Here is a 57671-nt window from a genome sequence, read left to right on the forward strand (position 1 = left end):
GTTGACGGCGATGCCGCGGCTGGCCATCTCGCGCGACAGCGATTTGCTGGCGCCGTGCAAGGCGGCCTTGGCCGCGGCGTAGTTGGTCTGCCCGCGGTTGCCCAGCACCGCCGCCACCGACGACACGCTGACGATGCGGCCCCAGCGCGTACGCGCCATCGGCAGCAGCAGCGGCTGGGTGACATTGAAGAACCCGTGCAGCGACACGTCGATGACCCGATGCCACTGTTCGGCGTTCATGCCCGCCATCGGCGCATCGTCGTGGATGCCGGCGTTGTTGACCACGATCTGGATCGGACCGCCCTCCAGCAGGCCTGCCAGCGCCACCGCACTGGCCTGCGCATCGGCCACATCGAACGCCACCGCCTCGGCGCTGCCGCCGTCGGCCACGATCGCTGCGACCACTTCATCGGCGCGGGCGATATTGCGATTGGCATGCACGATCACATGGCGCCCCTGCGCCGCCAGCTGACGGCAGATCGCACCACCAAGATCGCCGCTGCCGCCGGTGACGAGTGCGCGGCGCTGTGGAATGGAAGTGCTCATGGAAGCCTCAATGAAAGCCGCAGACACGACGGCGGAAAGAGCCTCATCCTAACGACTCGCAGCAGGCGCAGGAATAGATCCAGCATTGATCGCCTACATCTTGTAGGAGCGCGCTTGCGCGCGATGCGGCGTCAGCGGTAAGGCCATCGCGCGCACGCGCGCTCCTACGGGGCTTGGGTGGCCTGCGCGGCGCCCAGCATCACCGTGGCGCGCCCTTCGGCGAGCAACTGATCGGCGTGGCTCAGGCGAAAACTGTATTGCTGGCTGTCCTCGCCCTGCAGCAACACCTGCGCTTCGCAGACGATCGCATCGGGCAGGTCGTCCAGATACGCGACGTGCAAGTCCACCGCACGCAGCGCCACCAGCATGCCCGGGCGCACCGGCTTGCCCGATTCCCGGCCGAGCAAGCCGCCATGCACGGCCATGGCCTGCGCGCCGTATTCGCATAGATGCAGCGCGCGCAGGCGGCCATTGTAACGCAGCGGATGCGTGTCGCTGCGATGGGCATCGCTGCGCAACACGATGCGCTGCGCATCCCATTCCAGCACTGCTTCCCACAGGCACATGCTGCCCTGGTGTGGAATCAGCGCAGCAATCGCCTCACGTCCCTGCATGTGCATCTCCGTGTCTTGCGCGCTCCAGCGCCGGCTCGCGCGACACCAGCAAGGCGAGGATGAAATTGAACAATACCCCCAGCGCCACCGTGCTGCCGATCGCACGCAACACCGGGATGCTGGAGGCAGCCAGTAGCGCGAACACCAGCAGCGTCATCAGGCTGCACACGATCAGCGCATGCAGCGTGCGCAGCTGGTCGGCGTGATCGTCGCCGGCATGGTCGAAGAACAATGCGTAATCCAGGCCCAGGCCTGCCGCCAGGATCAGCGCGATCAGATGGAACAGGTTGAGCTCAACACCCATGCCGCGCAGGATCGCCAGGATCAGCACCGTGGTCAGCGCCATCGGCAGCAATACGCGCACGATCCGGCGCGGGCTGCGCAACGCGATCGCCACCGTCACCGCCAGCAGCAGCGCGGCCAGCACCAGCGCGCCGAGCACACGTCCGCGATACGCGGCCACCAGGGACTCGGACGCGTCCTTCAGATCCAGCAACTGCGCGCCGCTGCCTTGCACGGCGGCAGCCAGTACCGACGGATCGCGCAGGCCGGTCAACGACACCAACGCAGTGCTGCGATCGCCGCGGCCCAGCAGCAGCCCGCCGACCGACGTTGCCAGCGGCGAGCCGGCCAGGTCCTTCGGCAACAGCGGGGCGGCGCGCTTGGCAGCGTCCAGGTCCTGCAGGAACGACGCGAACGCATCGCTGCGAAACGGCGTGGCGGCCATCGCACTGTCGGTCAATGCGCGCGCTTGCGCAGCATCCGGCAACGCGGCCTGGCGCGCACGCTGGGTCTTGATGCTGGGCAGATAGCGCGCGGCCATGTCGTAACCGGTCAATGCGCCGTCGCGCACCAGGGCATCCAGGCGCGGGCGCAACTGCTCGCTGGCCTGCAGCGCGGCCTCGTCGTTGGCGGCAGACAGCGCGAGCACGTAACGCACGTCGGGGGCGCCCAGTTCCTGGCGCAGATGCGTGTCCTGCGCCAGGGCCTTGGGCGGCACCGGGGTCAATTTCGACAGATCGTTCTGCCAGAACTGCCCCGGTGCGAACGCGATCACCGCGATGCCGATCAGCGCAATCAGCGCCAGGCTGATGCGCGGCCGTGGCAGGCGCGCGATGCCGCGCCACAGCGCGGCGAGCATGCGCGAATCGGCGTAGTCGCGCGGTGCCGGGTCAATCAACGACGGCAACAGCCACCGCGTGGTGATCGCGGCGGTCGCCAGCCCGGCGATGGTGAACACCGCCAGCTGCCGCAAGCCGTCCACACCGGAAAACAGGAAGGTCACATAGGCAATGCAGGTGGACACCACGCCGGTGGCCAGCGTCGGCCATAGATGACGCGCGTTGTCGCGTGGATCCAGACCCGGGCGCTGATGACTGAACAGGTGGATCGGGTAATCCTGCACCACGCCGATCAGGGTGAAGCCGAAGGCCACGGTGATGCCATGCACGCCATCGAACAGCAGCGCCACCGCAGCCAGACCGGCCAGGCCGGCGCTGGCCAATGGCAGCACGCCGAGCACCGGAATCTTCCAGCTGCGATAGGCGACCAGCAGCAACAACACCAGTCCCACCGTATCCAGCGTCCCGATCCACTGCGCCTCGCCTTGCGTGCGCGCGGTGATTTCCACGGCGAATGCACCGGGGCCGGTCAAGGTAAGCCGGGTCGTACTGCCCTTGCTGACCTTGGCGAAGGCCGCCTGCACCGCGTCGTAGGCCAGTTGCTGGCCGGTGGGATCAAAGCCGGCTGCGCGCGTCTGCACGACCAGCAAGGCCGAGGTGTCGGCACGGTCGAACCACACCGCGTTGCGCGTCTGCGGCGCCGCGGCCGGCTGCAGGGTTTCGGCCAGATGCAGCACTTCCAGCGTGGGGTCGCGCGGTAGCAACGGCTCCACCAGCGCCGCCGCCGGCGACCCCAGATCCTGCACGCGCGACTGCAATGCCGCTTGCAGGGTGTGCGCATCCAGCGGCGTGGTGTCGAAGCTGTCGCTGAGCAGATAGCGATACGGCAGCAGGCGCTCGGGGATCGCATCCAGCCCCGCAGTGCCGCCGTTGCCGACCAGCTCGAACAGTTCCGGTTGTGCGGCCAGGGCCTGCTGCAGGGCCTGCGACTGCGCGGCAAGCGTGGCCGGGTCGCTGTTGGACAAAGCCATCAGCAACAGGCGCGAGCCGGGGCCTTCGCCCAGCTCTTCGATCAGCAGTTTCTGCGCCGGCGTGCGCGGGGCGGGCATGAATTTGCGCAGATCACCGGTGACCTTGAGCGTCTCGCTCAACCAGAACCCGGCCACCGCCAGCAACGCCAGCCACAGCAGCGCCAGGCCGATGCGGCGGTTTGCGTTCAACTTAAACGCCATGCGCAAGCCTCGCTGTGCCAGCGGAACGTCCACCGGCCGCGCGCGCGGCATCGGGCTGTGCGGGCGCCTTCCCGTTGCTGCGGGCGGGCATGAATTTGCGCAGATCACCGGTGACCTTGAGCGTCTCGCTCAACCAGAACCCGGCCACCGCCAGCAACACCAGCCACAGTAGCGCCAGGCCGATGCGGCGGTTTGCGTTCAACTTAAACGCCATGCGCAAGCCTCGCTGTGCCAGCGGAACGTCCACCGGCCGCGCGCGCGGCATGGGATCGTGCGAGCGGCTTGCTTGCGCCGTGGGCGCGCTGCGTCACGCGCCCGATCCGTGGCATAGCGTGGTCAGCGCGGCCGCATCGGTCACGCTTGCGGCCGCGCGCGCCGCACCGGCCAGCAGCGTGCGTTGCACGTCGCCCTTGGCCGGCTGGCTCTCGATGCAGCGCAACTCGTCATTGCGCCCATACAGCCTCAACTCGCGCACCTGCTTGGCCACGGCAGCGTCCTTGGGCTGCAGCGTCAGTTGCCAGGCCTGCGGCTGGCCCTGCCCGCTGATGCGGTAGTGCTGCTCCAGCAGCGCGCGGTCGCCGGCCAGCAACGCGCCGAAGCCGGACTTCAGGCCGGCCAGTTCGGGCACCCGGCTCAGCGAAAACCGCCGCGGCGATTTGCCTTCGCGTTCCAGCACGCCCTCGTCGCCCTGCAACGTGGTGGTCTCGCGATACGGCGCGCTGACCTCGCGCACCAGGGTCTGCGCGTCCGGGCGACGGTAATGGCCCTGGACGCGCAGCGGCGTCTTCAGCAGCACCGAGCCACGCAGTTCGACGAACTCGGTACTGACCGGTGCAGGGCGTGCCAGGCGCTGCAGCACCTGGCCGACATCCAGCGTCTCAGGCGGTGCGGCGCATAGCGGTGCGGCGCTGAACAGCAGTATCAGCATCCACGGCAGGGTGCGGCACATCGGCATGGTGGGTGTTCCAGAAATCGTAGAAGTTGAACCAGTTGTACGGCGCGTAGCGTGTGTAATGTTCCAGCCTGGCCGCGTAATCGCGCATGAGTACCGCCAGCACCGGTGCGCGCTGGCGACGCGGCACGTCCAGGCCCTCGCTGAAGGTCTCGAACGCCAGCTCGTAATGATTGCCGCCGCGGTACAGGCCGAACGCCAGCACCACCGGCACTTTCAGCGCTGCGGCGATCAGCCACGGCGAGGTCGGGAACATCGCATTGCGGCCAAGGAACGTCGCCGGCAACGCCGGGTCGCCCTCGCGCGGGCGATCGATCAGCAGCGCCACCAGCGCACCGGCGTCGGTGGCGTCCTTGATCGCCATGACGATCGAGGTCGCGTCCATGCCGGCGTCGATGATGTTGGCGGCCAGCTGCGGATTCAGCGCGCCCAGCAGCTCGGTCATGGCGCGGTTGTGGGCCTTGTCCAGCACCACCTTGACCTGCACGTCCGGCCGCTCGGTGGCCAGCACGCGCAGCGCATCGAAGCTGCCCAGGTGCGAGCCGAAGATCAGCACGCCGCGGCCGCGATCCATCTGCGCATGCAGCTGGTCCAGCCCGGTGATGTCGACCCGGAAGCGCTGCATCTGCCCGCACAGCATGTACACGCGGTCCAGAATCGTCGAGGCGAAGGTGTGGATATGCCGCGCCACATCGCGCAGCGTGGCCGGGCGCTCCAGCACGCGCGTCAGATAGGCACGCGAGGCGCTGCGCTCGGGCGCACGCACCAGCAGGAAGTACAGCGTGATCGGGTACAGCAGCGCGCGCCCCACCGCACGCCCGGCATGCTGGGCGATGCCGCGGATCAGCCACAGCGCGAAACGTCCGCCGCCTTCCGGGCGTTGCTTCCACTGACTGCTCATTGCGCCGCCTCCGCCACCAGTTCGCCGCTGACCAGCAGCTCGTCGGCGCGCTGCACGCGAAAGCGCCAGCGTGGGCCGGCGCCGTCCAGCATGACCGATGCCGTCTGCCCGGGCAGCAACGGCTGCACGAACTTCACCTGCGGCAGGCGTGCCGCCGCGCGTGGGCCATACGCGGCCTCCACTGCCTGCAGCACATGGTCGAGCACGACCACGCCAGGCACCACGGGGCGCCCCGGAAAGTGCCCGGGCAGGCAGGGATGATCATGCGGCACGACGAAATCCATAAGCGGGTAACTCAAATCCTGGGTTGGAGCATCGCAGCCACGGCGTCGTGTGCCTGCTTGGTCAATTGCTGGCGGTCCGGCGCATCCGGCCCGGTCACCGGGATCGGATCGCCGATACGTACCCGGATGATGCCCGGGCGCACCCTGAACACACCCTCCACCGGCAGCACCTTGCCGCAGCCATCCACTGCCACCGGCACCACCGGCACACCAGCATCGATAGCGGCCTGCAACAGCCCGGCCTTGAACGGCAATAATGCGCCGCTGCGGCTGCGGGTGCCTTCGGGAAACAGACACAACTGCTTGCCCTCGCGCAGCAGCGCGGCGGCCTGCCGGCGCACCATCGCCCCGGCACGCCGGCTGTCGCGGTCCAGGAACAGCATGCCGGTGGCCCGTGCATACCAGTTCACGAACGGCACCTTGAGCATTTCGTCCTTGAGCAGGAACCGCAGCGGCACCGGCAAGGCGTAGAACAACGCACAGATATCGATGATGGACTGGTGGTTGCTGACGAACAGGTAGTTCCTGGACCAGTCCACGCGCTCGCGGCCTTCCACGATCACCGTGGCGCCGGCACCGCGAAACAGCACCGGCGACCACATCCACGCGCCCATGCGCAGCAGGCGATCGGTGTCGCGCGTGATCGCCAGCAACGCCAGGCCATAGGCGATTCCGCCCGCGGTAAACGTCAGCGTGAAGGCCAGTTGCAGCAGATTGAACACGGCCCACGCCAGGCGCGACGGCATCCTTGCCAGCGGCATCTTTGTCTTGTCCCCGAAAATGTGCACGTACGTCGCTGCCCCTGGCCACGCACTCAGCGCAGCAGATCGCGCCAGAATTCCGGCCCGAGCCGCGCCATCTGGCGCAAGAAGTCTGGCAGATTACGATAGGGGCGCTGTGGAAACCAGCGGCCGCGCAATAGATATTCGCCTACAAAGAACCCGCCAACCACCCCGTACGCCAGCAGATTGGCGAACAACGATGCGCGCGCGTCGCTGATCGGCAGCGGCGAGACATAACCCAGTTGCGTCAGCACGCCACTGGGTTCGGCGCACAGGCCCAGCACCAGGTTGACCAGGGTCAGCGCGCACAGCAGCAGCGCCCAGGCCAGGGTGAGGCGGCGCGTGTAGCGGTACTGCTCCGGAGTGATCGGCATGCCGGCCTGGCGATACAGCCCCTCGACGATGCGCGTGATCAACGGCGTGCGCCCACGGCGCAGGCTGCGACCGAAGAACCAGGCGACCCAGCCGGTGAACACCACCGGCGGCGCGGCCAGCACCAGCATCGCGTACGGCGAGTGCCACAACGCACTCAGGCCCAGCAAGGTCAGCACGGCCAGCGCCCAGGCCCAGGCGCGGCGCGCGACCATCGGTTCGATCAGCACCATCAGCACCAACAAGCCACCGGCGATGACGGCAAGCTCCGGGCGATGGCTGGCGTTGGCCCAGTGCGCCAGCGGCGAATACGCCACCGCCAGCAACACGCCCAGCCCCAGCACCCACGGGGGCGCATCGCCGGGCGCGGCGGTCGCGACCTCAGACGGTCTTGTTGGCTTCGACATGCGCCGACAATGCGCGCAGCGACGCGAAGATACGACGATTCTCGTCATTGTCCGAGCGCAGCTGGAAGCCATAGCGCTTGCTGATCGCCAGCGCCAGTTCCAGCGCGTCGATCGAATCCAGTCCCAGCCCGGTATTGAACAACGGCGCCTCCGGGTCGATGTCGGCGGGCTGGACGTCTTCCAGGTTCAGGCTTTCGACCAGGAGTTCGGCCAGTTCACGTTCGGCAGCGGTTTGCGAGGACATCCAGAGAGCTTCCAGGTGAGGGTCGGGCAACAGATTCACAGCGAAATTGCAGAACAACCACAGCGGCGCAGACAACCGTCAGGCCGGCATCGGCGATGCTGCAGGGCACAGACAGTGTACGTTGCCGTGCCGGCCGATTCCGAGCGCCCGCCGCACCGGCGTTGCGGCCGCATTGGCGAGGGTGTCGATCGGTCTGCAACAGCGAGTCGGCGGCCGGCATACCTGTCCGGGCCGCCGGTCAGGCTATCATGACTGCATGACGCTCGCCCGCTGCAGGTTCGTTCCAGGATGACTTCCACCGCTGTTGGCCCTACCCCGACCGCCAAGCCGGTAGCCGGGCCGGCCCCCGGACCCGAGTGTCCGGATGTCCTGATCATCGGCGGCGGGCCGGCGGGCTGCGCGGCGGCCATCGTCCTGGCCCAGCAGGGCTGGCAGGTGACCTTGCTGGAGAAGGCGCAGCATCCGCGCTTCCATATCGGCGAGTCGCTGCTGCCGATGAACATGCCGATTCTCGAACGCCTGGGCGTGTTGGAAGAGGTGCGCAGCATCGGCGTGCTCAAGCGCGGTGCGGACTTTCCCAACGACAGCGGCGGCTACAACACCTTCCGCTTCGCGCATGCGCTGGAGGCCAAGGCCGATTTCGCCTTCCAGGTGCCGCGTGCGCAGTTCGACCAGGTGCTGTTCGAGCGCGCGCGCGCGGTGGGCGTGGATGCGCGCGACCAGGTCAAGGTCGACGCGGTGGAGTTCGACGGGCAGCAGCCGGTACTGCAGGCGCAGGGCGTGGCGGGTGCGCAGCAGTTCCGCCCGCGCTACCTGCTCGATGCCAGCGGCCGCGACACCTTCCTGGGCAACCGCCTCAAGCTCAAGCGCGCCAATGCCAGGCATCAATCGGCCGCATTGTTCAGCCATTTCCGCGGCGTGACGCGCCGACCGGGCGAGGATGCCGGCAACATCAGCATCTACCGCCATGCGCATGGCTGGATGTGGCTGATCCCGTTGCCGGACGACATCATGAGCGTGGGCGCGGTCTGCTATCCGGAATACATGAAGACCCGCAAAGGCGACAGCGAAGGCTTCTTCATGCGCACGCTTGCGCTCAACACCGAGCTCAGCGCGCGCATGCTCGGCGCCGAACGCGTGGCCCCGGTGCATGCCACCGGCAATTACGCCTACGAATGCACGCGCATGTCCGGCCCGCGCTGGTTGATGCTGGGCGATGCCTACACCTTCGTCGACCCGATGTTTTCGTCCGGCGTGTTCCTGGCCATGCACAGCGCCGAGCGCGGTGCGGCGATGGTGGACCAGGCCCTGCGCATGCCGCAGCACGAAGCGAAACTGCAGCGCGCCTTGCAGCGCGAACTCAAGCGCGGCGTGGACGAGTTCAAGTGGTTCATCTACCGCTTCACCTCGCCGACCATGCGCGCCCTGTTCGCGCAACCGCAGAACACCTGGCAGATCGAGGAAGCGGTGGTGGCGATGCTGGCCGGCGATGTGTTCGACAGCCCCAGGGTGCGCCTGCGCCTGCGCGCGTTCCGCGCCATCTATGCCCTGACCACCTTGTCGATGATGCCGCGCGCCTGGCAGTCCTGGCGCCAACGCCGACGTCAGGCCACGCTCGGCTTCGACGGCGACACCTTGCAACGCGACACGCAACAACGAGATACGCGATGACCGCTTTCCAGGCCCAGACCACGCACACCGTGCGCCATCCCCGCCTGCAGGTCGACTATGTCGATCAGACCGACCCGTCTGCACTGCTGGCCGACCCGCAGGTGCTGGCCGTGTTCGGCTTCGGCACGGCGGCGCCGCGCCTGGACGCCCCCCGCTACCTGCGCGTGCCGCTGCAGCCGTACCACGCCGACGTGCTGGAAGTGTGGCGGACCGACGCGGCGGTGCACAGCGGCCGCGATGGCAACATCGCCTGGGCCAGCGACGGCCGCCTGCAGTTCGGCGTGATCGAAATCGACGAGCAGGATGTCGATATCGAAGCCGCCGCCGCCAAGGCCTATGCGGAAATCACCGCCTTCGTCACCCGCAGCCAGACCCCGCGCCTGCTGCGTATCTGGAACTATCTGGACGCCATCACCCTGGGCAGTGGCGACCGCGAACGCTACCGGCAGTTCTGCGTGGGCCGTGCGCGCGGCCTGGGCGCCTTCGACAATGCGCAATTGCCGGCCGCCACCGCGGTGGGACGCTGCGATGCCGAGCGCATCATCCAGATCTACTGGCTGGCCGCCAGCGACGCCGGCACCCCGCTGGAAAACCCGCGCCAGGTCAGCGCCTACAACTACCCGCGCCAATACGGCCCGCAGCCGCCGAGTTTCGCGCGCGCCATGCTGCCGCCGGCCGGCAGCGACATGCCGCTGCTGCTGTCAGGCACCGCCGCGGTGGTCGGGCATGCCTCGATGCACACCGGCCAGTTGCTGGCGCAGCTGGAAGAGACCTTCGCCAACTTCGACGCCCTGCTGGGTGCCGCCCGCCAGCATGCCCCCGCCCTGCCCGCGCAGTTCGGCGCCGGCACCCGCCTGAAGGTCTACGTGCGCGAGCAGGATGATCTGCCCAAGGTCGCGCAGGCCCTGGACGCCCGCTTCGGCGATGCGGTACCGCGTCTGCTGCTGCACGCGGTGATCTGCCGCGACGAGCTGGCGGTGGAGATCGATGGGGTGCATGGGTGAGCGATTGCGGTCATCAGTACTGATGCCCGCTGCAGCCACGCAGCAGCAATGCTCCGTGGCGAGGCCTGCGCTCAGCCGTTGAGCAAACCCAGCACCATATCGCGTGGCAGCTTGCCGGTTTCGTTGCGTGGCAGGGCGGCGAGTTTGCGCAGGCGGCGCGGCAGGAACACCGGGTCGACGCTGACGCGCAGGGCAGCGAGGATCTGCGCTTCGTCCAGGGTCGGGGCGACCACCAGTGCGGCGATACGGCCGACCGCCTGACCGGGCTCGGGTGCGAGCTGCACGATGGTGCCGTCGACGACGCCGGGGATGGCCAGCAGGCGACGGGTCAGATCGGCCAGCGAGGCGCGTTTGCCGGCGATTTCCAGCAGATCGGCCTGCCGGCCGCGCACCTGGAAGGTGCCGTCGGCAGCCACGTCCATCATGTCGGCCAGCAGCACCGGCGTGGCCAGATGCGGTGCGTGCACCAAGGTGCCTGCCGCCTGCGTTTCCAGGCGCACACCGGGCAGCGGTGTCCACGCCGCCTCCAGCGCGGTGCGGCGCACCGCGAACACGCAGGTTTCGGTGGAACCGAACATTTCGCGTACCTCGCCGCCAAACCGCGCTTCGGCGGCCGCGGCCACGTCCTGCGCCAACGGCGCGGTGGCCGAGACGATGCCGACCAGCGGCGGCAACGCCACGCCGGATTCGACCAGCGCGCGCAGGTGCACCGGCGTGGTCACCAGCACGCGCGGGGCAGGAATGTCCGACAGCGCGCGCGCCACATCGTCCGGAAAAAACGGGCGGCCCGCATGCACCGCAAGCTCGGTCACCATCGGCAGCAGCACCGACAGTTCCATGCCGTACATATGTTGCGGCGGCACCGTGGCGACCACGTGCGGCACCGCATCGGTGTGCGCCCATAGGCTTTCCAGCGCGACCAGATCCTGACGCGTACTGGTCAGGAAGCTGCCCCAGGTCTTGGGGTTGGGCTGCGGGCTGCCGGTGCTGCCGGAGGTAAAGCCGATGGCCACCAGGGCATCGTCGGCCAGCTGCGGAATCGGGCCTGCGGCCTGCGGCAAATCGGCCGGCAGCTGCCAATAGCGCGGCGGTGCCAGCTCCAGCGCCAGATCGCCCAGGCAGTAGGCATCGGCATGCCGCGCCTGCACTTCGCCGACCACGGCCGGCGCGCGCGATGACGGCAGCAGCGACACCTGCCCGCGCAACGCGCACGCATAGAACGCGACCATGAAGCGATAGCGGTCTTCGCACAGATTCACCGCGTGGCGACCGTCCGGCAATTGCTGCGCCAGGCCATGCACGTGTGCAATGAAGGTGGCCAGATCAACCGACTGCCCCGCGCGCCAGGCCAGCGGCCGGCCGGGCGCGCCGACGGCCATCGGGTGGGAAACGGCAGGAACAGGCAGGCTGGACATGGGAACCGGCAATCGCAAAAGCGCGCTAGCTTGGCCGCCACCTGCCCTGCTGGCAAGTCGGGAGGTTCCCGGCTGCGCCACGGAAGCGGCGATCGGGAACCTTGGCAAGGCCCGTGCGCCAAGCGCATTCCAACTCATTGCAGCAGCGCATTGCAGCTGGCGTGCATTGGCCGTCAAGCGCGTACGCCCGTGCGAGCCAACGCGCGCACAACCGCTTGTGGTCGCGTCCGCCACTCGTCCATGCCTTGCCTGTTCGATAACGCACTCCCTCCACGCGCACATGACCTGTGGCCCAAGCCCCCGGCGGAAGCGAGCTGCTAGGCTTGTCCGCTCCTCGTTGCGTCCAGTTGTTACCGATGCCCAGATTGTTGCCGCTGTCCTTGTTGTTGCTGGCTGTCACCGCGCATGCGCAATCCGCCACACCGCTCACCATCGAACAGGTGATGGCCGATCCGGACTGGATCGGGCCGTCGGTGGACCAGGCCTGGTGGCAGTGGGACGGCAAACAGGTGCAATACCTGCTCAAACGCAACGGTTCCCCGGTGCGCGACACCTATCGCCAGGGCGCCGGCGGCGGCAGCGCCGAACGCGTGGCCGACAACGCCCGCGCCGGCCTGGATGCGGATAACCCGAGCTACGACGCGGCCCGTCAGCGCATGCTGTTCGCGCGCAATGGCGACATCTTCCTGCGTGACCTGCGCTCCGGCGCACTGACCCAGCTGACCCGCAGCAACGAGGTCGAATCGCGGCCGCAATTTGCCAGCGATGGCGGCGCGATCTGGCGCGCGGGCAACAACTGGTACCACTGGCGCGCCGACGGCGGCACGGCGCAGGTTGCAGTGGTCAAGGCCGAGCGCGATCCCAACGCTGCGCCCAAGGCCGATGTGTTGCGCGAGCAGCAGCTGGCCACGCTGGCCACGCTGCGGCGCGACCGTGAGCAGCGCGATGCGTTACGCACCCAGGAAGACGCCTGGCGCCGCGCCGATGCCACGCGTGCGGCAGCGCCGGTGTACCTGGGCGATGAGGTGGAGATCGTCGACAGCGCGTTGTCGCCGGACGGCCGCCACCTGCTGGTGGTCACCCAGGCCAAGGGTGCCGAAGAGGGCCAGGCCGGCAAGATGCCCAAGTACGTGACCGAATCCGGTTACGAGGAATTCCAGGAAGTGCGCACCCGCGTCGGTCGCAACGCACCGGTGGCGCATGCGCTGTGGTTGGTCGATGTCAGCGCCGGCACTGCAAGACCGCTGTCCTTCGACACCCTGCCGGGTATCGCCACCGACCCGCTGGCCGCGCTGCGCAAGGCCGCCAAGCGCGACGCGCTCAAGGGCAACCGCGCCGTCCGTGTGGAAAGCGACGGCGACGGCAGCGGGCCGGCGGTGCACTGGAGCGACGACGGGCGCAACGTGGCGGTGGAGATTCGCGCGGTGGACAACAAGGACCGCTGGATCGCCAGCGTGGACCTAGCCAACGCCACGTTGCAGCCGCGGCATCGCCTGAGCGACAGCGCTTGGATCAACTGGGACTTCAACGATTTCGGCTGGCTGCCCGACAACCGCACGCTGTGGCTGCTGTCGGAAGAATCCGGCTATTCGCAGCTGTACACGGTGGAAGGCAACGGCAAGCCGCGCCAGCGCACGCGCGGCAAGTGGGAAGTGTCGATGCCGGTGCCCAGCGCCGACGGCAGCAGCATGTTCTTCCTGTGCAACCAGAAATGGCCGGGCGATTACGAGGTGTGCAAGCTGGACCTGCGCAGCGACCAGCTCAGCGAAGTCACTGCGTTGAATGGCGTTGAAGGCTTCAGCCTGTCGCCGAACGGGCAGCAACTGCTGGTGCGTTACTCAGGCAGCTACCTGCCACCGCAGCTGGCGGTGGTGCCGGCCGCAGGCGGCCAGGCCACGCTGCTGACCGACACCCGCACGCCCGCGTTCAAGGCGCAGCCGTGGATCGCGCCGCAGTACGTGCAGGTGCCGTCCAAGCATGGCGCCGGCACGGTCTGGGGCAAGTACTACGGGCCGCTGAACCCCGAGCCCGGCAAGCAGTATCCGATCGTGATGTTCGTGCACGGCGCAGGCTATCTGCAGAACGTCTCGCAGCGCTACACGCCGTACTTCCGCGAGCAGATGTTCCACAACCTGCTGGTGCAGCAGGGCTACATCGTGCTGGACCTGGACTACCGCGCCTCGGAAGGCTACGGCCGCGACTGGCGCACCGCGATCTACCGCAACATGGGCCACCCGGAGCTGGAAGACTATCTGGACGGGCTGGAGTGGCTGGTGACGCAGAAGCAGGGCGACCGCGCGCGTGCCGGCATCTACGGCGGCTCGTATGGCGGCTTCATGACCTACATGGCGCTGTTCCGCAGCCCCGGCACCTTCAAGGCCGGCGCGGCGCTGCGTCCGGTCGGCGACTGGATGCAGTACAACCACGAGTACACCTCCAACATCCTCAACACGCCCGAGCTCGATCCCGAGGCCTACAAGACCTCATCGCCGATCAATTACGCAGATGGGCTGCGCGACCATCTGCTGATCGCGCACGGCATGATCGACGACAACGTGTTCTTCAAGGACTCGGTCGACATGACCCAGAAATTGATGGAGCTGCACAAGGACAACTGGCAGGTGGCGCCGTATCCGCTGGAACGCCATGGCTTTACACGCGCCGATTCGTGGCTGGACGAATACAAGCGCATCCTCAAGCTGTTCAATGAGCAGGTAAAGCCGTAAGCCATGCCGCTGCGGCCGGGCGATGCGTGCTGCATCGCCCGGTCGATGACATCGCGCGCGGCGCCGGCATCCCCATGCTGCAGCAGGCGACAGATCGCCCAGGTTGCACGCGTGATGCGCTGCCACGGTAGCCATCGCCATGCGTCACCCTGCCCGGCACTCACCTGCACGTACGCAACTGGCCCTAAGCTTGGCGCAGGATCGGCAGATCGCTGGCGCATTGCGCTCCCCTTTGCCGGCCCGCCGCCCGACCGGAGCGCCGCCGGCACCGCAGCGGTTTCCGATTCGCGGCGCGCAGAAGGTAATCGCGATGGGCCTGTGGGACCGTTTGTTTGGACGCAAGACCCCGGTGGCGAAGACGCCCCGAGCCGAACCGACCGCAGCGCCGGCAGCTGCAGCCGATGACACTGATACCGAGGTCCAGATCGACCCGGCACTGCAGCCCGCACTGAGCCTGTTCCAGCGCGGCGATCAGCTGGGCGCCTACAACGCTGCGCAAGCGCAGCTGCACCTGGGTGCCGACGCACAACGTCTTTGCGCGCTGGCATTGAACGCGCTGGACCGCTACCGCGAGGCATACCCGCACTGGCTGGCGCTATACGAACTGGAGCCTACCGCGCACAACGCATTGCAGTTGGCGACCACCTCGGTGATGTGCAACGAGATCGATCGTGGCGAACATTGGCTGCTGACCTTCGACGATCTGAATGCGCAGGAGCGCTCCACCTCGCCGGCCACCGCGCGCACCAGTTTCCTCACCGCGCTGACCCGCGCCGGTCACGGCGCGCACGCGTTGCCGCATCTGGAGTGGTTGCGCGAGGCCTACGCCGGGATGTCGATCACCGACAGCCACTTCCTCTACGTGCGCGGGCTGCCCTTCTTCGAAGCCTTCCTGGAGCGCAGCACACCGTTGTTGCGCCAGTGCCTGCCGGCCGACGCCCTGCCCGGTTGGTACGCGCAACTGCAGCCGGCCCTGGATCCGGATGGCCAGGCCGCCGTGGCCGCCCATATCGCATCGCTGCAATGAGCGCGCCGACACCGCGCCCTCGACCGCGCGGCGGCTTCGTCACGCCGCTGGCGTGGGTGTCCCTGCTGCTGGGTGTCGTCAGCGCGATGTCCAACCTGCTGCAGATCGCGATGATCGTGCTGATGCCCGACGCGGCGGCGCTGGGCTTGCCCGAAGGGATCATCCTGCCCACCTCGTTGCAGTGGTTGATCGATCATGCGTTGTCATTGTCCGTCGTAGGCGTGGTGCTGTCGGTGGCATTCGCATGGTTGAGCTGGGCCTTGCTGCAGCGACGCGAGTGGGCGCGGGTCGGGTTCGTGGCGGTGTTGCTGGTGACCGCACTGCTCAATGTCGGTGGCCTGGCGTTGATCGGGCCGCTGTTCGAGGGCGTGCAGGCAATGCTGCCTGCCGATGTCGTGCACAGCCCCGAGTGGCCGCAGCTGCAGGCGCGCCTGCAGGCAACCCGCCAGGTGGCGTTGCTGCTGACAGGCCTGGGCGTGCTGGCAATCGGCTGTCTCCACGCAGCGCTGGCATGGCGGTTGTGCACGCCCGCAGTGCGCGCCGAATTTGCCGCCTCGCGCGGGCGCAACGCATGAGGGAATCGAGATCTTGAGCCGTGGCGACGGTTAAACACGGCACGAGGCTTGAATCAAAGGTTCGGTGAGTCGAGGGCGCGATGCCCTCACCACTTCCCGGACACGCCGTGAATCCGTCTGTGGAGGCTTCCTGGCAGCGTCCATGCCGCCAAGGGTCCCGGAACCGGTAAGGACACCGCACCGGTTACCGGTTGCTCTGTCGAAACTATGCACACCCACCATCGCGACGGGTCCTTGCCCGCTCACCGTCGCGGGACCTTACGCGGCATGGATGCCGCGTAAGAGCCTACACGGACGTACTTGCGGCGTGTCCTGCGAGGGTGGGCGGGCAAGGGCCCTGCAGCCAACTCAGCTTTCAGGACGCGGGGAGGACACCGCACCGGTCGCAGGCGGTTCTGTTGAAAACCATGCACACCGACCAGCTCGACGGGTCCTTGTCAGTCCACCGTCGCGGGACCTTACGCGGCATGGATGCCGCGTAAGAGCCTACAGGGACGTACTTGCGGCGTGTCTTGCGATGGTGGGCGGGCAAGGGCCGTGCAGCCAGACCGCCGATCGCATGCCCTGCTTCTGCTTCCGCTTCCGCTTCCGCTGCTTCTGCCTCGCCCACACTGCCTGGTCCCAACTAGAAAACAGCCGGCATATGAATCCGGGCGTGGGACGACCCGGTAAAGCCCGGCTGGCCAAGCACCCGTTGCCTAAACACCGCAGCGCCTCGCCCTGCGACAAACGGGCGCGTTCGCCCGACTGCATGAAGCGCGATGCACCGCTTAGAATCGTGGCATGAACGAATTCGACCGTGTACGCGATTATTTGACCGGCCTGCAGGACCGTATCTGCGCTGCCGTGGAAGCCATCGATGGCAGCGCGCGTTTTGCCGAAGACCTGTGGCAGCGCGAGGAGGGCGGTGGCGGGCGCACCCGCATCCTGCGCGATGGCGCGGTGTTCGAGCAGGCCGGCATCGGGTTTTCGGACGTGTCCGGCTCGCGCCTGCCGCCTTCGGCCAGTGCGCACCGGCCAGAGCTGGCAGGGGCGACGTGGCGCGCCTGCGGCGTGTCGCTGGTGTTCCACCCGCACAACCCGCACATCCCCACCACCCACGCCAATGTGCGTTACTTCCGTGCCGAGCGCGATGGCGAGGTGGTGGCGGCCTGGTTCGGTGGCGGCTTCGATCTGACCCCGTTCTATCCGGTGGACGAGGACGTGCTGCACTGGCACCGCACCGCGCAGGCGCTGTGCGCGCCATTCGGCGAAGAGCGCTATGCCGCGCACAAGCGCTGGTGCGACGAATACTTCTTCCTGCGTCACCGCAACGAGACGCGTGGCGTGGGCGGGCTGTTCTTCGACGACCTGGGGCAGGATTTCGAACGCGACTTCGCCTACCAGCGCGCGGTTGGCGACGGCTTCCTGGATGCCTACCTGCCGATCGTCGAGCGCCGCAAGGACACGCCCTACGGCGAGCGTGAGCGCGAGTTCCAGCTCTACCGCCGCGGCCGCTACGTGGAGTTCAACCTGGTCTACGACCGCGGCACGTTGTTCGGCCTGCAAAGTGGCGGGCGGGCCGAAAGCATCCTGATGAGCCTGCCCCCACGGGTGCGCTGGGAATACGGCTTTACGCCAGAACCGGGCAGCGCCGAGGCGCGGCTGATGGACTATCTGGTCCCGCGCGACTGGCTCGGTTGAATCGGTCAATTAAAAAACGCAGCGCTAATGAAACGCTGTGTTGATCGATTGAGTTAATTCAACCCATTTAAATTTGTGATCTCCAGCGACGCCGGTGAAGCGTGCAATACGATGAACCGGTTATGTTGCGTAGCAAAATAATTGCAGGCCGGAAATAAAAAGCCCCGCAGACCAGGGGGAGGTCGGCGGGGCCAGGGAACGGAAACTTGGGGAGTAGTTTCCGCTCCGAGATCTGCTCCAGGGGATGGGAGAGATCTGCCGACAGGCGTTGCGCCCGTCGAGGGATATAACACCATTTTCTACATTGATGGATCGTGAAGATAACTGTTAAAAATATGTAGAATTTAGCGGTTATTCATTCCATCGGCGCAGGCTCGATTCGTATTATGTCTGGTCTGTGCATTCAGCATATCTGCCTTATCTGCTGCGTCAGTGCGCCTCATCCCAGTTATCGCCAACGCCGGAATCGACCACTAGCGGCACGCGTAATTCGGCCGCGGCCGACATGCGCGTGGTCACTTCGCTCAGCAGCGTGTCGACGAAATCGGTCTCCGCTTCGAATACCAGTTCGTCGTGCACCTGCAGGATCATCAGCGCGCGCTCGGCATGGTCGGCGATCCAGCCGTCCACGCTGACCATGGCGCGCTTGATGATGTCGGCTGCGGTGCCCTGCATCGGTGCGTTGATGGCGGCGCGCTCGGCGCCGGCACGCTGGCCCTGGCTGCCGGCGTTGATGAAGTCCAGATACAGCCGGCGGCCGAACACCGTCTCCACGTAGCCCTTGTCACGTGCCTGCTGACGGGTGGTTTCCATGAAGTCGCGTACGCCCGGGTAACGGCTGAAGTACAGCGCGATGTAGTCCTGCGCCTCGCCGCGGCCGATGCCGAGCTGGCGGGCCAGACCAAACGCGCTCATGCCGTACATCAGGCCGAAGTTGATCGCCTTGGCGGCGCGGCGCTCGTCGGCGCTGACGGTGTCGATGGTGCGGCCGAACACCTCGGCGGCGGTGGCGCGGTGCACGTCGGCGCCGGACTCGAACGCACCGACCAGGCCGGGGTCGCCGGACAGGTGCGCCATGATGCGCAGCTCGATCTGCGAGTAATCGCAGGCGATCAGCTTGCGCCCGGCCGGGGCGACGAAGGCGCGGCGGATGCGGCGGCCGTCTTCGGTGCGGATCGGGATGTTCTGCAGGTTCGGATCGGACGAGGAAAGCCGCCCGGTGGCCGCGCCGGCCTGGTGGTAGCTGGTGTGCACGCGCCCGGACTGCGGGTGGATCATTTCCGGCAGCTTGTCGGTGTAAGTGCTGCGCAGCTTGGTCAGGCCGCGGTATTCCAGGATCACCCGCGGCAGCTCGTGCTGGTCGGCGATGGCTTCCAGCGCCTCTTCGTTGGTCGAAGGCTGGCCCTTGGGCGTCTTGACCACGGCGGGCAGCTTGAGCTCGTCGAACAGCAGCGCCTGCAGCTGCTTGGGCGAATCCAGGTTGAAGCTGCGCCCGGCCAGCTCGGTGGCCTTCTGCTGGGCGGCGAGCATGCGCTTGGACAGGTCCGCGCTCTGGCGGCGCAGTTCGGCCGCGTCCACGCACACGCCGTTGGCTTCGATGCGTGCCAGTACTTCCACCAGCGGCATCTCGATGTCGCGGTAGACCTGCTCCAGGCCCGGCTCGGCCGCCAGCCTGGGGCCGAGCACCTGGTGCAGGCGCAGGGTGATGTCGGCATCTTCGGCGGCGTAGCGGGTGGCGTCGTCCAGGCTGATCTGGGCAAACGGGATCTGCTTGGCGCCCTTGCCGCAGACGTCCTCGTACTTGACCGTGTCATAGCCCAGGTAGCGCTTGGCCAGGCTGTCCATATCATGGCGGGCGCTGCCGGAATTGAGCACGAAGCTCTCCAGCAAGGTGTCGTCGCTGTAGCCGGCCAGGGCGATGCCGTGGCGGCGCATCACGTGCAGGTCGTACTTGCCGTGCTGGCCGAGCTTGCGCACCGCAGGGTCGGTGAGCAGCGGCGCCAGCTGCGCCAGCGCCTGGGCACGGTCAAGCTGGGCCGGGGCGCCGGGGAAGTTGTGGCCGAACGGCAGATATGCCGCCTGGCCGGGCTCGGCGGCCACGCTCAGGCCGATCAGGTCGGCCTGCAGCGGGTCCAGGCTGTCGGTTTCGGTATCGAAGGCGAACTGGCCGGCGGCGCGCAGGCGCGCGATCCAGCTGTCGAGCTGTTCCTGGGTCAGGATGGTCTCGTACTGGCCGGGCGCCGACAACGCGGGGTCCAGGTCCACCGGGGCGCTGGCCGGGCCGGACACGAAGCCGGTGCCGCGCGCGCGGCCGGGTTCGGTGCGGGCGCTGGCTGCGGCGGCTCCCAACGGCATCGGTTCGGTCGACAGGCCCGCCTGGGCGGCTGCACCGCCGAGTTCGCGCAGCGCCTGGGTGAAGCCGTAGCGTGCGTACAGCACCGCCAGCGTTTCGGCGTTGGGCTCGCGCAGGTCCAGCGCGCGCGGGCCGCTGGCCAGGGTCACGTCGGTCTTGATGGTGACCAGTTCGCGGTTGAGCGGCAGCCGTGGCAACGCGGCGCGCAGGTTGTCGCCGATCTTGCCCTTGATCTTGTCGGCGTTGGCGATCACCCCATCGAGCGAGTCGTATTCGGCCAGCCATTTGGCGGCGGTCTTGGGGCCGCACTTCTCCACGCCGGGCACGTTGTCCACGGTGTCGCCCATTAGCGCCAGCAGGTCGACGATCTGGTCGGGGCGCACGCCGAACTTGGCGATCACCGCCTCGTCCGAATCCATGCGGCTGCCGCTCATGGTGTTGACCAGTTCGATGCCCGGGCGGACCAGCTGGGCAAAGTCCTTGTCGCCGGTGGAGATGGTCACGCTCAGGCCGTCGGCGGCGGCCTGCAGGGCCAGCGTGCCGATCACATCGTCGGCTTCCACGCCGTCGATGCGCAGGATGTCGATGCCCAGCGCATGCACGATGTCGCACATCGGCTGCACCTGCGCGCGCAGGTCGTCGGGCATCGACGGACGATTGGCCTTGTAGTCGGCATACAGATCGTCACGGAAGGTCTTGCCCGGCGCATCCACCACGAACGCGACATAGGCCGGGCGTTCCTTCAGGGTGGCGCGCAGCATGTTGACCACGCCGAACAAGGCACCGGTGGGCTCGCCCTGGGCATTGGTCAGCGGCGGAAGCGCGTGGAACGCGCGGTACAGGTAACTGGACCCGTCGATCAGGACTAATCTGCTCATGCGCCAATTCTACGCTGCACGCTCACGCCACACCGTGCCGGCGCATACTTGCCGACGACCTAGAACGGATGACGACGATGAAGAGAGCGAGTCTTTTGCTGCTGCCGTTACTGCTGCTCAGCGGCTGCGCCACCACCTCCGGCGGTACTGCCGGCGACGGTATCCCCGCCGGTGCCGATGTCACCAGCAAGACCATGGGCAACGGCGACAAGGTCGACGAGTACCGGGTCAACGGCCAGCTGGAAATGGTGCGGGTGACGCCTGCCCGCGGTGCGCCCTACTTCCTGTACGACCGCGATCACGACGGGCATACCGATGCGGAGAAGGACAAGGTCAATAAGGTGTATTGGAAGCTGTATAGCTGGTGATTCGGGATTCGGGATTCGGGATTCGGGATTCGGGATTCGGGATTCGGGATTCGGGATTCGGGATTCGGGATTCGGGAATCGGGAATCGGGAATCGTAGAGCGTAAGCCTGGCGGGTCTTGCGGCGCTGGTTTCGGTGACATCAGCCTAGTGCCGGGCGCGATGGCCGGCCGGTTTCGGTACGCCGCCGCATGGCGACAGGGATTGCCTGTGCTGTCGCCCTGCGGCAGCTGTCGGCCGGCGGTACTTGGCCGGCCCGATACTTCATCTCAGCGTTGCGCCACCGACTCCATGGTTTCTGCGCTGGAGGTTGCGGGAAGCGCCTTGGCCGGGGCGACCAGCGCCAAGGTCTGGCGTGCGGCGCGCAAGGGTTGTTCGGCATCGCCGTAGATGCCGGTCAGAATCTGCAATGCCTGCTGCGCGTGGTCGCGCGCGGCGGCCAGCTGGCCGAGCCTGCGCTCGGCTTCGGACAGGCCGCGCAGGATCTCGGCGGTCTGTGGATGCGCACGGCCCAGTATCCGCATGGACGACGCCAGCGACGCGCGCTGTTCGGCCAGCGAGGCATCCAGCTGACCACTGTCCAAGAGCCACAACGCATGGTTGCTGCGATAGCCGATGGTGGCCGGCGCATCGTCGCCGAACAGGGTGCGCGCGCGCTCCAGGACGGCGCGGTAATGCGGGCCGGCGTCGGCCAGCTTGCCCTGCTGCCGCAATGCGTGGGCCAGGTTGCTTTCCACCATCAAGGTGTCGGCGGCGTTGTCGCCGTAGAGCTTGCGGGTGAGGCGCAGCAACGAGGCCAGTTCGGTTTCGGCAGCGGCAAAGTCGCGTTGCATCAGCAGGAACACCGCCAGGCTGTTGCGCATCGACAGCACCAGCGGGTGCTCCGGCCCGCGCATGGCGATACGCTCGCGCAGCAGGCTGCGCTGCAGGGCGATCGCCGGCAGCAGCTGGCCGACGTCGGCCAGCAGGCCAGCATAGACATTGCCGGCATCGATGCGTTGATCGGCGGTGGTGGCGCCGTTGGCCAGCGCGGCGACATAGGCATGCCGGCTCTCTGCCATGGCATCGGCCATGCGGCCCTGGTCGCGCAACGCCCAGGCCAAGCGCGCGCGCATCTCGTTGCCCAGCGCCTGCTGTTCTGCATCGCCGCCTGCCGCCAGCGCGATGCTCTGGCGCAGCACGTGCTCGGACTCGCTGGCCTTGCCGGCGCCGGTCAGCGCCTGGCCAAGCATCGAGGCCGCTTTCAGGGCCGGCACGCTGGCCGCGCCCATGTGCTGCCGCGCCAAGGTCTGGGCGATGCGCAGATGCAGCACCGCCTGCGGATAGTCGCCCAGCGCGATCAGCGTGCGGCCCAGGGTCAGCTCCACGTGCGTACGAGCATCCGGCTGCTCGGCCAACTCACGCGCAGCACGCTGCGAGGCCTGCTGCAGCACACGCAGCATCAGCGTCTTGTCCAGATCCTGCGCAATGCCCGGGTCCACGCTGGACAGCACCGAACCCATGAAGTCGCCGGTGACCTGCGCGCGCTGCGCATCGCGCGCAGCGTGTTGCAGCGACCACAGTGTTGCACCCAGGCCGGCAACCAGCGCGATCGAAACAAGTGCAGCAGCCAGCACGCCGCTGCGATGGCGCTGGGTGAACTTGCGTAGCCGCAACCAGCCGCCGGCCTGCAACGCGCCTGGCGGATAACCATCCAGCCAACGGTGCAGATCCTCCAGCAAGGCCGACACCGACGCATAGCGCGCGCCCGGTTCCGGTGCCAGCGCGCGCAGCACGATCGCATCCAGGCCATCGCGCAGCTGATCCTGCAGCTTGCCGTGGCTGGTCGAACGGGCCGCGCAGATCCGCGCGCGCGCATCGGCCGGCACTGCCGCCACCCGCTGCGATGGCGGCTGCGGCACGCCGTCGCGGTCTGCCACCGGGGCCAGCCCGCAACTCAGTTCGTAGAACATCGCGCCCAGCGCATAGATGTCGCTGCGTGCGTCCACCTCCGGCGCGCCGCGCGCCTGTTCCGGGCTCATGTAGCCGGGCGTGCCGCGGCCATGCGCGGAGGTCATACCGGGGTTGGACGCATCGACGGCGATGCCGAAATCGATCACGCCCGGCATCGGTCGCCCGTCGACCGCGCTGACCAGCACGTTACTCGGTTTGAGATCGCGATGGATCACGCCTTTCTGGTGCGCGTGCTGCACCGCCTCGCCCACCCGCAGCATCAGCAGCACGCGCGCCTGCAGCGACAGCAGGTGCGCATCGCACCACCAGGTGATCGGCTCGCCGCGCAGATACTCCATCACCAGATACGGACGGCCGTGCGCATCGGTGCCCACGTCGTGGATCTGCGCGATCGCCGGGTGCACCATCTGCGCCAGCAGCCGGCATTCGAATTCGAACAAGGCCCGGCCCTGCGCATCCAGGGCCTCGGCGGCCACCAGCTTGATCGCCACCTCGCGCTCGTAGGCGCCGTCGGCGCGGTGGCCCAGATAGACCTGGCCCATGCCGCCGGCGCCGATCAGGCGGTCGATCGCCCAGGCACCAAAGCGCGTGCCGGCCGGCAGTTCCGGCAGCGGCGCGCGCAGTGCCGCGGCGGCCTGTTGCAACGGCGCACGCACGCGCAGCGTGGCCTGCGATTCCACCGCCAGCATCGCCAGCAACTCATCGCGCAGGACCGCATCGTCGCCGGCCTGCGCACGCGCGAATGCCTCGCGCGCCTCTACCGGCAGCTGACAGGCCTGATGGAACAAGGCCTCCAAGCGCTGCCAGGAGGTGGCGGCGCCGCTCACAGCTGCGCCGCCAGCCATACGCGCGCGAAGCGCAGATCGCGCTCCAGCGTCGGCACCGACACCTCCAGTTGCTCGGCCGCCTCGGCCACGCTGAAACCCACCAGCTCGGTCAGCGCGAAGGCCTTGGCCTTGCGCTCGTCCACGCGCGCCAGCTTGTCGAAGGCATCGGCGACCACCATCAAGGCCTCCGGCCGTGGCGTACCGTCGGACAGGCTGATCGTCAAGGTCACTGCCTGCCCCAGCCGCTTGGCGCTGGCATGGTGGCGCGCCAGATCCACCAGCAAATGGCGCATCTGCAGCGCCGCCACCGCATAGAAATGCGCGCGCGAGCGAAACGCCTGCTGGCCCTGCTCCAGCCGCATCCACGCCTCGTGCACCACCTCGGTCGCCTGCAGGCCGGCACGCACATCGCGCCGCAGCTCGCGCAACGCGGTGGCGCGCAGCACCTCGTAGACCTGCCGCGCCAATGCGTCGCCCGCGCCGGGCTCGTCGCGCTGCCAGGCCTGCAACAACTCGGTGATCGGCAGCTCGGACATCCGGTCCATCTCGCCTGCGTGGGAGCGCAGTATCCCGCATTGGCGACCGGGCAGGCACTTCAAAACCAAACGGTTTAGCTCGCCTGCCTGGTCCCCCGACCACGCGCGTCGGGCCGCCCGGGTCGGACAGCCACCACGGTGCGGGCTACCAGGTCGGCCCCTGACGGAAGAAGGCCACGCAGCCCGCCACCGTCAAGAAGCCATCCGCCCCATGCGTGAGCGTGGCATTGCCGGTCTTGCCGGATGCCGGGCCGTAGATCCTGCCTTTCCACAGAGCCACGCCATCCACCAGTTCGCTGCGGATAGCGTGCCTTCCATCGGGTTGTTGCGCTTGCCCGGATCCGGATTGACGATATCGCTCCTTGCGCTACAGGGTTTTGCTCCTCACGACCCGGTATTGCGCTCTTCCGGCAGCGTCTCCTGCGCTGCATGCCTTCCAGTCCTTCCCCGCTGATGGGAGAAGGCACTGGACCGTCACGGATCCAACAGTCCGCTTGATGTGCGGCATGTGAGCTCTGTAGATCCCCGCTCAAAGAAGACTAGCTCAAGTTCAATGTCGAACCTTCTGCACCGGCACGGAACTGCTGCGCGCCGCCGCCCACGGCGGTGTAGACGATGGCAAAACTCTTCTTGACGTTGGGATCTGGGTCCCCGCCGAACGTCGCGTTGCTCACCGGGATCGCTGTGCCGCCGTTGTTGAGCAGCCACTGGCAGATCGAGGTGACGTCGTAACCGTTGTTGCCGGTCCCGTACATTGCACGCACGACGGTAAAACTGGGGTTGCTAGGCACCGGAACGGGCGTACTGGCAGTAGGCGGATTAGGCACCAGATCGATCTGGCCATTTTCCGCACAACCGAGCGCAATGGGATTCCCATTGTTCAACGCCGGATTCTTGTAAAGAATCGCAAAGTTTTTGACTGTGCCCGGATCGGGGTCGGTCCCGAAGAAGGTATTGCTTGCGGTGATATCGTCATTGCCTGTATCGACGCTACTCTGGCATAGCTGGGTGACATCGACTCCTGCATTGCCGGTACCGTATACAGCGGAAAGGATCGTGATAGCCATGATAAGTGCCCTTTTTTCGGGGCTGGGAAGGCTGCCCCGACTCGCCTCTCGCCATGGGCTGCCGGTCACCCGGCACCCTGGCACACCATTGACGCAGCCTGCAGCGACCCTGGATGCGCAACTCCGCATTCTTCATCGGGTTTCCAGGACATCGTGACGCGGGTGGTGGCAACAGACGTGGGACTGACGCACAACGCACCCGGTTGCGGTCTAGCGGCTCCTGCAGTGGCAAACAACCCTGAGTCGCTGGACGCCGCAGTCGTGAATGTCGTCAGAGCATGCACGCCACTTGAGACGGCGCCTGCACTCATGCCGCTTCCAACCTCTGCCACGTTCGCTCGACATCAGGGAGCAGATGGACGCGCCCACCGAGACAGCATTTCAGGTCCTTGCCGGGATCGAGATGCATTGACGCCGGCCGCAATCGCGGCGTTGCGGCCGGCGCCTGGCCGACGTCCGGCAATCAGCTGCCTTTGATAAAGGCAATCGCCGGATCACTCGAGTTGTAGCGGACGTAGTGATCGCCGTTGCGATAGGTGTTGACCTGATAGCTATCGCCTGTCTTGTCGTAGAAATAGTAGTCGTAGTGCTCGGTGTTGCTGAAATACAGGATGTAGGCCCAGGTTCCGCCGTAGGCTCCGAGACTGTAGCGAGGAATCGCAGCAATCGATTTGACCTCTGCGGTGGTATCGGTCCAGTTGTTTCCGGTCAGCGGCCAAGCGACCGCAATGCCGAAATCTTTCTTCGCTTCTTCACCTGCAGCATCGGCTCGCACCGTCTCCTGGTTGCTGCCGCGAAACCCGACCTGATAGGGAATGCCCTTGTCACTGACGGCGTCGGTCCATTCGATGCCGGATTCATCCTGCAGATGTGGCGATGCAATGCTCATTCTTTTTCTCCTGGTGGCAAACCAACACAATGTGTTCCGGCTGGAACACAGCTACGACCTGGAAACGACGACGCTGGCGCGGCCAACGCGTCCGGATTCCGGGTCAACGCCGGGCCGGCACGCCACGCACGGCGAGCTGCCTGGTGGCTGCGGGCAAAACGATTGAATCCCGCGAGCGGGCTGCCGACGCGGCTGCACACACGGAAGCTCCACGCTGCGCGTGCGCATAGATCCGCTAGCCGCCCTATGTCCAGCGGCTGGCGACCCAGTCACGCGTCTGTTTCCAGGCATCTGTCTGCAGGTAAGCCTGGGTCTGGCTGGCCAGATCGGCGACATGCTTCCAGTCATCCAGTGCGTAGGGATGTTGCAGCTCGACATTGGCGCGCCTGAAGTTGCCGGCCAGCACCTGCTCGGCCTGGATGCTTGCAAGCTCGGCCGTCGCGTCCATGGTCAGATTCAGCAACGGCATGGCCGGGACCGGGCCGCTCGCCCAGGGATGCAGCCAGGACGTTGCGCCCCAGCCCAGCGGATTACCGATCGCGGCGGCCGGAATTCCTTGCGGGCTGCTGCCGGTTCCAAGCGACAGCAGCTGGATATCGCCGATGTTGGTCACCTGGCCGCTGGCGATGGCCTCGGCCACTGCGGTCATGGCCGGATTGTTGGCGAACACGCCGCCGTCGGCGAAGAAACCGTAATCCTCGTTCGTGCCGGCGATCCGATAAGGCGGGAAGTAGGTTGGCGCGGCAGACGTCGCCAATGCGGCATCGACCATGCTGATCTGCCTGTACGCATTGTTGGCGCCGTTGGAGAACGTGGCAGGCATCCAGTTTGCACTGCTCGCATCCCACAGGCGTGCGGCGTTGACGACGACGAGGCGCTGCGCTTGCGCAAGTTGCGTTGTACCCAAGAGACCGCTTGCGATCTGGATCAAGCCATCATTCTTGTACTGACTGCTGAAGAAGCCCGGCCCGCTGCCCAGTGCCGCATCCACCCCTTGCCGTTGCACCTGCGCATGTTGATCGAGCAACCACCCATTGGGTTCGAAAATGCTGGCGCCCTTGGTCATGTACATCTCGATGATCGTGCCGATCGGGACGTTTTTCACCAATGCCAGCGCAAGCAGGCCGCCAGTGGAAGTGCCGGCAAAGCAATTGGCGTGGCTGAGGATACTGCTGTGTTGATCCAGGTCCTGGATGAGGATCGCGGTGATCAGGCCGCGAATTCCGCCGCCATCGCAACTGATGATATTGAACGACATTGAAGTCTCCTGCAGAGCGGGCACTGGCTTGAAACGTGTGCGGCAAAGGCGCCAAGAACAAGCTGTCCGACTGCCCGTCCAGCGCGCGATACCGATGGCTGTCGGGATCAATCGCAGGTGTACGGAAGTGATTGCGACGGCTGTTGCGTCTACCGTTGCACCACCTTAGAAGCGGCTCCGCCCACCACCCGACAAATCGTCTCGCGACATCGAGCATGTGATCTGCGGCCGCTTTTGCTGCGGGTCGTCGGGCCGTGGTGCCCTCGGTATTCGCTTGGCGACCGGCATCGCGCTGCAGGACCTGTCCGTTCGACGCGGCGAATCAGTGCGACCCCACGCAACCCCGTGCCGGCCGTTGCCAGCCCAGATCTCGATGCGATGCCATTGGCTCCGCATCAGCCACCACACCGACGCGTAGGCCGGGCCAGGCGCTTCCAGTGTCGCGGTGCAGCGAGGAAAGGACCGGACGATCGATCTGGACTGCGGTCGATCGCACCAATGCGTGACGCAGCACCGGGTTCACGACAGGCAATGATGGGTTGGCGCCGCTTTTCTCGGTTGACCAGATGACAGGCCCCGGGGAGTGGGCCGCAGGCAGCACCCGCATGAGCAACACCAACTATTACGGCGCCATCGTCCCGCAGGCATCGGCATCGGTGCAGGCGCATGCGCCACTGATGAGCGGTCTGCTGGCCTACATCGAGCAGCACATCGGCGAGGCCGAGCTCGGTACCGAGTCCCTGCAGCAGGCGTTCGGGCTGTCGCGTGCGTCGTTGTACCGGCTGTTCCAGTCGCGCGGGGGCGTGGCCAGCTATATCCGCGAGCAGCGCCTGTACGCCGCGTACCGTTACCTGCAAGCCTACCCGGAGTGCAGCCTGACCTGGCTGCTATATGAGATGGGCTTTGCGTCGGAGCGGCAGTTCCAACGCTGTTTCCAGCAGCGTTTCGGCATGCCGCCGATGCACTGGCGCCGCCAGTGCCGCGCCGCGCCGCCGACGCATGCGCCACGCCGCGGACACTACATTCCGGTGGGGCGCTTCCTGCGCGAGCTCAACCAGCACGTACGCCGGGACGACGCGCCGGTGCGTGCCGGCCTGCCACCGGTGCGCCCCGCTCCCTTGCATACCGACGCGTTACGGCATCTTGCACGGCCGGCACCAATGGAAAACTGACCTCCAATCCGCAATCCGCAATCCGCGTAGGAGCGCGCCTGAGCGTGATGAGGCTTTATCGATAACGCCCCGTCGCGCTCAGGCGCGCTCCTACGGGAGATTGTGCGACTTGGAACGTAGGACGCCTTGCATCTGCTCTGGCGCAGCAAAACATCCACCGATCAGCGGATCACCAGCACCGGGATCGAACTGTGCGTCAGCACCTCCACCGTTTGGCTGCCGAGCAGCATGCGGCGCATGCCACGGCGTCCGTGCGAGGTCATGATGATCAGATCGCTGTTGCACTCCTTGGCGGTCTGCACGATGCCTTCGGCGGCGAAGCGGTCCAGCACGTGGCGCGACGTGGCCTTGATATTGGCCGCGGCCGCCAGCTCCAGCGCCGGGCGCAGGATCTTCTCTGCGGCAGCTTCGCGTTCCTTGCGGTACTCCGGACTTGCCTCGTAGCCCACGCTCCAGCCCATCGCGTCGTACATGCCCATCGCCCACGGCTCGGACACGGTGACGATATCCACCTTGGCACCAGTGGCCTTGGCCAATTCCAGGCCTTGGAACAAACCGCGATGCGACAACTCGGACGCATCGATGGCGATCAGGATACGTTTGTACATGGTGACCTCCTTGGATGACCGGCCTGGCTGCCGGCGCACTCAGCCTGACAGTGCGCTGCGGTACACGCATTGATGCGCATCAATGCGGCCACGCGGCGTGCTGCAACACTCAGTCGGTTGGCGCGGCATCGGCAGCGTCGCGGCTTGCGCGTACGCGCGCCGGATTGCCCAGCGCGATCGCGCCGGCCGGCACGTCGCGGGTGACCACCGCACCGGCGCCGATCACCGCGCCGTCGCCGATGCACACGCCCGGCAGGATGATCGCACCGCCACCGATCCACACGTTGCGCCCGATGCGGATCGGCCGCCCGAACTCCAGCCCGCTGGCGCGGCCTGCCGCGTCGCGCGGATGGTCGGCGGCATAGAACTGCACCGCAGGGCCCACCTGCGTGCCCTCGCCGATGCTGACCTCGCAGACATCCAGGATCACGCAATTGAAGTTGAGGAACACGCCCGCGCCCAGACGAATGTTGTAGCCGTAGTCGCAGTGGAACGGCGGGCGGATCACCGCGCCTTCGCCCACCTCGGCCAACCGCTCGACCAGCAGCGCGTGCCGTTGGGCGGGCGGCTGCGCGGCACAGGCGTTGTAGCGCGCCATCCAGTCGGCGGCTGCAGCCTGGTCGGCCTGCAATTCGTCATCGGCAGCGTTATAGAGCTCGCCTGCCAGCATCTTGTGTTTTTCGGTGCGCATCGGGCCGTGGATCTCTGGACGTTCGATTCGAACGCAAGGGTGTCACGGATGCCGCGGGGAATGCATCGGGCGATGCACCAATACTGGCCAGCGGCGTGTTGGCGACGAACACGCCGCCCCGGCCGGATCCGGGCGCGTAATCCCTGCCGCGCATTGCCCGGCGATGCGACGCGGTTGCCGGCCTACACCACCGTCAGATTGGCGTATGCCATCACCAGCCACTTGGCGCCGACGTCGTCGAATTGCACCTGCACGCGCGCATGTGCACCGGCGCCCTCGTAGTCCACGACAACGCCGCCGCCGAACTTGGGATGTTGGACATTGGCACCGAGCTTGATCGGTGCGGCTTCGACCACGCCATGCACCGGTCCGCCGCGGGCCGCGCCCAGCGAGGCGGTGCGCGAGACCTGCACTTTCGGGCGTACCTCGTGCAGCAATTCGCGCGGAATCTCGCGCAGGAAACGCGAGGGCACGTTGTAGTTGTCCTGGCCGTGGATGCGCCGCGATTCGGCGTAGCACAGCACCAGCTTCTGCCGCGCGCGGGTGATGCCCACATAGGCCAGCCGGCGCTCTTCTTCCAGCCGCCCGCTTTCTTCCAGCGAACGCGCGCTCGGGAACAGGCCATCTTCCAGGCCGACCAGGAACACGATGGGGAATTCCAGGCCCTTGGCCGAATGCAGCGTCATCAGCTGCACGCCTTCTTCGCCGGCCTGGGCCTGGCCTTCGCCGGCTTCCAGCGAGGCGTAGGCCAGGAAGGCCACCAGCTCGGTCATGCCCTGGCTGTCTTCATCGTCGGGGCGGGTGAAGCGCGAAGCCACCGACACCAGTTCGTCCAGGTTCTCGGTACGCGATTCCGAATCCAGCCCGCTGCGGCTTTCCTTGGCCCAATGCTCGCGCAGGCCCGAGCGCATCAACACATGGTCGATGCGTTCGGCCAGTTCCATGTCGCCGGTTTCGGCATGCAGCTGGCCGACCAGGCTCAGGAACGTGGCCAGCGCGTTGCGGGCGCGGGCGGCCAGGGTATTTTCCTGCGTGGACAGCATCGCCGCTTCCCATAGCGACAAGGCGTTGGCGCGTGCCAGGCGGCGCACTTCATCCAGCGTGCGATCGCCGATGCCGCGCGTGGGCGTATTGACCGCGCGCTCGAACGCGGCATCGTCGCTGCGGTTGGTAAGCAGGCGCAGGTACGCCAACGCATCCTTGATTTCGGCACGCTCGAAAAAGCGCATGCCGCCATACACACGGTACGGCAGCTGTTCGGAAATCAGCGCTTCTTCCAGCGCGCGCGACTGCGCGTTGCTGCGATACAGCACCGCCACTTCGCCATAACTGCCGCCGTCGCGCACCCACTGCCGCGCGCGCTCGACCACATAGCGCGCCTCGTCGACCTCGTTGTAGGCCGCATACAGGTCGATCGGATCGCCGTCGCCGGAATCGGTCCACAGCTGCTTGCCGATCCGGTCCGGGTTATGCGCGATGACCGCATTGGCCGCGCCCAGGATGTTGGCGCTGGAGCGGTAGTTCTGCTCCAGCCGCACGGTCTGCGCGCCGGGGAAATCCTTCAGGAAGCGCTGGACGTTCTCGACCTTGGCGCCGCGCCAGCCGTAGATGGCCTGGTCGTCGTCGCCGACCACGAACACATGGCCGGTCTCGCCGGCCAGCACGCGCACGAAGGCGTACTGGATGGCGTTGGTGTCTTGGAATTCGTCGACCAGGATCTCGCGGAAGCGCGCACGGTAATGCGCCAGCAAGGCCGGGGTGTCGCGCAGCAGTTCGTGCGCGCGCAGCAGCAACTCGGCGAAATCGAGCAGGCCGGAGCGGTCGCAACGTTCCTGGTAGGCCGCGTACACCTGCCGGCGCACCTCGGTCCAATCATCGTTGGGTTCGGGCTGGATATGCTGCGGACGGCGGCCTTCGTCCTTCTGCTCGTTGATCCACCAGCTCATCTGCTTGGGCGGATACTTGCCCTCGTCCAGCTCCAGCGCCTGCACCACGCGCTTGACCAGCCGCAGCTGGTCGTCGCTGTCCATGACCTGGAAGCCTTCCGGCAGCCGCGCATCCTGCCAGTGCAGGCGCAACAACCGATGCGCCAGCCCATGGAAGGTGCCGATCCACATCCCGCGGCTGCCGTTGCGCAGCTGCAGGTCGGTGCGGTGGCGCATTTCGCCTGCGGCCTTGTTGGTGAAGGTCACCGCAAAGATGCCGTGGTTGGGCACGCCCTGGACTTCGTTGAGCCAGGCAATGCGATGGATCAGCACGCGCGTCTTGCCGGAGCCGGCGCCGGCCAGCACGAGGTAATGCCCCGGCGGCGCGGAAACGGCCTCGCGCTGGGCGGGGTTTAAATGATCGAGCAAATGAGAGACATCCACCGCCGCATTTTACCGGTTGTGGCGTCGCTGCGGCTGAGATTGCGATGAAGCGGTTGGGAATGCGGGGTTTCGCACGCACCCTCATCCGCCCCTGCGGGGCACCTTCTCCCGGTGGGAGAGGGGAGTAAGCCCCTCTCCCGCGGGGCGAGAAGGCACCGCTTGCGCGCCATTGGCGCGCGTGCCTTGAAGCGCCCGCGCCAATGGCGCGGGCCGGGGCGCGCAGCGGGGGTTGGGGTGAGGGTACGGGGCGAAGCAGTCGGTGCATCACTTCCGAAGGCGCGTGGCGACGCGTTTGTCACTGCAGGCACTGGTGGAGGTCTGAGGCGCCCTCATCCGGCGCTACGCGCCGCCTTCTCCCGGCGGCAGAAGGGAAAAATGGCCACTCACCGCCCCAGCAATGCCAACAGATCCGGCGCAATCGCCGCTGCCTGCTCACGCAACTCCGGCACTGCCAGGCTCTCCCACAACGACCCGATCCGCAGGCTGCCGATCACCCGCAACCGCGGATTGGCGCGCCCCTCGGCGTCGATCAGACGGCCATCGGCAGCGGTATCCACCCCGATTCCATGCGACCCGGCCACCGCAATACCCTGCCCCAGCAGTTGCTGCAGCAGCGGGTTTCGCATCGCCTGCACGCGCATTTCCACGCCGGTGGCATTGACCAGCGTCTGCACATCCAGCTGCAATGCATGCCCGGCACGGGCAGCGCCCGCACTCACGCGCACGCATGCACCGACCTCAAACGCCACATCCAGCCGCGCGCGATGCAACTGCAGTTGCCCGCGCGCCTGCATCGCCTGCAACTGCGCATGCACCGGCCCGGCAACGCGATGGCGATGCACATCCCAATAGCGCACCACGTGGCGCAGGAAGCGGCGTTGGTCGGCAGCCGACAGCGTTTGCCACAGAGCCTGACTCAGCGGGCGCACACGCTCCATCACGCTCTGCCAGGGCAGGCCTTGCGCCATCGCCACCCGCGCATGCTGCCGCAAGCTGCGCATGCGCGCACGCAGCGACAGCGCCAGCAACGGCTGCGGATCGAAGTCCGCCGCAACGCAGTGCGCCTGCGGCAACGGCAGCAGCCCATGCCGCGACACCACGTGCACCGCCCCGCGATGCGCCTGCGCGGCCAGCGTCACCACCGTGTCGGCCATGCTCAGTCCCGAGCCGACGATGCACACCGCCGCGTCCTGCGGCAACGCGGCGACCGCCTCGGTATCCCAGGCTTCCACCCGCTGGGTTGCCGACAGGCCGGTGGCCCCGCGCAACGGCAACGGCCGCAACGCATTGCCTACCGCCAACACCACGCTGCTAGCGTGCAGGGTCTGGCCATCGTCGAGCTGCAACCGCGCGCCGTCGGCATCGGCTTGCAGCGTCTGCACGCGGGCGCTGTGCACGGTGAGCGTCGCCGAGCTCTGCACACGCGCGGCCTGCAGGCGTTCGCGCAGGTAGGGCGCGTAGTGTCGGCGCCCGACGAAAGCCTGCGGCAGCCGTGCGTCTTCCAGCTCCGGGCAGCAGGCGTGCGCACGCAGGTAATCGACGAAATCCTGCGGCGCCTCCACCAGCGCACTCATCCGCGCGGCGGGCACATTGAGCAGATGTTCGGGACGCGCGGTGGAGTACGCCACGCCCTCGCCCAGCACCGGGTGCGGCTCGATCAGCACGATCTGCACCGGTGCCACGGCCTGACGCAACAGCTGCAGCGCCACCAGCACCCCGGATGCGCCACCGCCAACGATGGCGATCACTGCATCGCCGGGATCACGCAATTCATTCATCCGGCAATTGTAGGCGATGCGTCGCGTCGCACCGATGACAGCGGCCATGCCCGCCGCGATGGCCGGGATCGCCCCGCGCGTACGTGCCGACGCGACGCACCCGTCCAACAAAGCGGTCGCCTGAGGTGTCCATTCGAGCGCGGGCGCGTGTCCATGCTGCGCGATCTTGCCGCCCCAGACGCGCGCCCCGCTTCACCTGCCCCCGCAGGCACCCCTGCGCCACAACGGGCACTGCGCGCGCATGGACCGCACCCGCACTACATCAACGCATCGGCCAGCCGCGCAATGCCCTCGCGGCTGCGGCGCCAGGCCGGGCGCGTGCGCCACTGCTCCAGCTCCAGCTGGCGTGCGTTGGCCAGGTAATCCTGCTCGATCGCACGCAGCCGCTGCACCACGCCCTGGTCGTAGCAGAGCATGCCGATCTCGGCATTGAGCGCGAACGAGCGGATGTCCAGGTTGATCGAGCCGACCAGCGCGATGTCCTCGTCCATGCTCAGGTGCTTGGCATGCAGGAAGTGCGGGCGATACAGCGCGATCTTGACCCCGCAACGCAGCAGCTCCTCGAAATACGCCTCCTGCGCCCAGGCCGCCAGGATCTGGTTGTTGCTCTCCGACAGGATCAGCTGCACATCCACGCCCGACACCGCGGCAATGCGCAAGGCACTGAGCAAGGCTTCGTCGGGGACGAAATACGGTGTCACCAGCACCACCTTGCGCCGCGCCAGATGGATCACCGCGTTGATCGCATCGCGCGCATTCTCGAACGGATACGCCGGCCCGCTGGGCAGCAGCTGCGTGGCGATGTTGGCCTCGCACACCGGCGCGTCCGGCCATACGTCCAGGCGCTGCCCGGTTTCGGTGAACCAGTCGCTGGCGAACACCGCTTCCAGATGATTGACCACCGGCCCGCGCACGCGCGCCACCAGCTCGCGATTGGGCACCCCATCGATGAACCCGGCCTCGGCCAGGTTCTGCGAGCCGACAAAGCCCACCTGATTGTCGATCACCGCAATCTTGCGGTGGTTGCGCAGATCCATGCGCCCGCTGCGGCGCCAGCGCAGGCCACCGGGCAACACCGCCAGCACCTCCACCCCGCCAGCCTGCAGCTGCTTGCGGTAATGGCGCAGACCGCGCTTGGCGCCCACCGCATCCAGCAGCACGCGGCAGCGCACGCCGCGCGCACTGGCGCGCAGCAGCGCGGCGACCACAGCGTCGCCCACCGCATCGTCGAACATCAGGTAATACAGCAGATGCACGCGCTTTTCCGCCATGTCGATCGCGGTGATCAAGGCCTGCAGCGACTGCGTGTAGTCGTCCAGCAAGTCCACCGCATTGCCCAGCGTGGGCATGAAATCGCCCTGGCGTTCGATCAGTGGCACCACCTCGGCGCTGCTGGTGTCCGCCTGCGGGGTCCAGCGCAAGGCATGCAGCGGCAGTTGCTGCTCGCGGATCACCTGCGAGGCAGTGGCCTGGCGTTCCACCCGCACCCGCGATAGCCACGGATGCCCGAACAGCAGATACAGCGGCAGGCCGACTACCGGCACGAAGCCGATCAGCAGCAACCAGCTGCGTGCCGCACCCGGCGTGGTGCGGGCCGGAATCCACAACAGCGCGGCCAGGCGAATCGCCCAGTCCAGTGCCAACAGCCAGGTCCCTTGCAACCAGTCAGGCAGCATCAGCGATCCGTTCTCAAGAAGGCTCCGATTCTGACCGCCCGGTGCGTGAACGCAACGGGGCGGGCGCGTCGATCGGCGCGCAATAGCGAAACGGCCCGCCCTGCGCATCGGCCGGCTGCACGCGCTCGGCACAGACCTGCCGCAGCGTTTGCACGAATGCGGACTGCGCGCGGGTGGGATGCCAGTCGCTGCGCAGCGTCATGCCGATCTGGCGGCGCAGCTGCGGCCCGGCGCGGCCGACCTCGCACAGCAAGCCGGCGCGGCGCTCGAACAGGAACTGGTCGCGCGACATCAGCGTGAGCCAGTCGCCTTCCAGCAGCAGCCCGCGGATGGTCAGCTCCGCGCCGCATTCGATGCGCAGCGCCGGTGGCTCGATCCGCTGATCGCGAAACATCTGCTCCCAGCGTGCGCGCACCGGCGTGCCGATGGTGGCGATCACCCAGGGATAGTCCAGCAACTGCGCGAACGCGTAGGCGCGCCCGGCCAGCGGATGCCCGCTGCGCGCCACGATCACCGGCTCGTCGTCGAACAATGGCTCCTGCAGCACATCGCGCACCGGCAACGGCTCGCGCAGCGCACCGATCAGCAGGTCCAGCCCGCCCTCGCGCAGATGCGCCAGCAATTCGTCATACGGGCCTTCGACCACGTTGACGCTGGCACCGGGATGCGCGCGCGCAAACCGCGCCAGTACCTGCGGCAGCAGGATCGCCCGCGCCAGCGGCATCACCCCCAGTGCGATCCGGCCGGCGTGCTGCGAGCGCAACGCGCTCACTTCGTCCAGGCCGGCACGCAATTCGGCCAGCGCCAGGCGCACCTGCCGCAGCAGCCGCGTGGCCGCTGGCGTGGCCTGCATGGTCTTGCCGCGGCGCACCGTCAGCGGTACCTCGATCACATCGGCCAGCGACTGCACCGCGCGGTAGATCGCCGGTTGCGAGACCCCGGCGCGCGCCGCCGCCAGCGAATAACTCCCGGCCACATCCACCGCGACCAGCGCCTGCAGCTGCCCCAGCGAGACCCGTCGCTCCAGGCCGGGCCGGGCCGGCAGCCGCAACGCCCGCCGCGCCACCCGGATGCCGCGACCCAGTTGCTCCAACGCCCGCGCGATGCGCGGCACCAGCAACTGCGTGGCCTCGGTGGCGACCATGCCGCCCGGATGCCGTTCGAACAGGCGCACGCCGAGCTGCTGTTCCAGCCGCGCGACCGCCTGGGTCAATGCCGGTTGCGACAGGTTCACCTGCGGCGCCGCCGCGCTGATGCTGCCCAACCGGTGCACCACCACCAGGGCGTAGAGATGGCGAAGGTTCGGCTCGGGAGTCGGCGGCATGCTCTAACTATAAGCAAAACCAATATGCATACCTCAAATGAATCTTGAGCCAGCAGGCACTCGCCGCACAGACTCGGTACACGCCTAACGAGGATGGATGGATGAGCCAGGTCGTCACCCGGATCGCGCGCGCCCCGTTGGCCGTCGTCGATGGGCTTGCGCAGGCCGGCGTGGCCACCGTGCACGAGGCGCAGGGGCGCAGCGGCCTGCTGCACCATCGCCTGCGCCCGATCTATGCCGGCTGCCGCATCGCCGGCACCGCCGTCACCGTGTCGATCCCGCCCGGCGACAACTGGATGATGCATGTGGCCATCGAGCAACTGCATCCCGGCGATGTGCTGGTGGTCGCCCCCACCAGCGCCTGCTGCGATGGCTATTTCGGCGACCTGCTCGCCACCTCGGCGCAGGCGCGCGGCTGCCGCGGGCTGATCATCGATGCCGGGGTACGCGATGTGCGCGACCTCACGGCGATGCAGTTCCCGGCCTGGAGCCGCGCCATCTGCGCGCAGGGCACCATCAAGGAGACGCTGGGGTCGGTCAATGTGCCGCTGGTCTGCGCCGACGCACTGGTGCAGCCGGGCGATGTGGTGGTGGCCGACGACGATGGCGTGTGCGTGGTGCCGCGCGCCAGCGCCGCCGCGGTGCTGGCCGAAGCGCAGGCACGCGAAGCGCGCGAACTGCGCAAACGCGAGCGCCTGGCACGTGGCGAACTGGGCCTGGACATCTACGCCATGCGCGAGCGGCTGGCGGCCAAGGGCCTGCGCTATGTCTGAGCACGTCCGCGCGATGTGGATGCGCGGCGGTACCTCCAAGGGCGGCTTTTTCCTGGCCGACGAGTTGCCGGGCGAACGCGCCGCACGCGATGCCTTCCTGCTGCGCGCCTACGGCTCGCCGGATGTCAGCCAGATCGACGGCATGGGCGGCGCCGACCCGCTGACCTCCAAGGTCGCGATCGTGTCGCGCTCGGCACGCGCCGATGCCGACGTGGACTATCTGTTCCTGCAGGTGTCGGTGGACCAGGCACAGGTCAGCGACGCGCAGAACTGCGGCAACATGCTGGCCGGCGTTGCCCCCTTCGCGTTGGAGCGGGGCTTGTTGCCGGCACGCGATGGCGAAACCGAGGTGCGCATCTTCATGCGCAACACCGGCACGCTGGCCACCGCCAGCGTGCAGACGCCCGGTGGCCAGGTGCGCTACGACGGCGACGCCCGCATCGACGGCGTGCCCGGCACCGCTGCGCCGATTGCGCTGGCATTTGCCGACATCGCCGGCTCTTCCTGTGGTGCGTTGCTGCCCACCGGCAATAGCGTCGATATCCTGGATGGCGTGGAGGTCACGCTGATCGACAACGGCATGCCCTGCGTGGTGCTGCGCGCCAGCGATCTGGGCATCAGCGGTTACGAAGACCGCAACACCCTCGATGCAGATGAAGCACTGAAAACCCGCCTGGAATCGCTTCGCTTGCAGGCCGGCCCGTTGATGCAGCTGGGCGATGTTGCCGACGCCACCGTGCCCAAGATGATGCTGGTCGCCGCCCCGCGCCATGGCGGCGCGATCAGCGTGCGCTCGTTCATTCCGCACCGCTGCCACGCCTCGATCGGCGTGCTCGGCGCCGTCACCGTGGCCACTGCCTGCCTGCTGCCCGGCTCGCCCGCGCATGCCCTGGCGCAGCTGCCTGGCGGCACCACCCAGCAGCTGGAGGTCGAGCATCCCAGCGGCGCGAGCAGTTGCGTCATTACGCTGGATGCGCACGGTAAGGTGGTGCGCGCTGCAGTGCTACGTACCGCACGCAAGTTGTTCGATGGTGAGCTGTTTGCTTGAGTACGGCCGCCAGCATACGATGCGGCAGTCGGCATCACGCTGGCCTGAACCCGGGTCGTCGACGCGTGGTTTGCTGCATCCTGCAGTCTACGCATCTGCTACTACCGTCCGCGCGCCGCGCGTTTTCCACCCACTCGAGCAACGCAACTGGCTTTTTGGGCCACTGGCCGGATATCAGCGCGGCATTCCGGTTCGCTCGGGTGCGATGCGTTGCTTCGCCGACAACTGCACACCGATGGCAATGCATACGCGCAGCTGCATGGCTGCCCAATCCATGCATCTGAATCCAGATGTCCGCCCACATGCGCACTGCACATCTTTCGGTCGGATGCGCAGCGCGCTCTGCGCACCTTAATGAGCATTCCCATGATCATCGACTGCCACGGCCACTACACCACCGCGCCCGCGGCGCACGATGCTTTCCGCAAGGCGCAGATCGCGCAGTACGACGACCCGAGTTTGCCCGCGCCGGTGTATCCGCATATTTCCGACGACGCATTGCGCGAAAGCATCGAACAGCATCAGCTGCGCCTGTTGCGCGAGCGCGGTGCCGACATGACAATTTTCTCGCCACGCGCCAGCACCATGGCGCACCATATCGGCGACGAAGCAGTCAGTCAGGTGTGGACGCGCCACTGCAACGACCTGATCGCGCGCGTGGTGCAGCTGTATCCGCAGACCTTCATCGGCGTGTGTCAGTTGCCGCAGTCGCCGGGCGTGCCGATCGCCCAGTCGATCGCCGAGCTGGAACGTTGCGTCAGCGAACTCGGGTTTGTTGGCTGCAATCTCAATCCCGACCCGTCCGGCGGGCACTGGAACGGCGTGCCATTGACCGATCGCGCCTGGTATCCGTTCTTCGAAAAGATGGTCGAGCTCGACGTGCCCGCGATGGTGCATGTGTCGGGCAGCTGCAACGCCAACTTCCACGCCACCGGCGCGCATTATCTCAATGCCGATACCACCGCGTTCATGCAGTTTCTCCAAGGCGATCTGTTCGCTGATTTCCCGGACTTGCGCTTCATCATCCCGCACGGCGGCGGCGCGGTGCCGTATCACTGGGGCCGCTTTCGCGGCCTGGCCGACATGCTCGGCAAGCCACCGCTGTCCACGCATGTGATGCGCAATGTGTTCTTCGACACCTGCGTGTATCACCAGCCCGGCATCGATCTGCTGTTCGAGGTCATCGACATCGACAACATCTTGTTCGGCTCGGAGATGGTCGGCGCGGTGCGCGGCATCGACCCGCAGACCGGCCAGTATTTCGACGACACCAAGCGCTACATCGATGCCTTGGCGATTTCCGACGCCGACAAGCGCAAGGTATTCGAAGGCAATGCGCGCCGGGTGTATCCACGCCTGGATGCGCAATTGCGTGCGCGGGGGCTGTAACTCTTTCTTATCTGCCGGAGAAGCTGCCCCGCCGCGGCGGATGAGGGGCGCCTCGGAGAACGGTCACCGTCTGCGATGTCAAACGCGTCGCCACGCGCCTTCAGAAGTGAAACGCCGGCTGCTTCGCCTCGAACTGCCAGCGACTAACGGTGCGTGCAATCGGAAGAACGACGTCTCGCTCCCTTCTCCCATCGGGAGAAGGTGCCCCGCAGGGGCGGGTGAGTGTGCGTGCGAAGCCTCTGGTACTCCAACCACTGCGAGTGGCTTCGCCCCGTACCCACCCCTACCCCTCTCCCGAAGGGAAAGGGGAGTGCACGCCGACCATTGTTGCGATCACCCCCCGCAACACTCCCCAAACGCAAACACCCGCCTTGCGGCGGGTGTTTGCTTGGATGCAGATCGGGTAATCGGTGGATTACTTGATCTTGCCTTCCTTGTACATCACGTGCTTACGCACGACCGGGTCGTATTTCATCATTTCCATCTTCCCCGGAGTGTTCTTCTTGTTCTTGTCCGTGGTGTAGAAGTGGCCGGTAGCGGCCGAGGAAATCATACGAATCTTGTCACGCTTGCCTTTTGCCATGACTGCTTACTCCTCAGACCTTTTCGCCGCGCGCACGCAGCTCTTTCAGAACGGCATCAATCCCGTTCTTGTCGATGGTGCGCAATGCATGCGCGGAGACACGGAGCTTCACCCAACGGTTCTCGCTGGCGACCCAGAAGCGGCGCTCATGCAGGTTGGGCAGGAAGCGACGACGGGTTCTGTTGTTTGCGTGGGAGACGTTGTTACCCGTCTGCACACGCTTGCCGGACACTTGGCATACGCGGGACATTACGCACCTCGATAAATGAATTGCCACCCATAGCCTGGGGAGCGGCGGCCCCGACAGCGTCAAGCTGCCACGCAACGTTGGGAATCAAGTACTTACGCTGGGAACAAGCCGGCAACCCCATCGCGCTGGGTACCGCCATCCGGAGCGATCCGGGCACAGCGAGCCGCGCATTATGCACGGCTTTCCTATGCGCCGCAAGCACTTAGCCCGCACTCCCCGCCCGCTCGCGGTGCAGCCAGCGATACAGCACCGGCAGCACCAGCAGGGTCAGCAAGGTCGACGAAACAATACCGCCGATCACCACCGTGGCCAGCGGGCGCTGCACCTCGGCCCCGGCGCCGACATTGAAGGCCATCGGCACAAAGCCCAGTGCGGCCACCAACGCCGTCATCAACACCGGGCGCAGGCGGCTCAGCGCGCCTTCGCGCAAGGCCTGCTCCAGCGACATGCCCTCGGCCCGCAGGCTGCGCACGAAGGCGATCATCACCAGGCCGTTGAGCACCGCCACCCCCGACAGCGCGATAAAGCCGACACCGGCGGAGATCGACAACGCCAGGCCGCGCAGCGCCAGCGCCACCACGCCGCCGGTCAGCGCCAGCGGCACGCCGCTGAACACCACCAGCGCATCGCGCAGCGAACCGAACGACCAGTACAGCAGCGCGAAGATCAGCAGCAAGGTGCCCGGCACCACCCAGGCCAGGCGCTGGCCGGCGGAGATCAGTTGCTCGAAGGTGCCGCCGTAGCCGATCCAGTAACCGGTGGGCAGCACGACCTCGGCCTGCACACGCTGCTGCACCTCGGCGACGAACCCGCCCAGGTCGCGGTCGCGCACATTGGCGGTGATCACAATGCGGCGCTTGCCGTCTTCGCGATTGATCTGGTTGGGCCCGAGCACGGTTTGTACCTTTGCGACCTCGCGCAGCGGCACCGTGGTCGGTTCGCCACTGCGCCAGCCGGCCGCGCGGCTGGACTCGTCGACATCGGCGCGCTCGCCATCGCCACGCAGCGGGATCGGCAGATCGGCCAATGCGGTCGGGTCCTGTCGCAGGCCTTCGGGCAGGCGCACCACGATGTCGAACCGGCGGTCGCCTTCGAACAACTGCCCGGCCGCCTGCCCACCCACCGCCGCCGACACCGTGTCCTGCACCACGCCGGGATTGAGGCCATAACCGGCCAGCGCGGCGCGATCGGGCACCACCGCCAGCATCGGCAAGCCGGTGGCCTGCTCCAGGCTCACGTCGGCCGCACCCGGCACCGTGCTGGCGACTTCCTGGACGCGCTGCCCCAGCTTGACCAACGTGTCCAGGTCGTCGCCGTAGACCTTGATCGCCACATCCGCACGCACGCCGGAAATCAGCTCGTTCATGCGCATCTGGATCGGCTGGGTGAACTCGTAGTTGTTGCCGGGCAGCTGCTTCACCGCTTCCTCGATCTCGGCCACCAACTGCGCTTTGGGTTTGCGCGGGTTCGGCCACCGCGCGCGCGGATGCATGATCAAGAACGTATCGGCCACCGACGGCGGCATCGGATCGGTCGCCACTTCGGCAGTCCCGAGCTTGCCGAACACATGCGCCACCTCCGGAAACTGCTTGATGCGTTTTTCCAGCGTGGACTGCATGGTGATGGCCTGTTCCAGGCTGGTGCCGGGAATGCGCAAGGCGTGCAGCGCGATGTCGCCTTCGTCCAGGTTCGGGATGAACTCGCTGCCCAGGCGCGTGGCCAATACCGCGCACAGCGCCACCGCCACCACCGCGCCGAGACCGACCCAACGGCCGTGATGCAGCGCGCGATCCAGCAAGGGCGCATACACGCCGCGCGCCCAGCGCATCGCGCGGTTCTCTTGCTCGGCCACCTTGCCGCCGAGCAACAAGGCGATCGCTGCGGGGACAAAAGTGAGCGACAGCAACATCGCACCGCTCAGCGCCAGCACAACAGTGATCGCCATCGGATGGAACATCTTGCCTTCGATGCCGGTGAGTGCGAACACCGGCAGATACACCGCCGTGATGATGCCCAGGCCGAACAGGCTGGGCCGGATCACCTCTGCCGTGGCTTCGGCAGTCAGTTCGAAACGCTCGTCGCGCTCGAGCACCCGCCCCAGGCGCAATTGCGCCTGGCCGAAGCGGCGCAGGCAGTTCTCCACGATGATCACCGCGCCATCGACGATCAAGCCGAAATCCAGCGCACCCAGACTCATCAGGTTGCCGGACACGCCACCGCGCACCATGCCAGTGAGGGTGAACAACATCGCCAGCGGAATCACCGCCGCTGTGATCAGGGCCGCACGCACATTGCCCAGCAGCAGGAACAGCACCACGATCACCAGCAACGCGCCTTCGATCAGGTTCTTGGCGACGGTGACGATGGTGCGGTCCACCAGCGCGGTGCGGTCGTAGACCGGCACCGCCTGCACGCCGGCCGGCAAACTGGCATTGGCCACTTCCAGGCGCTGCGCGGCGGCCTGCGCCACGGTGCGGCTATTGGCGCCGACCAGCATGAACACCGTGCCGAGCACCACTTCGGTGCCGTCCTGGGTGGCCGCACCGGTGCGCAACTCGCGCCCCTCGCCGACCTGCGCCACATCGCGCACCCGGATCGGCACGCCTTGGCGCCGATCCAGCACGATCGCCCCGATCTGCGCGATATCGTCCACCTGCCCCGGCACCCGCACCAGGAACTGCTGGCCGTTACGTTCGATATAGCCGGCACCGATGTTGCGGTTGTTCGCCTCCACCGCGCGCGCCACATCGTCCAGCGTGAAACCCAGGGCGACCAGGCGTGCCGGGTCCGGGGTGATGTGGATCTGCCGCGCATAGCCGCCGATGGTATTGACCTCGGTGACGCCGGGCACATTGCGCAACTGCGGGCGCACTACCCAGTCCTGCAGGGTGCGCAGATCGGTGGCTGTCCACGCACTGCCATCGGGCTTGCGCGCATTCGCTTTGGCTTCGACCGTGTACATGAAGATCTCGCCAAGCCCGGTCGCGATCGGCCCCAGCTGCGGCTCCAACTCGGCCGGCAGCTGCGACTTGACCTGCTGCAGCCGCTCGGCAACCTGCTGCCGCGCAAAATACAGGTCCGTGCCATCGGCAAAGACCGCCGTCACCTGCGACAAGCCGTAGCGCGACAACGAGCGTGTGGATTCCAGCCCCGGCAAGCCCGCCAGCACCGTCTCCAGCGGAAACGTCACCCGCTGCTCCGACTCCAGCGGCGAGTACCCCGGCGCGGCCGTGTTGACCTGCACCTGCACATTGGTGATGTCCGGCGTGGCATCGATCGGCAGGCGCGAAAAACTCCACGCCCCGATCGCAATCAACACCGCCGTCAACGCCAGCATCAACCACCGCTGCGCGATCGCGAACCGAATGATGTTAGTGAGCATGACGCGCACCTCCGCGCACACTCGGCGCAACGGCGTGCGCAGCCACGTCGATCAACGCGTGCGTACACACGCACGACGCCTGTGCAATCGCAGCGTGCTGCCGTCGGCCGACAGCAGCACCACAGAGAGGATCCCGACCTTCGCCGCTATCGCGATCGCCCCCGACGCATCCGACTTTCGCAGCGCAGATTCTCACGCTGTTGCTGGCGTGATCGCCTGCGCCGTGAGTGCGTGGACGACGTAAAAAACGTTTCACCGAAGAATGGATGAACTGTGCGCAAGCACGCGCTTGCGGTCGAGGCAGACGCAAACCGGAAGCGCAGCGGTCAATGATCATGCGATGCCCCCGACTTCTCGATATCGGCCTTCACCAGATAACTCTGCACCACCACCACCGCGTCACCCGCGGTCAGACCCGACACCACCTGCACCTGCTGCGCATCACGCGCGCCCAACTTCACCGGCCGCACCTCGTACACATCCCCCACCCGCACGAACACCACCTCCCAGTCGCGGAACTGCTGCAAGGCCCCCACCGGCACCACCATTGCCGCCGGCTGCTGCGCCACCGTCACCCGCGCCTTCACCGCCGAGCCTGGCCGCCACAAGCCGTCGTCGTTGCGCAACACCGCGCGCGCCACCGTGCTCTGACTCGCGGTGGCCGTGCCCGGCAACACGCGCTCCAATGTGGTCTGCGCCACCACGCCATCGCTGATGCGCGTCACCGTCACCGGTGCGCCGGCGGTGATGTGCCCGGCATCGGCGCCGAAGATGTGCAGATCCACCCACAGGCTCGACAGGTCGGCAATCTCGAACAACGCCTGGCCTTCGCTGGCGTTGCTGCCCAGGCTGGCGTTGCGGGCGAGCACGGTGCCGCTGATCGGCGCGCTGACCGAATACGTGGTCAGGCTCAGGTTGCTCTCCACCGTGGCCAGCACCTGGCCGGCGCGCACCTGGTCGCCGACGTTGACGCGCAGGCTGCGCACCGGCCCGGGGAAGCGGGCGGTGGCCTGCGCCTGCGCACCTTCTGCCGGCGTCAGCAGGCCTTGCACTTCGTGCTGGTCGGCGATGCTGCCGGGACCGACCGGCGCGACCCGGATGCCGGCGTCCTGCGCGATTTTCGCCGCGATGGTGGTGCGCCCTTCATAGCTGGGATAGGCCCAACGATGCGACTTGCCCTGCACGGTGGCGCGTACTTCCACATCGAACGAATGCGGCTCGCCGACCGTGCTGTCTGCCAACAGGCTGCCATCGTCGCGTGCGCGCAGTCGATGCACTTCGTTGACGCCGCCAAGCCGGGTCAAACGCACTTCGACACTGCCGGCGCTGGGTGGCAACGGCTTGCCGTCGCGGTACAGCCAGGCACGATACGTCGGCGGTGTGCCGTCTTCGGCAATCGCCAGCTCCACGCTGTCGCCGCCCTGTTCGAGCAGGCGCCCGCCGTGCGCGCCTTTTTCGGCTTCCTCGCCATGTGCGTCGGCGTCGCCCTCGGCACCGGGCGTTGCGTGGTCATGCGATTGTTCGCCGCTGCGGCCGCAGCCACCCAGCAGCAGCGCCAGCAACAGCGGTGCGAGCAGAAAACGTGTCATCGAAGAAAATCCTGGTTGGCGCCGACGCTGTGCGTCGGGCGAACGAACGAAGATGGTGTGCGCTGGATGCCTTGGATGCGCAGTACGCGCGGTAGGCGCGCGCAGCGCTTGGCGACTGCTGGATGCCGATGCGGTTGCAAGCGTCGAGGCCGATACCGGCGCAGCAGATCCACGCGGATGCAGGCAGGCAGGGCGAAAACGCGCAGCGGAGGTAGCGCTCATGGCCCCACCTGCGCAGTGCTGTCGGCCACGAACGGCTGCCCGGTCAGGCGCTGGATCTCGATCAATGCGGTCTGCGCTTCCAATGCGGCGGCCAGTTGCTGCTGGCGTGCATCGCTGCGCTGTGCCTGCAGCTGCGCCCAGTCCAGATAACTGGTGGCGCCGGCGCGGTACGCGCGCTCGGCGGCGGCATCGGCGCGCGCAAGTGCGGGCAGCACATCGCTGCGCATGCGCGCCACTTCCAGCTGCGCGGCGCGGTAGCGGCCATGCGCGTCGGCCAGCGTGGCGTAGAGCGCCAGTGCCTGCGATTGGCGTTCGATCTCCAGCAACGACAGCTCCGCTTCGGCGGCGCGGATCTCCGGTTGCGCACGGGCGGCGCTGCCCAGCGCCAGCGAAACGCTGCCCAGCAGTGCGGTGGCGTCGTTGGCTTCGAGCCGGCGCACGCCCACCTGCCAGTCCAGGTCCGGGCGCGCCTGGCTGCGTGCCAGCCGCACCCGCGCCTCGCGCACGCGCTGCTCACCGTTCAAGCGCGCCAGTTCGGGGGTGGCATCGAGCAGCTGCGCCAGCACCTCGAACTCGGGAACCGCCGGCAGCTGCAATGGGTCGCCGGTGACATCGCCGAAGTCCGGCGTGCGCTGCCCCCACAACACCGCCAGCTGGCGGCGCGCGGCCAGCAGTTCCTGCTGCGCGCGATCGCGCTCCAGTTCCGCGCGCGCCTGTAGGGCCTGGGCGGTCAGCAGCACCGATTCGGGCGATGCGCCGGCCTGCAGACGCTGGCGCGCGGCACTGACGGTGCGTTGGCGCTGGGCCAGGATTTCCAAGGCGGCCGCATGCCGTTGCGCGGCCATGCCGATGGCCAGATAGCGCCGGGCGACTTCGGCCAGCACGTCCAGCCGCACCAGCGCCCGCTGCGGGGCCAGCGCGTCGATGCGTGCCTGGGCCAGGGTGCGGCGCGCGTCCAGCTTGCCGCCCCGTTCCAGCACGCCGGCCAGGGTGACGGTGAGTTCGGCTTGGTCCAGCGCGCGGGTCGGGCCGCTGCCGAACACATTTTCCAGTTCGGCGCCGATGCGCAACGGCGGACGCAGCGCGTCGCGCTCGGCGTCGGCGGTGAGGACCGCGCGCTGACCATCGGCCAGGCGCAGGTCGGGGTGCTGCCGAGCAACGCGCGCGATGGCGTCGTCCAGGGTCAGCACGGGCTTGGGCGGTACGTCCTGCGCCATGGCGCACGGCACGACCGCGAAGACGGCAAGTGCCGTCAGTCGCAACCACATGAGGGTGTCTCCGGAATCGGGATCGATGGACAGGCCGGCAGCCGCCGGCGATGCATCAGGCCGCGATCGGGGGACGCAATCCGGTCTCGCTCAGGTGCGAGCGGTAGTACGCGAGCACGGCCACGGGCTGGGCCTGCGTGTGCGTGGACAACGGCAGCCAGGCCAGCGCCGGCAAGACGGCCGGATTCTGGCCGTGGCAGTAGCCGCTATGCATCAGGGCGTGCATCAGGCCGGCCCCATCGCGCTCGCCGGCATCGCCTTCGTCGGCGCCATCATGGCCGTGCGGCGCGGTGTCTTCCAGATGCATCTGGTGGTGCGCCAGCGCATGCACATCGCCCAGCGCGCAGGCCACCGGTGCGACCAGCACGCCCATGGCCAGCACCGCCAGCGCCATCAGGCGCAGCAAGGGGTGCAACAGGCGGGCGCGACGCAGCAGCATGGGCGCAGCCTATCGGGGCCAGGGCAGTTACACAATCGCATGCCTGCCGCGCAGCATCGCAGGAGCGGACCTGGCCGCGACGCCGTCCTGGTCAGCGCGATGGCACTTCGCCTACATGCTGGTTGGTCGCAGACAGCACCCGGGAGGGCGAGAAGCTGCCGACGATTACCTGGAACTGGGATCGAAGCCATGGCGGCGCCGGGGTCGGGACGGCGTCGCGGCCGGGTCCGCTCCTACGTGGAGCGGACCGTTTGGCCAGCGCCATCAGGCGCAACAGGCGGGCGCGACGCAGCAACACGGGCGGTCGTAGGAGCGGACCTGGCCGCGACGCCGTCCTGGTCAGCGCGATGGCACTCCGCCTACATGCTGGTTGATTGCAGACAGCGCCCGGGAGGGCGAGAAGCTGCCGACGATTACCTGGATCTGGGATCGAGGCCATGACGGCGCCGGGGACGGCGTCGCGGCCGGGTCCGCTCCTACGTGGAGCGGACCGGTGGCCAGGGTCAGGGCGCGGCGGCGCCATCAGACGCAACAGGCGGGCGCGACGCAGCAACACGGGCGGTCGTAGGAACGGACCTGGCCGCGACGCCGTCCTGGTCAGCGCGATGGCACTTCGCCTACATGCTGGTTGATCGCAGACAGCGCCCGGGAAGGCGAGAAGCTGCCGACGATTACCTGGAACTGGGATCGAGGCCAGGACGGCACCGGGGACGGGGACGGCGTCGCGGCCGGGTCCGCTCCTACGTGGAGCGGACCGTTGGCCGGGGTCAGGGCGCGGCGGCGCTGGGCTTGGACGTTGCCGGGCGCGCCTTGCTCTCGGCGATAAACGCGCGCACCTGCTGCTCCAGCACCGGCAAGGTCACCGAGCCCTGCTTCAGCACCGCGTCGTGGAAGGCCTTGATGTCGAAGCGGTCGCCCAGCTCCTGTTCGGCCTCTGCGCGCAGCTTGACGATGCTGATCTCGCCCAGCTTGTAGCTCAGCGCCTGGCCGGGCCAGGAGATGTAGCGGTCCACCTCGGTGGTGACCTCGTGCTCGCTCAGCGCGGTGCGCTCGCGCAGGTAGGCCAGCGCCTGCTCGCGGCTCCAGCCGTCGTGGTGCACGCCGGTGTCAATCACCAACCGGCAGGCACGCCACATTTCGTAGGTGAGCCGGCCGAATTCCTCGTACGGGGTCTCGTAGATGCCCATCTCCTGGCCGAGCTTTTCGGTGTACAGCGCCCAGCCTTCGCCGTAGGCGGAGATATAGTTTTCGCGGCGGAACGCCGGCTGGTCGCCCTGCTCCAGCGCCAGCGAGCCCTGCAGCGAATGCCCGGGCGAGGACTCGTGCAGGGTCAGCGCCGGCAGGTTGTACAACGGCCGCGACGGCAGGTTGTAGGTGTTGACCCAGTAGGTGGTGGCGCCGCCGCGGCCGGCGGTCCAGAACGGGGCGATATCGTCCGGCACCGGCTTGATGGTGAAGCGCCCGCGCGGCAGCGTGCCGATGAACCTGCCGACCTGCCCGTCCACCCGCTTGGAGATCCACGCAGCGCGATCGAGCAGTTCCTGCGGGGTCTTGGCATAGAACTGCGGGTCGGTGCGCAGGAAGGTCAGGAACTGCGCGAAACTGCCCTTGAAACCGACCTGCTTGATGATCGCGTCCATCTGCGCCTGGATGCGCGCCACCTCGTCCAGGCCGATCGTGTGGATCTGCTCCGGCGTCAGGTCCAGCGTGGTGTATTCGCGGATCTGCTGGCGATAGAACGCCTTGCCGTCGGGCAGCGCTTCGGCCGCCAGCGTGGTGCGCGCCTTGGGCATGTACTCGTCGCGGAAAAAGCTCAGCAGCTTGCTGTAGGCCGGCAGCACTGCATTGCTCAGCGCGGCCTTGGCCTGTTCGCGCAACTGCGCCTGTTCGGCGGCGGGGATCTGCGCCGGCAGCTGCTTGAACGGCGCGTAGAAGCTGGACGCGGTGGGATCCTTGACATCGGCCACGGTGGCGATGGAAACGTCGCGGCCATCCAGCACCGCGCGCGGCACGCTGAACCCGCGCGCCAGGCCGGCGCGCATGTTGGCGGTCTGCTGCTCGAAGTAGCGCGGCACATCGTTGAGGCGCGCGATGTAGGCGCGGTACTCGGCAGCGGTCTTCATCGGCCGCTGCGCCATGAAGCCGAGGTTGGACCAGAACGAGCTGTCCGAATTGAACGGCATCTCGTACAGGCGCAGGCGCACCTCGGCGGCGAGGTTTTCCACCTGCGGGCGGTAGATGGCGTAGTTGACCTGGTTGGCGGGCGAGAGCTGTTTCGGGTCGATGCCGTCGAGCTGCTTGAGCACGCCGTCCCATACCGCCAGGCGCGCCTGCTGCGCGGCCGGGCCGACATCGGGCAGATGGGTGTTGTCGCCGGTGGTGTCGCTGTCTTCGTCGGCCTGGCCGGTCTCGGCCTGGCGCCAGTTCCACTCTTTTTCGTAGATGGCGCGGAAGCGCGCATCGGCGGGGCGCTCGGCGGTCAGCGTGGCGGGCGCCGCTGGTGCCGGTGCGGCGGCCTGCGCCGAGGTGGCGGCGAAGCTTGCGCCCAGCAGGGCGAGCGAAAGTGCGGCGGCGAGAGGAGATGTCACGTGCGGGCGGCCTGCGTTCGGATCGAACGTTCGATCATGGCAGCCCGGGCGGCAGCTGCCATGGGCCGGAAGTCCCAGCGCGGGGATTGCGGGTCGCGGCTTGCGGAGTGAATGCGCGCGACCGGACAGGCCGGCCGCTTCAGCCTGCCTTGCGCACCACCACCAGATGCCGCTCGCCGTCCAGGCCCGGCACCTGCAGCGGATGCACCTCGCCCACCGTCCAGCCAGCGGGCAGTGCGGCGATCTCGTCGTGCGGGTAGACGCCCTTCATCGCCAGCAGGCTGCCGCCCGGGCGCAGCAGGTGGCCACCGACGTCAATGATGCCGGCCAGCGTATCCAGCGCCCGCGCGGTGAGATGGTCGTAGGCGGCCGGCTCGTCCAGCGCTTCGGCGCGCGATTCGGCCACGCGTGCGTTGCCCAGCGCCAGCTGGCGCAGCGCCTCGCGCATGAAGCGGGCCTTCTTGCCGTTGCTTTCCACCAGGGTCACCTGCAGCTGCGGGCGGGTGATCGCCAGCGGGATGCCGGGCAGGCCGGGGCCGGTGCCCAGATCGGCCAGGGTGCCGCTGGCGATGTAGGGCTGCATGGCCAGCGAATCGAGCAGATGGCGGGTGACCATCTCGCGCGGGTCGCGTACGGCAGTGAGGTTGTAGGTCTTGTTCCAACGCACCAGCAGCGTCAGATAGCGCAGCAACGGCGCGGCAAAGGCCGCATCCAGGGATTGGGCCTGCAGGCCGTTGGCCAGCGCAGCGGCTACATCGGGGGGAAGTGCGGCATCGTTCATGCCGCGATTATCGCAGCTGGCTGGCGTGCAGGTGCGTGCCGCGCAGGTTGGCGATGCGTGGCGCGTGAGCGCGTGGGCCGCAAGCCGACGTACGTGAACTTGCCCAGCACAACGTCCAGGCCTGCGGTGCCGCAAGACCTGCCACCCACGACAGCCGCCGCTGCACCGGCGTATGGACATCGCTGTGGGCAGGGTCACCCGCCGCGGTGGCATACCCGTATCCGCCATCGGCAGTCGATGACACAGGCAAGCCTGCGCCGACAGCGACACCACTGCCGCTGCCATTGAACGGACATGCGCCCGTCGCACTATGGTCGCGTTCGCCAGATCGCCTGTATGCCCATGTCTTTGATCGACCCGTCTTCCGCATCGCCCCTGCCCGGTCCCGGCAACGCAGCTGCCACCGTGGATCACGGCCGCCGCCGTCTTCTCGTTGCCGGTGCCGGGCTGGCGGCCGCCGGACTGCTCAGCCCGTTCGCACGTGCCAACGGCAGCCCGGACCCGTTCACCCTGGGCGTGGCCGCGGGCGACCCGCTGGCCGATGGCTTTGTCATCTGGACCCGGCTAGCACCGCGCCCGCTGGAGCCGGATGGACGCGGCGGGCTGACCGCCCCGGTGCAGGTGCGCTGGCAGGTGGCCAGCGACCCGGGCATGCGCCACATCGTGCGCCAGGGTCAGACCGTTGCCAGCCCGGCCTGGGGCCATGCGGTGCATGTGGAGGTCGCCGGCCTGGCCGCCGATCGCCCGTACTGGTACGGCTTCCAGGCGCTGGGCGCGCGCAGCCCTATCGGCAGCGCGCGCACCTTGCCGGCACCGCACCAGTTGCCGGATGCCGCACGGCTGGGCTTTGTGTCCTGCTCGCACTGGGAGCTGGGCTATTTCAGCGCCTACCGCCACCTGGCCGCCGAACAGCCGGACCTGGTGTTCTTCCTCGGCGATTACATCTACGAATACAGCAACCACGGCGAGGCAGCGAACAAGATCGTGCGCCCGCATGGCAGCGGCGAGTGCCTGGATCTGGCCGGCTACCGCAACCGCTATGCGCTGTACCGCACCGACCCCGACCTGCAGGCGCTGCACGCCGGCAGCGCCTGCGTGGCGACCTGGGACGACCACAAGGTGCAGAACGATTACGCCAACCGCTGGTCGCAGGACCCGTCGATTCCGGTCGACACCTTCCTGGCCCGGCGTGCGGCCGCCTACCGTGCCTTCTACGAACACTTCCCGCTGCGCGCACGCAGTCGCCCACATGGCGCCGACATGCGCATCTACCGCTCGCTGGACTACGGCCAGCTGGCGCGTTTCTACGTGCTCGATGGGCGCCAGTACCGCAGCGAACAACCCTGCCCGCAGGCCAACGGCTGGCGCGGCGGGCATGTGGTGGATGACAGTTGCCACGAACGCACCGACCCACGCCGCAGCATGCTCGGCTGGGAACAGGAGCGCTGGCTGCATGGCGCCTTCGCGCAGTCGGCCGCGCGCTGGAACGTGATTGCGCAGGATCTATTGGTGGCACCGATGAACCAGCACGGCCGCGACGGCGTGCTCGGGCACTGGACCGACGGCTGGGACGGCTACCCGGCCACGCGCACCCGCATGCTCGATGCAATTACCAGGACCCGACTGCGCAACCCGGTGTTCTGGGGCGGCGACATCCATTCGTACTGGGTCACCGATCTGAAGGCCGATCCGGCCAACCCCGACTCGCCGACGCTGGCCACCGAATTCGTCGGCACCTCGATCACTTCCGACGGCCAGCGCAACGCCGAGCTGCAACAGACCATGGCGCTCAATCCACACGTGCACTACGCCGAAGGCGAAACCCGCGGCTATGTCTCGGTGACGCTGACACCGGGCCGGATGGACACGCGCCTGCAAGGCATCTCAGACCGCCGCGACCGCGATGCAACCGTCTCGACGCTGAAGCGCTTCGTGGTCGAGGACGGCAAGGCGGGGGCGGTGGAGGCGTGATCAACTATAAATGCCTGCATCGACAAGATATGGGCCAGGATTGATCGATGCCTTCGAGCTCGCCCCTGAGAAAGAACAGCACCTTCAGTAAAAATCCAATGTATCCCATCTTGGGTCAATAACAGCCTTTCCGTCCCAGCGAATTCACCATTTTTCGGGACATCACGCATGAAATCTTGGCCCGCACTTGGAAAAATTTCAAAGAATTCTGAAATCAGCGCGAATTGAAGCGCAGAAAATTTGGAGAGCAACTCTCTTGTAATCAATGTCACTTAGCGGCCCCTCTGCTGCATTGCCTCTGCGGCCTCTTGTAGAAGCTGTGCCCCTTGCTGCGATGTGGTTGGTACAGTTTGCACAGGAACCTTTATACCGGCTTTGATTGCGGCTGCTGCACGGTGGTGTCCATTAACTCAGCCCTACCGACTCCAACCAGCAGATCTCGCACGACAGCCTGGGCGGGCTAACGCCCGCCGAGTTTCGTGATCAACATCAACCGCAGACCTCTAGTTTTAGCTGGCACTGAATTACGTGGAGTCGACAGTTTGAAGCAAATACTTCTTCATCCAACGCAGATATCGGGTCCACAGAAAGATTTCCACGCACTCGACGTTCTGCAAGTTAACGCCAAGTCAATCAATTAATGGAGATGGAGATGGAGATGGAGATGGAGATGGAGATGTTGCTACTAGAGGATCAATCTCTGCGCCACCCTCACCAAATAATAATGACAGACGGTCTACTTCACATCTGATAAATTGATCAAAATCATCCCATTCATTTAAAACATCCGTTGAGTCAGGAGACCTATGCCGAATGATTGAGTTGCACTGATTAATAAACAAAATTGAGCCATCCCAATTATAGCTCCCAATATAAATTTCATTTTTATTTAGATTGCCAGGCCTAGCTATCGTATTTGCCTCAACCAAATCGAACGGCTGCCTTTTTCCAGCTGACCTAGACAACTGTGATCGCACTCCGAAAATAGATAGCGCACCTTGGAAAAGAACGAAACCATTACACTGGGCAAGTAACTCCAAGAAACTCTTGGGCAATTGAACCCCTGCTTCTTTCACGCTTTGTAGAAACTCGTTCGAATTAGCCTTCTCAAAAATGACGTGCAGATAAGCTCGACTACCTACCGATGGAAGATGATTTATTAGTATATTTCCATCTTCATCAATGACCCGTTTACTTGCAAGCCCATTTTCTAGGATGTCAACAAGTTCATCCCGATTCATGTGCATAATCATTTTCCTCGCTTTATTATTCGGGTCCCGGTTTCCACGATCCTACCGATCCTCCCGGATATAGACCTTGAGGATGCAGATCTTTGCAGCATTGGCCAATGCCGGCAGCTTCGGCCCGAATGCACTCGATGCCACCTTCGGCCCGACGGTGATCTTCCAGAAAGCACCGCCGGCGCCCAACCTGTCGCCGCTGGCCGGATTTCAGTTCTTTGGCGAAGTGGAGATCGATGCACGCACCGGCGTGCTGACGGTGACCTTGCGCAATCTGGATGGGGTGGCGCAGTTCCGTCAGCCGATTCTGCCGCACGCTGCGACGCGGCCGGAACATGCCTGAGACGTCGGTCGGACCAGCAACGCAAGCATCCATGTCCGGCACGTGCTGCATCACGGTCCAGGACGCAACGCGCACCTGCGCTGCAGCCACGCAGTGAAGCGATCACCGCGCCTATTCGGCCGGCAACGGGTAGAACGCCAGCGCAGCGCGGCAATCCGGTGCGGCCCACCATTCGTGCAACTGCCACTGCGTGGCCTGGCCGAGCACGGGGTCGCACCACTGCAACTGCAATGCGCCGTCGGGCGCCACTGCGTAGGCAAGCCGATGCAGGCCAAACGACAGGCCATGCCCGTACGCCTTGAGCAGCGCTTCCTTGGCGCACCACAGGCGGAAAAACAGCGCCTGTTGCGCGTCCGGCTGCAGGCCAGCCAGCACTGCGATTTCGTCGGCATGGAAAAATCGCTGCGCGATTTCCAGCAGACGTGGGCGCGCGCGGATGCGCTCCAGATCCACGCCCAGCCGCACGCCCTGCCCCAGGCCGACCAGCAGATAATCGCCGCTATGGCTCCAGCCGGTGTCCCGGTCGGGCAAGGCTGGCTGCAGCGACGGCCGCCCGCGCTCGTCACGCCGCAGCGGCACCTGGGCCGGTTCCAGCGCCAAAGCCTGGCCCAGCAACTCGCGCGCCTGTGGTTCGCCACGCTCGCCGTGCCGGTGCGGACGCAGCCACAGCTGCACCGGACCGATGTGCCAGCTTGCGTGCGCTGTCACGCTGCGTGCACCAAGCACAACAGCCGCATGCGCGTGCGACCGCGCTCGACAGTCACTTCACGCCGGTCTGCGTTGAATGGCGCCCATGCACTACTTCCGGTGCAATCGCATGAGGAGTTCGGCAACATGGGCATCATCATCTGGTTGATCGTCGGCGGCATCGTGGGTTGGCTGGCCAGCATCATCATGCGTCGCGATGCACAGCAGGGCATCATTCTCAATATCGTGGTCGGCATCGTCGGCGCGCTGATTGCCGGGTTCCTGTTCGGTGGCGGCATCAATCAGGCGATCACGCTGTGGACCTTCGTGTGGTCGCTGGTGGGTGCGGTGATCCTGCTGGCAATCGTCAATCTGTTCACCCGTGGACGCGTGCGCTAAGCACGCATCCACTGATGGAACATTCAACGCCCGGGCTTGCCCGGGCGTTGTCGTTTCAGCCATCGACCGGAGCGCGATCCAACGGATGGTGTACCCCATCTTCCACCGGCACGGCGATGTTCAACGCATAGGGATTGACGCCTTCCAGGCAGCCGACGTTGTAGCCATACTCGTTGGGATTGGAGCGCCGCCGATGATGCGTGTAGATACCGCAAACGCCGCAGAAGTAATGCGCCGCCGCATGCGTGTTGAACTGATACAGCCGCAGCACATCCTCGCCCTGCAGCACGTGCAGGCCATCCAGCGTCACCGAGGCGACGATGGCGCCCCGGCGGCGGCACATCGAGCAGTCGCAACGACGTGGATCGAGCAGGCCGTGCGGCAGATCCAGATCGATCTGTACCGCGCCGCAGTGGCAACTCAGCCGATGCACCGGGCTGATCGTGACCTCGCCAACCTTGTATGTGCTACGCCGCAGATGCCGCTCGCTCATGCGCCCGCCTCGGCCAGGCGCACCCAGGCCGGTGCGTGGTCGCTGGGGCGCTCCCAGGTGCGCGGTTCGCGATCGATGCCCGCGTCCACCGCGCGTGCGCGCAAGGCCTCCGAGACCAGGGTCAGATCGATGCGCAGGCCCAGATTGCGGCGGAATCCGGCCTGGCGGTAATCCCACCAGCTGAACTGCTCGGCTTGCTCATGATGCAGCCGGAACGCATCGTGCAGGCCCAGCGCCAGCAGTTGTTCCAGCGCGGCGCGCTCGGCGCTGGAGGTGAGGATGTGGTGCTCGTTCCACACTGCCGGATCGTGCACATCGCGCGCATCCGGAGCGATGTTGAAGTCGCCCAGCACCACCAGCTGGGGATACTTGTGCAGCTCCTGCGCCAGCCAGTCGTGCACCGCGGCCAGCCAGCGCAGCTTGTAGGCGTACTTGTCGGTGCCCACGTCCTGGCCGTTGACCACATACAGGTTGACGATGCGCACGCCATCGACGGTGGCGGCGATCACGCGCTGCTGCACGTCGTCGAAGCCGGGGATTCCCATCTGCACGTCCAGCGCCGGCGAGCGCGACAGGATCGCCACGCCGTTGTAGGTCTTCTGCCCGCAGAACACGCTGCGATAGCCGGCAGCGGCCAGCGCCGCATCCGGAAACTTGTGGTCTTCCAGCTTGGTTTCCTGGATGCCGACCACGTCGGGTGCGAACGTGCCCAGCCACTGTTGCAGGTGCGGCAGGCGCACATTGAGCGAGTTGACGTTCCAGGAGGCAATCTTCATGGCGTAGCGCGGACCGTGGTTCAAACCGCCAATGGTACCGCGCCGCCGGAGTGTGCTCAGGGGCGTGGGGCGATGCGCACGCCGAGCTGGTTGGCAACCGGGCGTTCCCGCTCGGAATGCCGGTGTGGATGAGACGATTGAGCGCGCG

The 57671-nt window shown here is 66.8% G+C and carries 51 protein-coding genes and 1 pseudogene (1 of these 52 running past the window's edge); 16 read left to right on the forward strand and 36 right to left on the reverse strand.

Annotated features, from left to right (window positions below; genetic code table 11):
• The 10 genes from fabG to xanC form a co-directional block, all read right to left on the reverse strand.
• On the reverse strand, positions 1-546 hold the 5' portion of the coding sequence (fabG, locus tag AC06DU_RS19900) for a 3-oxoacyl-ACP reductase FabG (protein WP_024940574.1). The gene continues 192 nt to the left of window position 1, outside the view; 546 of the gene's 738 nt are visible here — the first part of the coding sequence; the start codon lies at positions 544-546; its stop codon lies off the left edge, out of view.
• A gap of 164 nt (positions 547-710) precedes the next feature.
• The gene (locus tag AC06DU_RS19905; protein WP_478203065.1) at positions 711-1160 is read right to left on the reverse strand and encodes a hotdog family protein; all 450 of its coding nucleotides are present in this window, start codon (positions 1158-1160) and stop codon (positions 711-713) included.
• Positions 1147-3513, reverse strand: coding sequence for an MMPL family transporter (locus tag AC06DU_RS19910; protein WP_478203066.1), 2367 nt, complete (start codon positions 3511-3513; stop codon positions 1147-1149). The genes AC06DU_RS19905 and AC06DU_RS19910 overlap by 14 nt, the downstream gene beginning before the upstream one ends.
• Complete coding sequence (locus AC06DU_RS19915) at positions 3503-3778, reverse strand: hypothetical protein (RefSeq protein WP_478203067.1); 276 nt, start codon at positions 3776-3778, stop codon at positions 3503-3505. The genes AC06DU_RS19910 and AC06DU_RS19915 overlap by 11 nt, the downstream gene beginning before the upstream one ends.
• Before the next feature lie 42 nt (positions 3779-3820).
• Positions 3821-4468 (reverse strand): LolA-related protein, encoded by a 648-nt coding sequence (locus AC06DU_RS19920; RefSeq protein WP_342370401.1) that lies wholly within the window; start codon positions 4466-4468, stop codon positions 3821-3823.
• Positions 4392-5366, reverse strand: a complete 975-nt coding sequence (locus AC06DU_RS19925; protein ID WP_039524636.1) for an LpxL/LpxP family acyltransferase — start codon at positions 5364-5366, stop codon at positions 4392-4394. Before AC06DU_RS19925 ends, AC06DU_RS19920 begins: the two co-directional genes overlap by 77 nt.
• Positions 5363-5650 (reverse strand): ApeI family dehydratase, encoded by a 288-nt coding sequence (locus AC06DU_RS19930; RefSeq protein WP_046345049.1) that lies wholly within the window; start codon positions 5648-5650, stop codon positions 5363-5365. The genes AC06DU_RS19925 and AC06DU_RS19930 overlap by 4 nt, the downstream gene beginning before the upstream one ends.
• A gap of 11 nt (positions 5651-5661) precedes the next feature.
• The gene (locus AC06DU_RS19935) at positions 5662-6411 is read right to left on the reverse strand and encodes a lysophospholipid acyltransferase family protein (RefSeq protein WP_024937535.1); all 750 of its coding nucleotides are present in this window, start codon (positions 6409-6411) and stop codon (positions 5662-5664) included.
• A gap of 53 nt (positions 6412-6464) precedes the next feature.
• A complete protein-coding gene (locus AC06DU_RS19940; RefSeq protein ID WP_024937536.1) occupies positions 6465-7148 on the reverse strand; it encodes a COG4648 family protein in 684 nt (227 codons plus the stop codon).
• A gap of 37 nt (positions 7149-7185) precedes the next feature.
• Positions 7186-7455, reverse strand: coding sequence for a xanthomonadin biosynthesis acyl carrier protein XanC (gene xanC / locus AC06DU_RS19945; RefSeq protein ID WP_011260626.1), 270 nt, complete (start codon positions 7453-7455; stop codon positions 7186-7188).
• Positions 7456-7743: 288 nt separating this feature from the next.
• Between xanC and AC06DU_RS19950 the strand changes: the two genes are divergently transcribed.
• Entirely contained in the window at positions 7744-9126 is a 1383-nt protein-coding gene (locus tag AC06DU_RS19950) for an NAD(P)/FAD-dependent oxidoreductase (RefSeq protein ID WP_478203068.1), read from the forward strand.
• Positions 9123-10130 carry a chorismate transformation FkbO/Hyg5 family protein gene (locus AC06DU_RS19955; protein WP_478203069.1) on the forward strand — a complete coding sequence of 336 codons (1008 nt, stop codon included), beginning with the start codon at positions 9123-9125 and terminating at the stop codon, positions 10128-10130. Before AC06DU_RS19950 ends, AC06DU_RS19955 begins: the two co-directional genes overlap by 4 nt.
• Before the next feature lie 71 nt (positions 10131-10201).
• Here the strand turns inward: AC06DU_RS19955 and AC06DU_RS19960 are convergent, their stop codons facing one another.
• Positions 10202-11545, reverse strand: a complete 1344-nt coding sequence (locus tag AC06DU_RS19960; RefSeq protein ID WP_478203070.1) for an AMP-binding protein — start codon at positions 11543-11545, stop codon at positions 10202-10204.
• Positions 11546-11910: 365 nt separating this feature from the next.
• Here AC06DU_RS19960 and AC06DU_RS19965 point away from each other — a divergent pair, with 365 nt between their 5' ends.
• The 4 genes from AC06DU_RS19965 (at position 11911) to hemF (ending at position 17556) form a co-directional block, all read left to right on the forward strand.
• Positions 11911-14271 carry a S9 family peptidase gene (locus AC06DU_RS19965; RefSeq protein WP_478204459.1) on the forward strand — a complete coding sequence of 787 codons (2361 nt, stop codon included), beginning with the start codon at positions 11911-11913 and terminating at the stop codon, positions 14269-14271.
• A 310-nt stretch (positions 14272-14581) separates the two neighbouring features.
• Complete coding sequence (locus AC06DU_RS19970; protein WP_478203071.1) at positions 14582-15298, forward strand: hypothetical protein; 717 nt, start codon at positions 14582-14584, stop codon at positions 15296-15298.
• Positions 15295-15873 carry a hypothetical protein gene (locus AC06DU_RS19975; protein WP_228911524.1) on the forward strand — a complete coding sequence of 193 codons (579 nt, stop codon included), beginning with the start codon at positions 15295-15297 and terminating at the stop codon, positions 15871-15873. The genes AC06DU_RS19970 and AC06DU_RS19975 overlap by 4 nt, the downstream gene beginning before the upstream one ends.
• A 783-nt stretch (positions 15874-16656) precedes the next feature.
• Entirely contained in the window at positions 16657-17556 is a 900-nt protein-coding gene (gene hemF / locus AC06DU_RS19980; protein ID WP_024937543.1) for an oxygen-dependent coproporphyrinogen oxidase, read from the forward strand.
• Between the two features lie 429 nt (positions 17557-17985).
• Here the strand turns inward: hemF and polA are convergent, their stop codons facing one another.
• On the reverse strand, positions 17986-20787 hold the full coding sequence (gene polA / locus AC06DU_RS19985) for a DNA polymerase I (protein ID WP_184458364.1): 2802 nt from the start codon (positions 20785-20787) through the stop codon (positions 17986-17988).
• Positions 20788-20864: 77 nt separating this feature from the next.
• On the opposite strand from polA, the gene AC06DU_RS19990 reads away from it, so the two are divergent.
• A complete protein-coding gene (locus tag AC06DU_RS19990) occupies positions 20865-21155 on the forward strand; it encodes a DUF2782 domain-containing protein (protein ID WP_478203072.1) in 291 nt (96 codons plus the stop codon).
• A gap of 267 nt (positions 21156-21422) precedes the next feature.
• Here AC06DU_RS19990 and AC06DU_RS19995 read toward each other — a convergent pair whose 3' ends face one another.
• From AC06DU_RS19995 to AC06DU_RS20015, 5 genes are all read right to left on the reverse strand, one after another.
• Complete coding sequence (locus AC06DU_RS19995) at positions 21423-23951, reverse strand: serine/threonine-protein kinase (RefSeq protein ID WP_478203073.1); 2529 nt, start codon at positions 23949-23951, stop codon at positions 21423-21425.
• Positions 23930-24469 (reverse strand): ECF-type sigma factor EcfK, encoded by a 540-nt coding sequence (gene ecfK / locus AC06DU_RS20000; protein WP_046346102.1) that lies wholly within the window; start codon positions 24467-24469, stop codon positions 23930-23932. The genes AC06DU_RS19995 and ecfK overlap by 22 nt, the downstream gene beginning before the upstream one ends.
• Before the next feature lie 145 nt (positions 24470-24614).
• On the reverse strand, positions 24615-24749 hold the full coding sequence (locus AC06DU_RS20005; protein WP_228960521.1) for a DUF2147 domain-containing protein: 135 nt from the start codon (positions 24747-24749) through the stop codon (positions 24615-24617).
• Between the two features lie 259 nt (positions 24750-25008).
• On the reverse strand, positions 25009-25536 hold the full coding sequence (locus AC06DU_RS20010) for a hypothetical protein (protein ID WP_104628246.1): 528 nt from the start codon (positions 25534-25536) through the stop codon (positions 25009-25011).
• Between the two features lie 463 nt (positions 25537-25999).
• Positions 26000-26425, reverse strand: a complete 426-nt coding sequence (locus AC06DU_RS20015) for a hypothetical protein (RefSeq protein WP_478203074.1) — start codon at positions 26423-26425, stop codon at positions 26000-26002.
• On the opposite strand from AC06DU_RS20015, the gene AC06DU_RS20020 reads away from it, so the two are divergent.
• Positions 26418-26591 carry a hypothetical protein gene (locus tag AC06DU_RS20020; RefSeq protein WP_167709991.1) on the forward strand — a complete coding sequence of 58 codons (174 nt, stop codon included), beginning with the start codon at positions 26418-26420 and terminating at the stop codon, positions 26589-26591. The genes AC06DU_RS20015 and AC06DU_RS20020 overlap by 8 nt on opposite strands.
• A 78-nt stretch (positions 26592-26669) precedes the next feature.
• On the opposite strand, the gene AC06DU_RS20025 is transcribed toward AC06DU_RS20020, so the two are convergent.
• Positions 26670-27794, reverse strand: a complete 1125-nt coding sequence (locus AC06DU_RS20025; protein ID WP_478203075.1) for a patatin-like phospholipase family protein — start codon at positions 27792-27794, stop codon at positions 26670-26672.
• A gap of 428 nt (positions 27795-28222) precedes the next feature.
• Between AC06DU_RS20025 and tagK the strand changes: the two genes are divergently transcribed.
• A complete protein-coding gene (tagK, locus tag AC06DU_RS20030; protein ID WP_228911527.1) occupies positions 28223-28855 on the forward strand; it encodes a transcriptional regulator TagK in 633 nt (210 codons plus the stop codon).
• 161 nt (positions 28856-29016) lie between these two features.
• On the opposite strand, the gene AC06DU_RS20035 is transcribed toward tagK, so the two are convergent.
• The 6 genes from AC06DU_RS20035 to AC06DU_RS20060 form a co-directional block, all read right to left on the reverse strand.
• Complete coding sequence (locus AC06DU_RS20035) at positions 29017-29463, reverse strand: universal stress protein (RefSeq protein ID WP_016902734.1); 447 nt, start codon at positions 29461-29463, stop codon at positions 29017-29019.
• Positions 29464-29572: 109 nt separating this feature from the next.
• Complete coding sequence (locus AC06DU_RS20040) at positions 29573-30154, reverse strand: sugar O-acetyltransferase (RefSeq protein WP_126966205.1); 582 nt, start codon at positions 30152-30154, stop codon at positions 29573-29575.
• Between the two features lie 182 nt (positions 30155-30336).
• Positions 30337-32523, reverse strand: coding sequence for a DNA helicase II (gene uvrD, locus AC06DU_RS20045; protein ID WP_024937552.1), 2187 nt, complete (start codon positions 32521-32523; stop codon positions 30337-30339).
• A gap of 383 nt (positions 32524-32906) precedes the next feature.
• Positions 32907-34301 (reverse strand): FAD/NAD(P)-binding protein, encoded by a 1395-nt coding sequence (locus tag AC06DU_RS20050; RefSeq protein ID WP_478203076.1) that lies wholly within the window; start codon positions 34299-34301, stop codon positions 32907-32909.
• 257 nt (positions 34302-34558) lie between these two features.
• Positions 34559-35977 (reverse strand): cardiolipin synthase, encoded by a 1419-nt coding sequence (cls, locus tag AC06DU_RS20055; protein WP_047127774.1) that lies wholly within the window; start codon positions 35975-35977, stop codon positions 34559-34561.
• A 13-nt stretch (positions 35978-35990) separates the two neighbouring features.
• Positions 35991-37301, reverse strand: coding sequence for a LysR family transcriptional regulator (locus tag AC06DU_RS20060; protein ID WP_104575778.1), 1311 nt, complete (start codon positions 37299-37301; stop codon positions 35991-35993).
• Positions 37302-37402: 101 nt separating this feature from the next.
• Between AC06DU_RS20060 and AC06DU_RS20065 the strand changes: the two genes are divergently transcribed.
• The 3 genes from AC06DU_RS20065 to AC06DU_RS20075 all read left to right on the forward strand — a co-directional run bounded on the left by AC06DU_RS20065 (position 37403) and on the right by AC06DU_RS20075 (position 40511).
• Positions 37403-38074, forward strand: coding sequence for a 4-carboxy-4-hydroxy-2-oxoadipate aldolase/oxaloacetate decarboxylase (locus AC06DU_RS20065; RefSeq protein WP_104575780.1), 672 nt, complete (start codon positions 37403-37405; stop codon positions 38072-38074).
• Positions 38067-39122 (forward strand): 4-oxalomesaconate tautomerase, encoded by a 1056-nt coding sequence (locus tag AC06DU_RS20070; RefSeq protein WP_104575781.1) that lies wholly within the window; start codon positions 38067-38069, stop codon positions 39120-39122. Before AC06DU_RS20065 ends, AC06DU_RS20070 begins: the two co-directional genes overlap by 8 nt.
• Positions 39123-39488: 366 nt before the next feature.
• Positions 39489-40511 carry an amidohydrolase family protein gene (locus tag AC06DU_RS20075; protein ID WP_054591837.1) on the forward strand — a complete coding sequence of 341 codons (1023 nt, stop codon included), beginning with the start codon at positions 39489-39491 and terminating at the stop codon, positions 40509-40511.
• A 415-nt stretch (positions 40512-40926) separates the two neighbouring features.
• Here AC06DU_RS20075 and rpmG read toward each other — a convergent pair whose 3' ends face one another.
• The 3 genes from rpmG to AC06DU_RS20090 form a co-directional block, all read right to left on the reverse strand.
• The gene (rpmG, locus tag AC06DU_RS20080) at positions 40927-41094 is read right to left on the reverse strand and encodes a 50S ribosomal protein L33 (protein ID WP_002809462.1); all 168 of its coding nucleotides are present in this window, start codon (positions 41092-41094) and stop codon (positions 40927-40929) included.
• 13 nt (positions 41095-41107) lie between these two features.
• Positions 41108-41344 carry a 50S ribosomal protein L28 gene (gene rpmB / locus AC06DU_RS20085; RefSeq protein WP_002809459.1) on the reverse strand — a complete coding sequence of 79 codons (237 nt, stop codon included), beginning with the start codon at positions 41342-41344 and terminating at the stop codon, positions 41108-41110.
• A 202-nt stretch (positions 41345-41546) separates the two neighbouring features.
• The gene (locus tag AC06DU_RS20090) at positions 41547-44726 is read right to left on the reverse strand and encodes an efflux RND transporter permease subunit (RefSeq protein ID WP_104575783.1); all 3180 of its coding nucleotides are present in this window, start codon (positions 44724-44726) and stop codon (positions 41547-41549) included.
• Here AC06DU_RS20090 and AC06DU_RS20095 point away from each other — a divergent pair.
• On the forward strand, positions 44725-44970 hold the full coding sequence (locus tag AC06DU_RS20095; RefSeq protein WP_478203077.1) for a hypothetical protein: 246 nt from the start codon (positions 44725-44727) through the stop codon (positions 44968-44970). The genes AC06DU_RS20090 and AC06DU_RS20095 overlap by 2 nt on opposite strands.
• Before the next feature lie 82 nt (positions 44971-45052).
• Here AC06DU_RS20095 and AC06DU_RS20100 read toward each other — a convergent pair whose 3' ends face one another.
• The 5 genes from AC06DU_RS20100 to rsmG form a co-directional block, all read right to left on the reverse strand.
• Positions 45053-46315, reverse strand: a complete 1263-nt coding sequence (locus tag AC06DU_RS20100; protein WP_478203078.1) for an efflux RND transporter periplasmic adaptor subunit — start codon at positions 46313-46315, stop codon at positions 45053-45055.
• Positions 46316-46533: 218 nt separating this feature from the next.
• The gene (locus AC06DU_RS20105; RefSeq protein ID WP_478203079.1) at positions 46534-47805 is read right to left on the reverse strand and encodes a TolC family protein; all 1272 of its coding nucleotides are present in this window, start codon (positions 47803-47805) and stop codon (positions 46534-46536) included.
• 55 nt (positions 47806-47860) lie between these two features.
• A complete protein-coding gene (locus AC06DU_RS20110; RefSeq protein WP_184627898.1) occupies positions 47861-48244 on the reverse strand; it encodes a hypothetical protein in 384 nt (127 codons plus the stop codon).
• Between the two features lie 767 nt (positions 48245-49011).
• The gene (locus AC06DU_RS20115) at positions 49012-50832 is read right to left on the reverse strand and encodes a DUF885 domain-containing protein (RefSeq protein WP_478203080.1); all 1821 of its coding nucleotides are present in this window, start codon (positions 50830-50832) and stop codon (positions 49012-49014) included.
• A 139-nt stretch (positions 50833-50971) separates the two neighbouring features.
• Positions 50972-51613 carry a 16S rRNA (guanine(527)-N(7))-methyltransferase RsmG gene (gene rsmG, locus AC06DU_RS20120; RefSeq protein ID WP_016901826.1) on the reverse strand — a complete coding sequence of 214 codons (642 nt, stop codon included), beginning with the start codon at positions 51611-51613 and terminating at the stop codon, positions 50972-50974.
• A gap of 342 nt (positions 51614-51955) precedes the next feature.
• Here rsmG and AC06DU_RS20125 point away from each other — a divergent pair, with 342 nt between their 5' ends.
• On the forward strand, positions 51956-53584 hold the full coding sequence (locus tag AC06DU_RS20125) for an alkaline phosphatase D family protein (RefSeq protein ID WP_478204460.1): 1629 nt from the start codon (positions 51956-51958) through the stop codon (positions 53582-53584).
• Between the two features lie 629 nt (positions 53585-54213).
• Here AC06DU_RS20125 and AC06DU_RS20130 read toward each other — a convergent pair.
• A complete protein-coding gene (locus tag AC06DU_RS20130) occupies positions 54214-54825 on the reverse strand; it encodes an SMI1/KNR4 family protein (RefSeq protein WP_478203081.1) in 612 nt (203 codons plus the stop codon).
• 106 nt (positions 54826-54931) lie between these two features.
• On the opposite strand from AC06DU_RS20130, the pseudogene AC06DU_RS20135 reads away from it, so the two are divergent.
• Positions 54932-55168, forward strand: a pseudogene (locus tag AC06DU_RS20135) (alkaline phosphatase D family protein); the annotation flags it as partial.
• A 111-nt stretch (positions 55169-55279) separates the two neighbouring features.
• Here the strand turns inward: AC06DU_RS20135 and AC06DU_RS20140 are convergent.
• Entirely contained in the window at positions 55280-55876 is a 597-nt protein-coding gene (locus AC06DU_RS20140; RefSeq protein WP_478203082.1) for a 4'-phosphopantetheinyl transferase family protein, read from the reverse strand.
• A gap of 126 nt (positions 55877-56002) precedes the next feature.
• Here AC06DU_RS20140 and AC06DU_RS20145 point away from each other — a divergent pair, with 126 nt between their 5' ends.
• Positions 56003-56254, forward strand: coding sequence for a GlsB/YeaQ/YmgE family stress response membrane protein (locus tag AC06DU_RS20145; protein ID WP_016901812.1), 252 nt, complete (start codon positions 56003-56005; stop codon positions 56252-56254).
• A 55-nt stretch (positions 56255-56309) separates the two neighbouring features.
• Here AC06DU_RS20145 and AC06DU_RS20150 read toward each other — a convergent pair whose 3' ends face one another.
• Entirely contained in the window at positions 56310-56747 is a 438-nt protein-coding gene (locus tag AC06DU_RS20150) for a GFA family protein (RefSeq protein ID WP_043087731.1), read from the reverse strand.
• Entirely contained in the window at positions 56744-57523 is a 780-nt protein-coding gene (gene xth, locus AC06DU_RS20155; protein ID WP_039513469.1) for an exodeoxyribonuclease III, read from the reverse strand. The genes AC06DU_RS20150 and xth overlap by 4 nt, the downstream gene beginning before the upstream one ends.
• Between the last annotated feature and the right edge of the window lie 148 nt (positions 57524-57671).

It is taken from the genome of Xanthomonas sp. NCPPB 3200 (assembly GCF_056393585.1).

Coding starts and splice junctions, on each gene's coding strand:
- AC06DU_RS20145 (WP_016901812.1), top strand. CDS start 56,003: ATGGGCATCATCATCTGGTTGATCGTCGGCGGCATCGTGGGTTGGCTG.
- AC06DU_RS20010 (WP_104628246.1), bottom strand. CDS start 25,536: ATGGCTATCACGATCCTTTCCGCTGTATACGGTACCGGCAATGCAGGA.
- AC06DU_RS19930 (WP_046345049.1), bottom strand. CDS start 5,650: ATGGATTTCGTCGTGCCGCATGATCATCCCTGCCTGCCCGGGCACTTT.
- AC06DU_RS19995 (WP_478203073.1), bottom strand. CDS start 23,951: ATGGCTGGCGGCGCAGCTGTGAGCGGCGCCGCCACCTCCTGGCAGCGC.
- AC06DU_RS20035 (WP_016902734.1), bottom strand. CDS start 29,463: ATGTACAAACGTATCCTGATCGCCATCGATGCGTCCGAGTTGTCGCAT.
- AC06DU_RS19975 (WP_228911524.1), top strand. CDS start 15,295: ATGAGCGCGCCGACACCGCGCCCTCGACCGCGCGGCGGCTTCGTCACG.
- AC06DU_RS20150 (WP_043087731.1), bottom strand. CDS start 56,747: ATGAGCGAGCGGCATCTGCGGCGTAGCACATACAAGGTTGGCGAGGTC.
- AC06DU_RS20125 (WP_478204460.1), top strand. CDS start 51,956: ATGTCTTTGATCGACCCGTCTTCCGCATCGCCCCTGCCCGGTCCCGGC.
- AC06DU_RS19955 (WP_478203069.1), top strand. CDS start 9,123: ATGACCGCTTTCCAGGCCCAGACCACGCACACCGTGCGCCATCCCCGC.
- AC06DU_RS20110 (WP_184627898.1), bottom strand. CDS start 48,244: ATGCTGCTGCGTCGCGCCCGCCTGTTGCACCCCTTGCTGCGCCTGATG.
- AC06DU_RS20095 (WP_478203077.1), top strand. CDS start 44,725: ATGACGCGCACCTCCGCGCACACTCGGCGCAACGGCGTGCGCAGCCAC.
- AC06DU_RS20050 (WP_478203076.1), bottom strand. CDS start 34,301: ATGAATGAATTGCGTGATCCCGGCGATGCAGTGATCGCCATCGTTGGC.
- polA (WP_184458364.1), bottom strand. CDS start 20,787: ATGAGCAGATTAGTCCTGATCGACGGGTCCAGTTACCTGTACCGCGCG.
- AC06DU_RS20075 (WP_054591837.1), top strand. CDS start 39,489: ATGATCATCGACTGCCACGGCCACTACACCACCGCGCCCGCGGCGCAC.
- AC06DU_RS20130 (WP_478203081.1), bottom strand. CDS start 54,825: ATGAATCGGGATGAACTTGTTGACATCCTAGAAAATGGGCTTGCAAGT.
- rpmB (WP_002809459.1), bottom strand. CDS start 41,344: ATGTCCCGCGTATGCCAAGTGTCCGGCAAGCGTGTGCAGACGGGTAAC.
- AC06DU_RS19910 (WP_478203066.1), bottom strand. CDS start 3,513: ATGGCGTTTAAGTTGAACGCAAACCGCCGCATCGGCCTGGCGCTGCTG.
- xth (WP_039513469.1), bottom strand. CDS start 57,523: ATGAAGATTGCCTCCTGGAACGTCAACTCGCTCAATGTGCGCCTGCCG.
- ecfK (WP_046346102.1), bottom strand. CDS start 24,469: ATGTCCGAGCTGCCGATCACCGAGTTGTTGCAGGCCTGGCAGCGCGAC.
- AC06DU_RS19990 (WP_478203072.1), top strand. CDS start 20,865: ATGAAGAGAGCGAGTCTTTTGCTGCTGCCGTTACTGCTGCTCAGCGGC.
- AC06DU_RS20070 (WP_104575781.1), top strand. CDS start 38,067: ATGTCTGAGCACGTCCGCGCGATGTGGATGCGCGGCGGTACCTCCAAG.
- AC06DU_RS20020 (WP_167709991.1), top strand. CDS start 26,418: ATGCTCATTCTTTTTCTCCTGGTGGCAAACCAACACAATGTGTTCCGG.
- rpmG (WP_002809462.1), bottom strand. CDS start 41,094: ATGGCAAAAGGCAAGCGTGACAAGATTCGTATGATTTCCTCGGCCGCT.
- xanC (WP_011260626.1), bottom strand. CDS start 7,455: ATGTCCTCGCAAACCGCTGCCGAACGTGAACTGGCCGAACTCCTGGTC.
- AC06DU_RS19950 (WP_478203068.1), top strand. CDS start 7,744: ATGACTTCCACCGCTGTTGGCCCTACCCCGACCGCCAAGCCGGTAGCC.
- AC06DU_RS20065 (WP_104575780.1), top strand. CDS start 37,403: ATGAGCCAGGTCGTCACCCGGATCGCGCGCGCCCCGTTGGCCGTCGTC.
- AC06DU_RS20100 (WP_478203078.1), bottom strand. CDS start 46,315: ATGACACGTTTTCTGCTCGCACCGCTGTTGCTGGCGCTGCTGCTGGGT.
- AC06DU_RS20105 (WP_478203079.1), bottom strand. CDS start 47,805: ATGTGGTTGCGACTGACGGCACTTGCCGTCTTCGCGGTCGTGCCGTGC.
- AC06DU_RS20040 (WP_126966205.1), bottom strand. CDS start 30,154: ATGCGCACCGAAAAACACAAGATGCTGGCAGGCGAGCTCTATAACGCT.
- AC06DU_RS19925 (WP_039524636.1), bottom strand. CDS start 5,366: ATGAGCAGTCAGTGGAAGCAACGCCCGGAAGGCGGCGGACGTTTCGCG.
- AC06DU_RS19935 (WP_024937535.1), bottom strand. CDS start 6,411: ATGCCGCTGGCAAGGATGCCGTCGCGCCTGGCGTGGGCCGTGTTCAAT.
- rsmG (WP_016901826.1), bottom strand. CDS start 51,613: ATGAACGATGCCGCACTTCCCCCCGATGTAGCCGCTGCGCTGGCCAAC.
- AC06DU_RS19960 (WP_478203070.1), bottom strand. CDS start 11,545: ATGTCCAGCCTGCCTGTTCCTGCCGTTTCCCACCCGATGGCCGTCGGC.
- AC06DU_RS19970 (WP_478203071.1), top strand. CDS start 14,582: ATGGGCCTGTGGGACCGTTTGTTTGGACGCAAGACCCCGGTGGCGAAG.
- AC06DU_RS19915 (WP_478203067.1), bottom strand. CDS start 3,778: ATGCCGCGCGCGCGGCCGGTGGACGTTCCGCTGGCACAGCGAGGCTTG.
- AC06DU_RS19905 (WP_478203065.1), bottom strand. CDS start 1,160: ATGCAGGGACGTGAGGCGATTGCTGCGCTGATTCCACACCAGGGCAGC.
- hemF (WP_024937543.1), top strand. CDS start 16,657: ATGAACGAATTCGACCGTGTACGCGATTATTTGACCGGCCTGCAGGAC.
- AC06DU_RS20060 (WP_104575778.1), bottom strand. CDS start 37,301: ATGCCGCCGACTCCCGAGCCGAACCTTCGCCATCTCTACGCCCTGGTG.
- cls (WP_047127774.1), bottom strand. CDS start 35,977: ATGCTGCCTGACTGGTTGCAAGGGACCTGGCTGTTGGCACTGGACTGG.
- AC06DU_RS20090 (WP_104575783.1), bottom strand. CDS start 44,726: ATGCTCACTAACATCATTCGGTTCGCGATCGCGCAGCGGTGGTTGATG.
- AC06DU_RS19920 (WP_342370401.1), bottom strand. CDS start 4,468: ATGCCGATGTGCCGCACCCTGCCGTGGATGCTGATACTGCTGTTCAGC.
- AC06DU_RS20015 (WP_478203074.1), bottom strand. CDS start 26,425: ATGAGCATTGCATCGCCACATCTGCAGGATGAATCCGGCATCGAATGG.